Here is a 54,324-nt window from a genome sequence, read left to right as displayed (position 1 = left end):
CGCTTGATGGCGTCGGTCGGACAGAGGTTCGTACAGGTCGGTGTCAGCGTACACGCGTCGTTGACCGACATGACGCCGAAGTCCTTCAGCCCGCGAATCACCTCGCGCTCGGGCTCGACGTGGTCGAGGATGGTTCGGACGCTCTCCAAGGTCCAGCCGTGGCTGTCGAAATCCGGATTCGGGCGAGGTTCTTCGCGGTCGGTGTCGCTGCGACCGGTCGCCTCGTAGTCGCCGGCCGGAATCGGCGTCTCGTCTAACCCGAACTCGACAAAACCGGACAGCGATTCGACGAAGGCTTCGGGGTTGCCGGCCTCGGGCGCGAAGAAGCCAACGCGGTCGCCAAGGCCCAGATCAGTCGTCGCCTGATTGAGCCGGTCGACGAGGTCCTGTTTGGGGTCCGGGCCGGAGTGGAGACAGGAGCCGCCACAGCCGACGATGGCGACGCCGTCCGCGCCAGCGGCGAGCGCGTGCATGACGTGGGCCTCGCCGACCGTATCCGTGCAGTTGACGTGGACCGGGAGAATCGGCGGGTAGTCGAGGTCGCCCGACTGGACGGCTTTGCGTCCGTGCGCTCGGAGCCGTTCCGCGGCGTACTCCGAGCAGACAAACGCGACGACCTGGGTCTCGATACCCCTGCTGTCGCTCCGCGAGAGCAACCCCCCGTCCGAATCGTCTTCAAGCATCGCCTCGACCTCGCGGGCGAGCCGTCGGTTCGAGGGTTCGCGGAGCTGTGTCGCGCCGGTCGGGCAGGAACTCGTACAGGCACCGCAGTTCTCGCAAGCGGTCTCGTCGAACTCGACGGAGTCGATGGTCGGCCGGTCGACCGCGCCGTGGGGACAGGCGTCCACGCAGGCCGTACACCCCTCCTGGCTGGACGCGCCGGCGGCACAGACATCCATGTCGAGGTCGAGGAACTGCGGTTTCTCGATGCCACCGAGTTGCGATTCGACGGCGGCGATGGTCCCGGCGTCGACCGGCCCGGTGTAGAAACCGAGCCGGCCGCCGCGGGCGTCGTCGCGGCCGCCGGGATAGATGACCTGATCTACCTCGACGGTGCGGGTGACGCCGTCCAGGTCGATAGCATCGGTCGGACACGTGTCCGTCCACTCGCCGTCGGGCGCGTCCGGGTGGATATCAACGGGGAACTCGGTCACCATCCCGTCGGGGCCTTCTCGAACACAGTCCATGCAGTCGATGCAGTCGTCGGTGACGCGGGCCTCCAGCGTGAGTTCGTATTCGCCGTAGGAGCCGTCGATGTCGACGACGCGGCCCCGTTCCATCCGTACGTCGCCCAGGCCCTCTACGTCGGCGAAATCCCGGCCGTCAGCGATGAACGTCACGTCGGCGTCGTCGGTCAGCGACCGGGCCGCACCGGGGTCGCCCACGACGGCAACGCGGTTGCCCGCGTCCTTCGACACCGTCCGTGACGGGGCTTCCTCGCGCAGCCCGGCCTCCTTTGCGTTGATGAGGCGGGCCGTCTTGTCGGTGGCCGCCGCCTCGTCGTGGACCCAGGCGTTGGTTTCCCGGTGGTCGACGAACACCGACGCCTCGGGATGGAGGTCGTGTTCGTCGGCCAGCCCGCGGATGCGGTCCTGACACGACGGGTCCGGCGTCGTGGCGATGACCTGATCGAGGTCGTACTCCTCGATGACCTTTGACATCCCTGCCAGGCCGTCCTGGCAGAGCAGTTCGGAACTGGCCACGACCTCAACGTCGTCAACACCGTCCCGAACCGCTTCGAGGTCGATGTCGCACGATCCACCACAGGAACACACGAAGGCGCCCGTGTTCATTAATCATGCAAAACCCTGTCCCGGTAATAGACCTTGCGGAGCGTTCACACATCTATTCGTGAATACAACCCCAAATTTTTGGCTGGTCGAAAAATTCCCGGACCAATCATGGTAAAATATACCATCTTTTATCATGGATGACTCCGAATGTCAGTTAGGTATCGACAGACAATGACAGACCAAACTGCGTGGCCAACGTGGACAGCACCGGTAATGGGTGGGCACCATTCACCATGAGTACACAACAGGAACCAGTCTCACTGGACCTGGACCGGCGCTCGTTTATGAAAGCGAGCGCACTCGCGGGGGGCGTCGCCCTCGGCGTCAGCGGGGCCGGTCAGGCACTCCAGGAAGGCGGTGAGGAAACGGACGGCACAGACACGGACACCGAACTGACAAAGACGATTTGTAACTACTGTTCGGTGGGCTGTGGCTTCCGCGGCGAGAAGGAAGGCAACTCTTTCGTCGGCATGGAGCCGTGGCATGAACACCCAATAAATGCCGGGTCGCTGTGTTCAAAGGGAGCCGGCATCTACGAGACGGAACACTCCGAGAAGCGCCTGAAGCATCCGATGATACAGGAGGACGGGGAGTGGCGCAAGCTCGGCTGGAACGAGGCCTACGACCGCCTGTCGACCGACATCCAGGCGCTGTGGCCCGACTCCGACGTTTCGCCGGACGACGCCGTCGATGTCGACGAGGAACACAGCCGCGAGAGCGTGATGTTGCTGGGCAGTGCCCACCACTCCAACGAGGAGTCCTACGCCATCCGGAAGCTGGCGGCGTTCATGGGCACGAACAACATCGACCACCAGGCGCGGATTTGCCACTCGACTACGGTGACGGGGCTGGCAAACACCTGGGGCTACGGCGCGATGACAAACACGGTTCAGGACTACCGGAACTTCGACCTGAACATCATCATCGGCCAGAACCCCGCCGAGGCACACCCGATTGCGATGCAGCACATCCTCGAAGGGCAGAAACGCGGCGGGACCATCCTCAATCTGGACCCGCGCTTTACCAAAACGTCGGCTCACGCCGACGAGTTCATGCGGTTCCGTCCGGGAACCGACGTGGCCCTGATGATGGGCATCATCAAGGAACTCCGCGACAAGCACGGGCTCGCGATGGACCCCGACGCGGACGAGAGCGGGCAGAACATGCTCACCGACCGCGTCCAGGGCTGGGAAGATGTCGACGCGGAACTCGACCAGTACGACAAGGAGACCGTCGAGGAGATTACCTGGGTGTCCGCCGAGGACATCGAACGCATCGCCGACATGATCGACGAGGCCCGGCCCCACATCCAGATCGAGTGGGCGATGGGCGGGACCCAGCACAACAACGGGACCCAGAACATCCGCTCGTACGCGATGGCGAGCCTGGCCTCCGGGAGCGCGGCCCGGAGCGGCGGCGGCCTACAGGTCATGCGCGGGCACGCGAACGTCCAGGGGGCGACCGACCTCGCGGTCGCGAGCCACATCCTACCGGGCTACTACGGCCTCACGGCCGGCGGGTGGTCGTGGTGGGCCGAAATCTGGGACCAGACGCCCGAAACCAGCGGCGACACCTCGTTCGCGGACATGTACAATCGGTTCGAGCTGATGCCGCCGGACAAGTACGTCCGCCAGAGCCCGGTGTACGAGGGCAACGAGGACGCGGACTCATTGCCACCGAACTCGGACCACAGTCCGGACAACCCGGCGGAGAACTCGATGATGTTCCAGAACGGGCTCACCGTCGCCCGCTGGTTCGAATCGGCGCTGGGCCAGGAGGACCGCTACCAGGAGACACCGATTTACCAGCCCGACCAGACGAAAATCGCGTTCTTCTGGGGGCACTCGGCGAACTCCATCAGCGAGATGGAGCAGATGAAAGAGGGGATGGAGAACCTCGACCTGCTGGTCGTCATCGACGTGTTCCCCTCGGTCGCCAGCGTCCTCCCCAACTACGAGGAGGGGCCGCCGGTGCTGCTGTTGCCGGCGTCCAGCCAGTACGAGCACCACCGGTCGCTGACGAACACGAACCGGTCGGTGCAGTGGTCCGAACCGGTCCGCTCGCCGGCCCACAACTCCAAACCTGACCTGCAGATCATGCAGGAACTGGCCGGCCACCTCGGTTTCGGCGAGCACTTCGACTGGGGCGCGGGCTCGGAGCTCTACAACGGCAAGTCCTCGTATGAGGGCGTCGTCCGGGAATTCAACCTCGGGACCAACACCATTGGCTACCGACAGACCCCCGAACGGCTCCAGCAGCACCTGGAGTACGACTGGGCGTTCTCCAACGAAGACCTCAAGGGAGCCGAAGGGACGCCCGTCGCGGGCGAGTACTGGATGCTCCCCTGGCCCTGCTGGGGCGAGGACCATCCGGGTACGCCCATCATCTGGAACGACGACATGGACCCCAACAACGGGGGTCAGGACTTCCGGACCCGCTGGGGTGTCTCGGCACCCACGCCCGAGGACTGGGACGGCATGCCGACCGACGACGAGTACCCGATGCAGGAGACACTCGACGCCGTCGGCGACCGGTACGAGAGCCAGGAGGAGGCCCTGGACCTGACGCGTGCGCCGTACAACCCCGAGTGGGCCGACGACGACGACACGGCCGAGGACGGCATGATCCACGGTATCCCGGAGTATCCGGGCTGGAAAGTGACACCGCCACAGAGCCTCATCGACCCCGAACAGGAGGTCCAGCCGGACGAACTGACGATTCCACAGCAGTACGCGCTCGACAATCAGGAGTCGGTCTACACCGCCGCACAGGCGCTGAATAATCCCGACACCGGAAGCCCGGTGTTCGACGAGTACCTCGAAACGATGATCGGCGAGGGGGTCGACCCCGAGTTCTACGAGGAGTACGACTACAGCCAGCCCGACGCGCCGACCGGGCGCGGCCGGGCGCGGGCCGTCGTCTGGAGCTTCCTCGACAAGGTGCCGATTCACCGCGAACCCATCGAGGGGCCGGATACGGAGCTGCTGTCAGAGTGGCCCGCAAACGGCCAGCAGCGGAACTTCTACCGGCTCGACCAGAACAACCTCGTCGAGCAGGAACGGGCGACGGACATCATCCACAACCAGGACGAGGGGCCGGACCTGGATACGATAATGACCAGCGGCCGGCAGGTCGAACACCAGGGCGGCGGAGCGGAGACGCGGAACAACATCCACACCGCCGACCTGCAACCGCATATGTACGCGGAGGTTTCGCCGAACAAGGCCGACGAACTCGGTATCGACGGGGGTGACCTCATCGTCATCTCCTCGACGGACCGTGGCTCCGTACTCGTCAAGGCACGGGTCACGGACCGGCCGAACGACCGCGAGGTGTTCCTCCCCTACCACTGGGGCGGCGTGTTCAAAGGCGAGAGCCTGGAAGACAGCTATCCCGACGGCCACGTCCCCTACGCTATCGGGGACTCGGCCAACGCCATCACATCCCGCGGGTACGATGTGGAGACCCAGATGCAGGAGACGAAGGTGTCGATGGTCGCGGTCAACCCGGCGACGCCGGAGGTCCTGGACCGATACAACATCGACGTGGACCTCGATATCACGTTCCCGCAGGACGAACAGGACATCGGGACACAGAAGGACTTCGATGTCCGCGACAACTCGACGGTACAATAAGGTGAACTAGCATGTCAACAGGTAACGAAGTAATGCACGACGGCGTGATGAGTACCGGCGAGGACGCGCGTATCTTCCCGGATGTCGAAGCGTGCATCGACTGTGGCGGTTGTGTCGTCTCCTGTAAGCGAACGTGGGACGTTCCACGCGACGAACAGCGAATCAGCATCGCGACGATGCTCGAAGGCCAGGAAGCCGCGTCCGGGCTCAACGCCAGCAGCGGCAAGGCGATGGAACAGGGTGAGTCACCCGGCGAGACCGCGGTGCCGATGCAGTGTTATCACTGCTCGAACGCGCCGTGTGTCTCGGTGTGTCCGACCGACTCGCTCATCTCGAAGGAGAACGGGTTCGTCCGTGTTCGTGACGACCTCTGTATCGGCTGTCAGTACTGCCTCTCGGCGTGCCCCTTCGGTGCGCCACAGTTCCCCAACGAGGATGATGGAGTCGCCAACCTGGTCGGTAGCGGTGGCAACATGGACAAGTGTACCATGTGCGAGGAACGCCAGGATGTCGGCAAGGGACCGGCCTGCGCCGAGGAGTGTGCCACCGACGCCATTCTGGTCGGGACGCCCGCCCAGATCTCCGACGAACTGGACAACAGGGACAGCGGCACGTTCTTCAACGACGTGGCCATGGACATCATCTTTGGCGAGGACGCCAGTGAGTTCCAATGACAGACAGGGATGACTTACCGGACGTAAACGGGTACAGTCGCGCCTCAGTGCTCATCAGCGCAGTCGTCGGCCTCGCCGTCGCGGGGCTGTCGCTGTTCTGGGCACAGGGCTTTCGAGTCGGCTACGAGTCGCTGTACCGTGTCAACCCGAGCGTCGAGGGCGGCGGCATCGGCTCGGACTGGGTATTCGGGAACACCATCCCCGCACTCGATTTCCTCATCGCGCTCATCCACGCGGCCGACGTTATCATGGGCGCGTTCATTCTCGTGATGGTGTTCATCCACTGGGCGGCGTTCCAGCGCCTCGCCGGCCAGATGCGTGATCCGGGCGAGGATGTCAGCGAAGCCGTCGCGGCCGACGGCGGCTCGCCGACCGGCGGTGACGGACAGGGCGGTGATAGCGCATGAGCAATCTCGACCACGGGAAGTTCACGCGCGTGACGACCCTGTTCCACTCGCTGCTGGGGCTTGACGTGTTCCTGCTGTTTTTTACCGGCTACGCCATCATGTTCAACGACGAGCTGTGGTGGATGCTGACGCTGATGGGCGGGGCCTCGGGCGTGACGGCGATCCACCGTATCACTGGCATCGGGCTGGTCGCGCTCGTCGTCTTCTGGATTACCCTGCAGTTGATCTCCTCGACCGGCCGGAGCAACTTCTCGAAGATCCTCCCCGCGAAAGACGACATCGACGCCTTCATCCAGGACATCCAGTTCGTGCTGGGGCGGGCCGACGAGCGCCACCCGAGCGCGCGGCAGTTCGCGGGCTACAAGGCCGACGAGGTCCCGCTGCTGTCCTACATCGGCAAGGGCGTCGTGGCGATCTTCTCCATCGAGCTGACCCTGCTTGCGATCTCGGGGCTGCTCATCTGGAGCAAGACCGGACTCGCTGCGATGTTCCAGACCAAGGCGGCCGCGATGGCCTTCGTCACGTTCCACGGCCTGCTGGGCGTGATCATGCTGATGGGGGTCATGTTCCACGTCTTCGAACACGGGATGCACCCCGCCTTCTACCCTGTCGAGACGAAGGCGTTCATCCCCCGCAGCATGGTCCCGGAACACCACAGCGAGGACGACGAGGAACCGGACACCACGGGTATCGAACGACTCTCGCTGTCGCCGTCGTGGCGGTCTGTGTCGACCATCTTCGGTGCGATGACCGTCATCGGCATCGTCTCGGTGCTCATCGGGAGCATCTTCGACGAGGGGTATCCGGTGCCGCGTGAACTGGCAATCGGCGGCGGGCCATCGAGCATCCTGCTGACCATCGGCATCAACCTTGGGATGGTCGTCTTGGGGGTCGGTCTCGTGCTGTCGATGTACGGGAACGTCCTGCGCATCCGCTGGGAACAGCAGTTGGAAGAGGAACGGGAACCGCCGGCCGCGGCCGACGGGGGCGAACCTCAGACCGACGGCGGCCAGCCTGAATCAGACGACACTGAGAACTGAACCGACCGATAACCGTTTTTTCGCCGTGCGACTACGCGATCAGCGCCTGCCCTTCCGGCGAGAGTTCGACATCAACATCCTGCCGGGTCTGCTCTTGAATCTGGTTCAGGTTCCGTGTCAGGACCTTGAGAATGTCTTTCGGCTCCGGATACACGAGCATGTTGCCGTCGCCGTCCTCCATGACCAGTTGCGTGTCCGAAAGGGCAACCTGATCGCCCTGAATGCTGGCGACGATGACATCAAGTGCCTCCGCACCGCCGGGGTCGCCCTCCTCAACTCTGGTGATATAGAGCGCGTCGAGTCCGATGAGGTCCTTGTACTCCCGGACCTGTTCGGCGCAGGCGACCATGTCCTGTGTCACGGCGGTCTTCTCGGCGTTGCCGTGATCGCCCTCATAGCAGTGTTTACAGATTCGCAGTTCGAGACGCATGCCCCTGTCTATGAGACAGGGTCACATTACCGTTGTGGCGTGACTCCGCCCAACCACTAACGTTTACTGTGGGGCTGTGTAATGATATACCATGGCATCAGCACTGAACGCGGTGTACCTGGCGCTGGTCGTACTGGTGGGCATCGTCGGCACGCTGTTCGTCGCAAGTATCAGGTCCGCTGACGTGCGCTCTCGGTGGCTCGAACTGTCGTCGGTCGGGGTTGTCATTCTGTTCTTGCTGGCACTCGGTGTCCAGTTCCTCGCGTGAGCGACGGCCGTTTCGCTGTTGATTACTGTATCGACCGGTAGCTACCGCTATGTGCGCGAATCTGTGGCCGGTCTCGGCCGCGTATCTACATCATGACCAGTACCCCGACCAGAAGTAGACGCCTTTCTTCCTAGGTGCTGTCGATATGGTTCTATATATCTGCTAATACTGCCTTCTGTGGGTTTTCCATATCGAACTTTATCATTATGCTGCTTTTTCTGTTCGTTGACCACTGTTATCCAGTATTTCGGCCATCGATAGAATCGGCTGCCGGCAGTACACTGTCTCCCGTTTAGACAAACAACCGTACACTCGTTATTTTGGGAAATCTCATTGAGGCCGGTGGACAGTCAGGGGATCGACGGATCAAGATCAGCAAAACGGCGCTAAATATCGTTCATCAATTATGAATATCTGTGGCAGGTCAAAGGTAGCTGTGGCCTGGTGTCGTTTATCGACATCGCATGTGGCATTCAGGCGTCGAATCACGTCGGTGCGGTTACCCGAACCCCGTTACAGTGTGTATCCACCTGCGCTACAACGCCACACCACCGATACCGTTGTACACCCACTTCACGGTCATTACTGCTGCAAAATCAGCCCCGCGGCTGTGTATCACAAGGCCGCAATAGCATTCACCATTACTGAATACTATCGTTACGAGTAGGTGACGTTCAGCTCGATGACGTTTGCGACTTCCAGGACTTTCTGTGGGAGTTCCTCACGGAACCGGTCGCCACGGAACCGGTTCGTCGGCCCCGAAACGCTGATCGCGCCGATGACCTCGTTGTCGTGGTTGAGTACCGGCGCAGCGACACAGCGGAGGCCCTCCAGACGTTCCTCATCGTCGAAGGCGACGCCGCGTTCGCGAACGTCGGCCAGTTCCGCCTCCAGTTCCTCGCGGGTCCTGATCGACTTGCTGGCTTCGCCGCCGAGACCGTGCCGGTCGACGATCGCATCGACCTGTTCGGTCGACATGTGTGCGAGGATCGTTTTTCCCAGCGCTGTCGTGTGGAGGGGGACGCGCGTGCCGACGTGGGCCTTGACCTGCACCGCCTTGTCACCGCGTGCCCGGTACAGGTACGACCCGCGCCCGTGCTCCTCAACGAGGATGTTTGCGAGTTCGCCGGTCTCCGAGGCGAGTCTGTCGACCTCCGGTTTCGCGATCTTGAACAGCTTTTCCCGATGACGGGCATATGCCCCCAGCTCCAGAAACTGGAGCCCTACCTCGTACACGCCGTCCCTGTTGACGATGTACTCTTCCTGTTCCAGCGTACTCAGATAGTTGTGAACCGTACTTTTCGGAATGTCGAGATGCTGGGATAATTCGGTGACACCGGCGCCGTCGAGGTCTTTCAGCGCGTCCAGCACCTTGAACGTCGTTTCGACCGACTTGACTGGGTTCTGGGCGGTCTTTGCCATACTCCGACATGGCACGCCCTCCTATTAAACAGTTGTTCAATCATCTGGGACAGAACAGCGGTTGACTCGCCGAAAATATATGTATCCGTGTTGTATTCTATATACTCCCTCGCCTGATGCAGCAGTGATTGACCCGTATTCTTCGGGATCCGATACCTACTGTCGTAGGCGCATGATCCCGAACAGCGCCATATCAGCGTATACATCCGCGTTCAATTATAGTGAACAGACTGGTGCACATTCGGAACAAAATCAGGTTATTGGTGTCTTGGATGAGACGTACTCACCCGGAAATCCAGTCCTCCAGGCCGAACGCTACGACTGCAAAGCACCATTTGGACACTCATCTCCAAAACAACTATTCCACAATATGGAACGTATGGTCAGTGATTTATTCGCCTCGCACTGCCACGGACACCGGTTTCACTCCCACACTTGAGACACGTCGAACACCGGCTTGCAGGTCTCGCCGCCGATGAACGACTCGAACGCTTCGTCGGCGTCTTCGAGGGAGAATCGGTCGTCGATGAACGTCTCACAGTCCACGTCGCCGCTGTCGATGAGTCGGAGCGCGCGCTCGAAGTCCTCGTACATCGACGCGTAGGAACACTGCAGGTCGATCTCGGAGCGGACCAGTGGCGAGTACTCCATCGTCGTCTCGCCGGTCTGGCCGACCAGCACGATCTGTCCGCCCTTCCGGACCGCGTCGACGGCCGAGGGCAGCCCCGACGGATGGCCGGTCGTGTCGAAAACGACATCGTAGCCGATGCCGTCCGTCTGTTCGTCCCGCCGGGCCTCGAAGTCGTCCTCGGCGACGTTGATCGTGTCGAAACCGAGGTCTTCGGCCAGCGGCAGCCGATAGTTAGCGTCCGGGCCGACACCCGACACCGTCACCGTCCCGCCTTGTGCGGCGGCGATCTGTGCGGTCAACTGTCCGATGGGTCCGGGTCCTTCGACCAGCACGCGGTCGCCGGGGGAGACGCGGGAGTTCTCGATGACCGCTCGCGCGCCGATGCTCGTCGGCTCCACGACGGCGGCGTGTTGCTGTGGGACCGAATCCGGGACCGGATGCAGCGCCCGCTCCGGGACGGTGATGAACTGCTTGTACGCGCCGTCGTGGTCGACGCCGGTGATGACCGCGTCCTGGCAGACGTTCGCCGAGCCGATCTCGCACTGGTAGCAGTCGCCACAGCCCCGGATCGGCCGCTCGACGACGCGGTCGCCGACGGCGAACTTGGTGACGGTGTCGCCGGTCTCGACGACCCGACCCGCGTACTCGTGGCCGATGATTGTCGGAAGCTCCATCCGCTCGAAGGCGGACTCGAACTCGTAGATCCCCGCATCACTGCCACACAGCCCGGCGTAGTCTATCTCGACTAGCGCCTCGTCGGCGGCCGGTTCGGGCCGTTCTCGGTCGATGAACTCCATTGCGCCGCTGGTACGACTAACTTTAGCTAATCCCCGCATATACGCTGAATCGTCACCGGTCCGTATAATTCTATGGGATTTCGCCGCACGATCCCAAAAACGTAATGTGGGCGAGCGTCGAGGGTTCGGGTATGGTTGCCTACGAACACACGCCGGTAACGGTCAGTGACAAACGGGCCGTCGTCGTCGGCGGGACGAGCGGGATCGGACAGGCTATTGCACTGGGCTTCGCCACTGAGGGCGCGGACGTTATCGCCACGAGTCGGAGTGAGGACGCGGTCGCCGAGACCGCCGACGCCATCGAGGAACGCGGTGGGAACACCGCGCGCGTCACCTGTGACGTGACCGACCCCGACTCACTGGAACAGCTCCGTGAGACAGCCGTCGACGCGTTCGGCGGCATAGATATCGTGGTCGCCTCACAGGGTGCCATCTCCCGCAAGCGGGTCCTCGACATCGGCGACGACGACTGGGACTTCGTCACCGACGTGGCGCTGGACGGCGTCCGACGGGTCACGCAGGAACTGGCCCCCGCGATGGACGAGGACGGGTCGATCATCAACATCTCCTCGCTCGCCGCTCGCCTGTCGATGGCCGACCTGCCAGCCTACGCCGCGGCCAAGGGTGGCGTCGAGGCGTTCACCCGCGCGTCTGCGAAGGAATTAGCGCCGGGTATCCGCGTCAACGCTATTGCGCCCGGCTTCGTCATCACACCACAGAACAAGGAGACCTACGCCGAAGGCACGGAGAAGCGGGCCAAGATCGACGAGCGGGCGCTGGCCGGCCGCGTCGCCGAGCGTGAGGAAATGGTCGGAGCAGCGGTGTTCCTCGGTAGTGACGCCTCGTCGTACGTGACCGGCGAGGTGCTGACCGTCGACGGCGGCTTCGCTGACAGCGCGCTGTAGGTCCGCAGTATCGTTTTCACCGGGGGAATCGAGGACTGGCGAGAATGAAACCTGATCTCAGAGCCGCAGCGTCTCTTCCGTGAGATCGAGCTGTCTGTTGTGCAGCGACACGCCGCTGCCGCCGTCGAAGAAGTGGACGGCATCGGACGGAATCCGTACCGTCGTGGTACTGTCCTCAGTCACATCACGGAGCCCTTCGGTCACGGCGACGAGGTTGTCGGACATGTCGTCGGTCCCCGGACGCGAGAGGTGGACGACGTTCTGGTCGCCCATCGGCTCGACGACGGTCACGTGCATCTCGTACTCGTGTGCCGGATCGTCGCCGATATCCGCGTCGTTGAGTATCTCGATTTCTTCCGGCCGAATGCCGAGAACCAGCTCCGATGTCCCGGCGACGGCGTCGTCGATCTCACGGCTCACGGGATACTCGAAGAGGTCGCCGACAAAGGATCCGTCATTGTACTTCCCGTGGAAGAAGTTCATCGACGGCTCGCCGATGAAGCCCGCCACGAACATGTTGTTCGGGTCGTGGTACAGCTCCAGCGGCTCGCCGACCTGCTGGAGTTCGCCCTGGTCCATGACGGCGATACGGTCGCTCATGGTCATCGCCTCCGTCTGGTCGTGGGTGACGTAGATCGTCGTCACGCCCAGTTGGCGCTGGAGCTGCTGGAGCTCGGTCCGCATCTCCGCCCGGAGCTTCGCGTCCAGGTTCGACAGCGGCTCGTCCATCAGGAACAGTTCGGGGTCCCGGACGATAGCCCGCCCGAGCGCGATCCGCTGTTGCTGGCCCCCGGATAGCTCGCCGGGTTTGCGGTCCAGTAGATCGTCGATGCCCATCATCGACGCCACTTCCTCGACGCGCTCCTCGATGTCGTCGTCCGGCAGGTCGGTGGACTCTTCGAGCCCGAAGGACATGTTTCCGCGGGCCGTCAGGTGCGGGTACAGCGCGTAGGACTGGAACACCATCGCGATGTCGCGGTCCTGTGTGTCCATGTCGTTGATGACGGTTCCGCCGAGCCTGATTTCGCCCTCGGTGATGGTTTCGAGGCCGGCGATCATCCGCAGCGTCGTCGACTTGCCACAGCCCGAGGGGCCGACCAGCACCAGGAACTCCTCGTCCTCGATGTCGACCGAGATGTCGTCGACGGCGACGATCTCCTCGTCGTCGTCCTGGTACACCTTCGTCACGCGGTCGAGCGACAGCTCAGACATTGTGTACCTCCACTTCGGATTCGAGGCGGCGGTTGTGTAACGCCTCGCCGGTGGCCGCGTCGAAGACGTGGACGGTGTCGGGGTCGACCGAGACGACCACGTCGGTCCCCGCATCGACCACGGTGGTTCCGGCGGTGAGGGCGTGTATCGCTTCGGACTCCGAGGCGTCCTCGGGGTGTCGCAGGTGGACGACGTTCCGGTCGCCGTGGGGTTCGACGACGGAGACGGTCATCCGGAACTCGTGGTCCGCGAGGCCGCTCGATCCGCCCTCAGGAAGCCGTTTCAGGTCGATGTCTTCCGGTCTGACGCCCAGTACTACCTCGCTGGTGTCGCTGAGGTCGTCGCGGATACCGCTGTCGAAGGGGTACTCGAAGAACTCGCTGGTGAACGTCCCGTTCTGGTGTCGCCCCTCAACGAAGTTCATCGACGGCTCGCCGATGAAGCCGGCGACAAAGCGGTTCTCGGGGGCGTGGTACAGCTCCAGCGGTTCACCGACCTGCTGGAGTGTCCCCTTGTTCAACACGGCGATGCGGTCGCTCATCGTCATCGCCTCCGTCTGGTTGTGCGTGACGTACACCGTGGTCACGTCGAACCGGTGCTGTAGCTGCTGTAGTTCGGTCCGCATCTCCGCCCGAAGCTCTGCGTCCAGATTCGACAGCGGCTCGTCCATCAGGAACACTTCGGGGTCCCGGACGATAGCCCGCCCCAGCGCCACGCGCTGTTGCTGGCCGCCGGAGAGTTCGTCCGGGTTCCGGTCGAGCATCGAGGAAATACCGAGCAGGTCTGCGATCTCCTCGACGCGGGCGTCGCGTTCCTCGGACGTGTACCCGGATTCCTCCTCCAGGCCAAAGCGGATGTTCTCCCGGACGGTCATGTGGGGGTACAGCGCGTAGTCCTGGAACACCATCGCGATGTCCCGGTTCTGTGGCACCCGGTAGTTCATGTGCTCGCCGTCGATGTAGATGCTCCCCTCGGTTGGGGATTCCAGGCCGGCGATACACCGCAGCGTCGTCGACTTGCCACAGCCCGACGGCCCGACCAGTACGAGGAACTCGCTGTCGGGAATATCGAGGGAGAGGTCCTCGACTGCCGTCGTGTCGCCGAACCGTTTCGTCATGTGTGAGATTTCTATTCGTCCCATTGTTATGCCTCCGTCCTCAGTCCTTTCGCGAACTGTTCTGCGAACGCGACGTAGATGATAAGCGTCGGCAGCGCCGCGAGGAACGCCGCTGACATCCGGATCCCGAAGTCGACGCCGGAGGTCGATGCCCCCACTGCCGGGAGAATCAGCGTCACGACGGCTTCGGGCGTGTCAGATCCAGTGATGAGCGTAAACGCAAAGAGGAACTCGTTGTAGATCTGGGTGAACTGGTAGATGAACACCACGCCGAACATCGGCTTCGAGATCGGCAGGATGATCCGGCGGTAGATCTTCGTGATCGACGCGCCATCGATCTTCGCTGCTTCCACGTATGACGACGGGAGCCCCTGGTAGTACGACCGAAAGAGGATCGTACAGATCGGGATCCCGTACGCGATGTGGGTGATCATAAGCGGCACGAGGTTTGCGTGATAGCCCTGCAAAAACGGGAGCGCGATAAACAGCGGCTCCACCATCGACGCGAGCGGGAAGATGTTGTTCCAGAACCGCGCAAGCGGAACCAGCACCGCCTGATACGGCAGGAAGATACCGATGAGGAACAACACGAGGACGCCCAGCTGCCCGCGCCAGTCGACCATCGTGAGGCCGTAGGCGGCCATGCTCCCGAACAGGACGCTCCCGATCGTCGCCGGGATCGCCATGAACAGGGAGTTGAAAAAGGCCCCGGAGAGCGCGTTCAGTGCGAACGTCATGTTGTCGAGGGTGAATCCTTCGGCCAGCGGTGGCATGAGCGGGATCGTCTCGGCGACGGCGCGGTTTGTCTTGAACGCCGTCATGATCCCTGTCTCGAGCGGCGCGAGGAAGAATCCGATGAACAGGACGACCAGGACGTACTGGCTGATGCGGTAGAGGCTGTAATCCTCAACGAACGATGCCACGTCGAACGTCTGGTCGGATGATGAACTGGCCATTGTTAGAGACTCCCCTGTCTGTACTGGTAGTAGAGGTACGGGGCGATAACACCGAGCGCCAGGATGAGGAGGTACGTGGCGATGGCGGCCGAGTAGGCCCACTTTCCGAGCTTGAACGCCTGACGCACCATCAGCGTCGCCAGGATGTCAGTCCCGTTTGGCGGCCGGTAGCGGCCGGTCAGTGCATACAGGAAGGTAAACGCCTTCAGGGCGAACACCATCAACACGACGGCCGCGCTGACCGACGCCTCCTTCATCTGCGGGATGATGATGCGGATGTACGTCTTGAGCGTGCTCGCGCCGTCGACGTGTGCCGCTTCGAACTGGTCGTCGGGCAGCGACCGCAGGCCGGCCAGATAGACGACCATCGTGTAGCCACTGAACTGCCAGATGAGCGCGAATATCACTGATCCGAGCGCGATGGACGGATTCCCGATCCAGTCGACGGGGCCGATACCGATGGCTCTCGTGATGATGTTCATCACCCCGAAGTCGTAGTTGTACATCCAGAGCCACACCTGCGCCGTGATGACGAACGACAGCGCCATCGGCAGCAGGTAGATCGTCTGTACTGTGTTGTTGTACCTGATCCCCTGATCCAGCAAGATAGCGAGAAACAGTCCCAGCAGGAGACAGATCGTCGTGAAAACGATCAACAACACGAGGTTGTTCTGGGCGGCACTGATGAAGGCGCTGCTCCCCAGCACCTGCGTGTACATCTCGAAATCCAGATTGCCAAGGCTGTAATCCGGCGGCGTCAGGCCGCGGGCATCTGTCAACGAAATAGCAGTGTTGAAACCGATGCCGCCGTACACGGCGATCCCCATCAGCAGGAACGGGATTCCCCAGAACGGCGACGACCGGACGAGGTCGTTGTTCAAAAAGTACCGGACCTTCGTCTCCCACCCGACCTCTTCGGCCTGCGGCTTCGCCGATTCCGCTTTGTCAGTAGTTGCCATAAATTGAGTTGTTCATGTTGACAAAATAAGTCGTTCGGTTCGCTACCTCACTCCGAGACGGTGCTCATCAGTGCGTCGGCGGCGGCTTCAACGTCGTATGGACCCATCATGTTCTCACTTATCGCCGTCTTGCACTCGCCCAGTTGCTCCGGCGTCACGGCCAGGCCGTGGGCCAGGGTCGGCGGGTACGCCTCGGAGCTGGTGAGGTCCTCGTAGGTCAGCCCGATGAAATCACCCAGCTCGTTGGGGTCGATGTCGGTCCGGAGCGGCACCGAACCCTTGAGGTTGTTGAATGCGATCTGCGCATCCTTCGTGCCGACGAACTTCTGCCACGCAATGGTTTCTTCCTCACTGGGGTTGTTCGCGGGTGCGACGATCGCGTCGAGATGGTACGTGTAGGTGCCTTCGGTACCGGGGAAGGCAATCCAGTCCCAGTGCTCCTCGAAGTTGAACGAATCATCGACGCGGAACTGGCCGGCGAGCCAGTTGCCCTGGTGCATACAGGCGACATCGCCGGCAATCATCTTCCCACCCATGTCGGTGAAACTCGATGTCGAGGCGTCGCTCGTGATGTAGTTCTCTTGGATTTCCTGCACGTATTCCAGTGCGTTCACGACAGCAGCCCGGTCACCGTTGCCCTCGATCCAGTCTGTGTAGGCTTCGACGCCGGCCTCGCTCTGGAGCACCTGGACCCACAGTTGGAGCACGGTCCAGGGGGCGACCATCGCCTGCCCCATCGGTGTGATGTCCGTCTCGGACTGTATCGTGTCCAGCGCGTCCATCAGTGCGTCCATGCCGTCGAGGCTTTCCGGATCAACACCGGCGTCTTCGAACGCCGAGATGTTGTAGAACAGGTTGTTCATCCGGTGTGAGCCAAGCGGGACCGCAGGCATCTGGTCGTTAAACGTACACAGATCGACCGCGCGGCTCTGCATGACATCCTTGTACCCTTCGGCGTCCCAGACATCCGCTTCGAGGTCTTTGAGATTGCCGCGGTACCGTTCGAGGTTGTTGCCCGGCCAGTTGGCGAAGGAACTCATCGGGTTCCCGTTGACCATGCGCCGGAGGATCGTCGCGTTGAGGTTGACGTTCGCGCTGGCCCCGACTGCCTGGAAGTCCGTCTCCATGTCAGGGTATTCCTCCTGGAACACCTCGATGAGGGCGTTGATAGCTGCCTCACCATCCCCACCGGCCCAGCCATGGAGGACCTCGAGTGTGTTCGACCATTCGCTGCCACTGCTTCCGTCGCCGCTCGTGGACCCACCATCGCCGCCACCGTCGCCGCCATCACCGCTTGTACTGCCACCGTCGCCGCCACTCCCGTCGCCACCGTCGCCTGAACAGCCTGCAACGCCTGCGGCGATTCCAGCGCCGAGTGCTGCCATGTACTTCCGCCTGTCCGTATTCACGCCGGATCTGTCATTATCAGTCATACACTATCGAACACTGCGGGTGATACAAATAAATCTACCGGATTGTTATACGACAATCATAGTTAATCTTGTAAGATAGTGGACGACACACGCTCACCGGTCTAAACGGGCTCTGTACTAGTGGGCGACACCCGAGTTAACAAGTAGCATGGTTTGATTCGCCACCCACACCAACCGGGAAGCGACGGTCGAAACGAAAATCCGGCCAACTGGCACGGCGGCTCTGTTCGACCGCTCCGTGCACTATTTCGTTGTGCCGTGTGCCTATTACTCGTCGAACAGTTCCTGTCCGTCAGCGAGGTGTTCCTCGACGGCGTCGAAGTCCAGCGTCAGACCGAGACCCGGTTCTTCCGGGATGGGCATGTAGCCGTCCTGAATGAGGTCGTCCTCCTCGACGAGGTCTTCCCACCAACCCAGCTCGTAGGAGTGGTACTCGACGGCGAGTGCGTTCGGGATGGCCGCACCGACCTGTGCAGAGGCCATCGTCCCGATGGGCGAAGAGACGTTATGCATCGCCACCGGCACGTAGAACATGTCCGCCAGCGTGGCGATCTTCGCCGTCTCGCGCATGCCGCCGACCTTCGGGCAGTCGGGCGCGATGATGTCGACGGCCTGGTCGGTGATGAGTTGGCGCTGCCCGTGGGTTCGGTAGACGTTCTCGCCGACGGCGATTGGCGTCCCTGTCGACTGTGTCACTTCGCGCTGCACGTCGTGGTTCTCCGGCGGGACCGGGTCTTCAAGCCACCACACGTCGTACTGTTCGAGTTCTCGCGCGAGGCGCTTGGCGCTCCCGCTGGCGAAGGCCCAGTGGCAGTCGAACGCGGCGTCGGCCTTGTCGCCGACGCGTTCGGTGACGCGCTTGACGATTTCGGCCTTGTGCTCGATTTCCGGCTGGCGGAGATGCCGGTTCGCGCGGTCCTTCTCGTGGCCGGAGGGCACGTCGAGGTCGAACTTCAGGGCGTCGTACCCCAGTTCGTCGACGACGCGCTCGGCCTCGTCGGCACAGGCTTCGGGGTCGGCCTCCTCCTCGGTGTGACAGTCACAGTAGGTTCGGACCTCGTCGCGGTATTTCCCGCCCAGGAGCTGGTAGGCCGGCACGTCGAGGATCTTCCCGGCCACGTCGTGCAGGGCCAGCTCGATGCCGGAGATGGCCGCGATGTCCTTCCCGGCGACGGAGCCCTCGCCGGACATCTTCTGGACCATGTGTTCGTAGAGCCGGTCGATGTCCAGCGGGTTCTCGCCGACGATGAACGGCTTCAGCCGCTCGATGATCTCCGGGATCGCACCGCCCCAGTAGGCCTCACCGTTGCCGGCGACACCAGCGTCGGTATATACTCGGACGAGTGTCCACGGGTAGTTCCCGTCGACAATCACGGTCTGGACATCGGTAATCTCCACGTCGCGTCTCTCACCACGGGACTCGGTGAGTCCCATCGTCTCGCCGGAGAGATCGCGCATGGTGTATTCCGCATTCGGATCTCGTAAATTTGCGTAGTTCATGCGACAGGCTGAAATCCAAGTCCACGATAAAAACAGTTCCGGGTCGCGGCGTGGTATCACGTACCGCAAATTCCGAGTCCAGCGGCTCCCAGCGATACTGCGACCACACCCCCTTTCGCTATCGACTCAGACGACAGTGACGGAGTTGTTCAGCGTCCCGATGGATTCGATGTCAATGGAGATCTCGTCGCCTTCCTGCAGCGTGAAGTCGTCGTCGGGGACGAGACAGGTCCCGGTAAGCAACACGGACAGTTCCGGCACCGCGTTGTGCGCGTTGTAGTACGAGACGAGGTCCTCGCAGGTGCGTTTCATTTCGCTGGTGTTTGTCTCCCCGCGGTAGACACACTCCCCATCACGGTGAATTGACATCGACAGGGTCAGCGAGTGCGGGTCTTCGATATCGGTGACGACGGTCGGGCCGACCGAACAACAGCGGTCGTACACCTTGGCCTGGGGGAGATACAGCGGGTTTTCCCCCTCGATGGACCGACTGCTCATGTCGTTGCCGATGGTGTAGCCGACGATTTCGCCCTCGTAGAGGACGATTCCGAGTTCGGGCTCGGGTACGTCCCAGTCCGAGTCGGCGCGGATACCGACATCTTCGTCGGGGCCGACGGTACGGTTCGGTGTCGACTTGAAGAAGATCTCCGGGCGTTCAGCGTCGTGAACGTACAGATACATCTCCGGCGTGTCGCTTTCCTCTTTGCGGGCCTCTTCGCTGATCTGGTACGTGACGCCGGCGGCCCAGACTTCGTCCGCAGTGACCGGATCAATAACGTCCGCGTCGAGTCGCTCCTCTGTAATCGACTCGGCGGCGTCGAGGTGGCGTGTACTGATCGTATCGGGCGAGGTATCCGCAATCGAAGCCGCCTTGAGGAGGTCACGGAACGTCCGGAGCTGGGGTTTGGCGCTGGTCAAATCGTACGTCCCGTCGTCGGTCTCGACTGCTAACCGCTGTGAGTTCCCGTCGCGTAGCTGGTAATACCTCATACGGTGTAGCAAACTGCAATACTATATGAATCTTGTGCTGCCAGCGTCATATCTCCCAACGATAGGCTCGGATAGCGGAGAAAACCGCTCAGCTCCCGGAATCTGTTCGGGCCCCTCAGTATACGAGGACACAGACGAAAGCACGCGACGGACGCCACTCACTATCGGGCCGTTGCATCGTCTCTCCAGCCGAACCGCTGTTCAGAATTACCGAACAGCTTGAATGACAGACGTACAGACGTTATTCTGGGATCCTCCCGATAGTGTGGGAAGATCTGTCGTTATTGTCGCCAGAAACCGCTTCTATAGCATGGTAGACCCGCAGTAATGGCATACTATCTTGAAACTTCTGGCAGAAATTGTTCCACATGGATGAACGCACTTTTCGTACTCCTGACTGACTTCCTCACTCTCGGGAATAGCTGTATCGCTAGAAAGAACTATATAAATATATGTGTTTAGTACACATTTGCTGAATCTAAGCGAATTCTCCGCATGGAATATCATACTACTATTTAAAAGTGTCGGCACAACCTTCCTGTGATCGATTGTCCATCTGCCCGGGATCCGTATTGCCTGTTCCACGTTGAAAAACTCACACGCAGCGGCCCCGACAGCCAACACACCTGCTTGGATCACGATAACTGTTCGGTCTTTTCGACATATTCGAGATGAGACCCGTCTGTAGACCTTCGAATCAATATTTCACACTATATTGGTACTGGCCGGGCCCATATACACTCATATTTAAATAAATATCCCAAATATATACTTAGAATTGTATTTTTAGATGTATGCGACAGGAGATGTGTGTGGATAGCGAAATTTCCTATCCCAAGCTCTCCTTTCGATCTATTCCGGTGGCTGGAAGACCCGGACAGTGTCCCGATTTCCGTCCATGGAGTCGGTTTCGATGAGATCGAACGCTGTAAACACTGCGTTCCAGTCTCTGTAGTACAGCGGGACGTTGTCGTCGACGTAATTTACCTCACCCTCGGTGCCACCTTCGTTCTCGACAGTGATCAGCAGGTCATCGACAATCCGTGCCAGTTCCTCGAACGCCCAGTCGACATCCGGGTGCAGATGCTGCAACGTTTCGACCGAGAAGACGACATCGTACGTGCCGTCCGCGACATCCGTGACAAACTCCTCGATAGCCATCGCGTGAAACGAGCCACTGGCCGCGAGATCGGGGTACGTCTCCGCGAGGACATCCAACGCATCGGCATTGATGTCGACGCCGGTCAGATCCGAGTAGCCGGCATCGGACAGCGCAGCGAGGTGTCGCCCGGAGCTACACCCGACCTCTAGAATAGCTGCGTCTTTCTCGACGTGCTCTTCGAGTATCGACCGCACCAGCTCACTTGTCTCGTCCGCGCCGTAGTATGCATAATACGTCGGGGAATACTCCCCGGACCGCTCGGCCCATTCCGCACGGATGTCGTTAGAGTCCACGGTAAACTCCGGAGATGGGGACGGAAAGGTCTGCCGGCTCGGCCGTGGTGTCAGTGTCCCGACCGAAAAACGCAACACCTTCGCTGGCGAGGGATCGGCATGGTCTGGACAGTAATGCCGGACTTCGAGGGGTACGATGAGGCATGTTCCCAGTTCATCTGGGACCTGCCGGCCTCGTACAATCCGGCCGTCGATTTTCTGCGGAAACACGAGAACTCCGACAGGGTGGCGCTCGAACAGGCCTACCCCGATGGACGGCGCGAACAGTACACGTTCCGCGAACTGGACGAGCTATCGGACAGACTCGCTGTGGGACTAGCTGATCTCGGTGTCGAAGCCGGCGACCGCGTCGCCGTCGTCGTGCCACAAAAACCCCAGAACCCGATCACGCATCTCGCGAACTGGAAGCTCGGGGCCGTTTCGGTTCCGCTGACGGTCCTGTTCGGGACGGACGCGCTCCGGTATCGGCTGGACGATGCCGGCGTAGCTGTCGCGGTTATCGACCCGACCGTGCGCGACGACATAGACGCAGTTCGGGACGACTGTCCGGCGCTGGAACACGTCATCGAAATCGAGACCAACGCACCGGCCGGCGATGTCCACGCCTTTGAGGACGTACTCACCGCGCCGGAACACACCGACATCGAGCCCTACGAGTCCACGCCGGACACGGACACCGCAATCCTGTACACGAGCGGGTCGACAGGGCCGCCCAAGGGCGTCCGGCACTCCCACGCGCTCTGGCTCGGGCGGGCCGCAGCCGCGTACAACTTCTTCGATCAGGGGCTGGGACCGGAGGCGACGGTCTGGACGCCCGCGGACTGGGCCTGGGGTGCGGCGCTCGGGGGGACCCTCTTTGCGACGTGGCACCACGGCGGGACTATCGTCGGCTATCCCGCCTCTGGGTTCGAGGCTGACGAGGCGTTTGACCTGCTTGCCGAGTTCGATGTCACCCGCTCGTTCATGCCAGCAACGGCCCTGCGGCTGCTGATGGAGGTTGAGGACCCGACGGCGGCGTACGACCTCGCCATCGAGACGTTCGCCGTCGGCGGCGAATCGCTGACACCCGAAATCGTCGATTGGATCGCAGAAACGTTCGATTCGGTCACGATTAACGAATTCTACGGCCAGACCGAATTGAATCTCGTTGTCGCCAACAACTCCAACTGGTTCGACACCCGGCCCGGCAGCATGGGCAAGCCGTTGCCGGGGTATGACCTGGCGATTCTGGACCCCGACGCCGCCGACCGCGGCGTTGCTGAACGCCTTCCCACCGGCGAACTCGGCGAGATAGCGCTGCGACCCCACGACCGGTCGGTGTTCTTCGACGAGTACTGGCATATGCCGGAAAAGACAGCGGCCAAAGAAGTCGAGGGCTGGTTTGTGACCGGCGATTTGGCCCGGCAGGACGACGACGGCTACGTCTGGTTCAAATCCCGCAAGGACGACGTAATCATCACCAGCGGTTACCGCGTCGGCCCGATGGAGGTCGAGAGCGCGATACTCGAACATCCCGATGTGGTCCAGGCCGGCGTCATCGGCGTCCCTGACGACACGCGGGGGGAGATTATCAAAGCCTACGTCGAGGCCGCTGAGGACGCACCGGCCCACGAGACGCTCCGGGAAGCAATCCAGTCCGTCGTCCGGGAGCATCTCGCCGAGTACGAGTATCCCCGCGAGATCGAGTTCGCCGATGCGTTGCCACAGACGACCAGCGGGAAAATCCGACGGAAGGCCCTACAGGAGTGGGACGCCCAAGGGAGCGTCGACGAGGAGTCACCGTAGGCGTATCGAGTCGTGCGACCGCCGAGAACCGCAGGCCACGACGAGAGATACCGGCCGGAGGGTCCATTTTTAAATATGTGTTCCGCTATTGCGCTCAAAGCTACTAATTGGTGTATGTTGGTAAAACCCTCTATCTGAGTCTATATCTCTCTCAAATGCTATCGTAGTGGGATATTTAGATCTATAATCACCTACTCGCCGCATATGTGCCTTCGAACCCCCGATACGGCCCTGAACGACAGCAGTCCATAGTAGTCTCACACCAGATAACGGCCACTTAGAAGCGGACGGACCGAAAGCTATCCAGAGCTATCACTCTCTGGTCTCGAAAACGCAGATATGAATGGAACGGACAGCCAGGATTGCCCGGCGTTCGGGCGCGGGTAATCCCGTTTGCCTCCTCCACCCCGCGACCCCACGAGCGACGGGTGTTCGATGGTCCGCTGCTCACTTCCGTGCCTGGCGGAGTGCCATCGTTTAACCACGTGAGCACACCCCTGCAGGTGCGACCACGCGGACCGCCGTCCCCGTGGGACGAGGCTTCCACGTTAGCTTACGGGGTCCACGTCCGTCAGACCGGACGCCCCCGGTGTTCGGTCCCCGCTCAAGACCACAGTGCGGGCGAGGAGGGGGGCCTAGCCCCCCGACCTAGTCCATCTGAAACTCCGCCGCCACCCCATAAGGGCCTTTCGGATGCGCCCACAGACCGCTGGACGACGCCCCGGTCGGGAGACGGCCCTACAGGAGGTCCAGTGCCCGCGCAAACCACGTGCCACTGAGCGGGATGAGACAGCCGGCGACGACGACGACCCAGCGGTGGTGTTCCATCAGCGTCGATTCAGTCAATCCCAAGACGAGACTCTCGGGGACGGTGAACGCCCAGAGAGTACTGAGTGCGACGATGAACACGCCCATACCGATGCTCGCACCCGCCGCAATGCTGGGGTCCGAGCGACCCTCGCGGCCGGCCGCCAACACGATGATGCAGACGAGCGCGAACACCCCCGGTAACAGCGGGGAGAGCGCCCCCGAGTCGTAGTACGCTCCCACGGCGCTGGTCGTCTCGACGAGGCCGTACGGGACCGCAAGCGCGAGGAGATACAGAACGCAACCGACGATACCGACGGTCGGAGCGAGCCGCAAGTCGTCCATATCGTCGCTCGGTCCGGCGGCGTCTTAACAGCGACGTTCGAGCGAAACGAGCAAATGTCAGCTCTCCGTACCAGTGACTATGGGACTTGGTTCCACCGCCAAAAAAATACAAAAGGTCGCCGACATCGCCGAGGACCTCTACAAGAAGGTGAACGAACTGAAGACACAGCTGGAGAACTTGCGCAGCACCGTCGACGAGACGAACGACCGCGTCGACGGGATGGAACAGGACCTGGCCGAACAGCGCGCACTTATCGAGGCACTCGCCGAGGAACGCGGCGTGGACACGGACGCCGTCGTGGCTGATGTCACCGCTGACGGCGATACGGACGCCGCAGAAACGGTCTCGGAGTAAGCCAGGGACCGCGGTGTCCCCTCGCGGCGGAACCGGTTGGTTTAAACCATAACGTCGTCATACCACTGTACGTAGGGCGCTTAGCTCAGCTTGGACAGAGTGCTTGGCTTCGGACCAAACCGTCGGGGGTTCAAATCCCTCAGCGCCCGTGCAACGAACCGACGAGCGCCGCGAGTCGGTGAGGTGAACCGGCACTGTGGATTTGGAGTAGAGAACCCCGAGCGTAGGAGGCGTTCGCGTAGTTCAAATCCCTCAGCGCCCGCTTGCTGTCTCAAACGAATTCGTGAGCCGCTGCTGCGGTACTCTGTGGCGTTGCCCCCTCATACTAGCCACGGTCAGCAGTCTCCCCCGTGAGAATACAACCGACGAGTTCTCAGTCGTCGGCCGGTTCCACGACGCTGTCCAGCCCGGTCATCTCCAGACCGCCGCCAATCGTGCGGTTCGGATACGGGATGTTGATGTCTTCCGCGTCGAACCGCTCTTTGACTGTCTTGACATATTCGGCGCGGGTCTTGATGAAATCAGCGCGGTTCGGGTCCTCGATCCAGATCCGGGACTGGAGACCAACCGAAGAATCGCCGAGTTCGACCAGCCGAACGGACGGTTCGGGGTCGTCCATGATCTCGGGATGGTCCCGCGCTTCCTCTAGAATGATTTCGGTCGCTTTGTCGATGTCGTCGTCGTAGCCGATGCCGAACATGAACTTCAGACGGAGCTGGTCTTTAGCGACGGGGTTCTTGATGACGCCGTCGGTCAGATTCGAGTTCGGGACGGTCAGTAGCTCGTTGTCGAACGTTCGGACGCGGGAGACCCGCAGGCTGATGTCTTCGACGACGCCGGAGTGGTCGTCCCACTCGATCCAGTCGCCGATCCGGAACGGCTTGTCGGTGTAGATGAACACGCCGGCGACGAAGTTCTTGATTACGTCCTGCATGGCGAACCCAATGGCGAGCGTCGCCGCAGCGGCGATGGTCGCCAGCGACTGCAGGAAGTTCCCGTAATCGGCCATCCCGAAGGCAACGGAGATGGCGACGAAGATGACGCCGATACTGACGAGTTTCTTCAGCGGTCGCCGGGCGTGGGAATCGAGGTCGCGGGACTTGAGCGAGCGGTCGACGATGGGTATCACAATTGCCTTCCCCAGGGCGTAGACGAGGACGAAGACGACAAGGAAGACCACTGCTGAGGCGATGGACCCGGCGGCCGGGACACCGAAACCTTCCAGCAGGTCGGCGAGCGGTTGGACCTGCATCATTTCTCGAACACCGCAGTGTGACCCCGCACCTGCACCACCTCAGCGTTAACCATCTCGGCCAGGTCGTCGGCGAGTTCCTCGGCCGTTGTGCCGCCCCGGGACGACCGGAGGAATTTGACCTTCACGAGGTCTGTGTTTTCTAACTGGTCGTCGAGTTCGTCCGCCACGGACTCGATACCGTGTTTGCCGACGCGGAGCGTCGCGTCGAGGTCGTGTATTCGCGACTGTCGAGAAGAATCGGTCATGTACGCGGTTTAACGCCGACAGCCCCTTAAAACCAACAGTCGTAAAGAAATCTCAGTCGTACGGATAGCGGGACTGTGCGCCACAGTCGCACGTGATGACGACGTGACCCGACTGGGTTCGGGACCGGGCGTTGTGGCCGTGCAGCAGGTACGTATCACAGGCGTCACACGTCGACCGCTCGAACGACCGCGGCAGGCGCAGGCGGTGGCGTTCGGCGACGCGGCGAGCGCGACGGACGTACGATCGGGCGCGCGCCTCGTTACCGGCCTGGACCGCCTCGCGAGCGAGCGACTCCAGACGCTCGATGCGCTCGCGGGCGATGGCCGCCTCGTCCGTCATTGCCGGTACTGTGTCGGCGGCGGGAAAATGCCTTCCGGACGAGCTAGCAAATATCGCTTACTCAGGGACTGCTGGTACTAACAGCCAGAAAGTCCCACCCTGGAGTTGTTTCACCAGCCGAAAAGCGGCGGAGGCGATCCGGTTCCCCGCGTAGCAAATTAGTTTCGGTTGTGCGAAGTCGGTAGGATTTTCGGCCAGGCCGGAGTGCCCCGAGACGTGCGCGTCCTGAACTATCTCGAACTGGCCGACCACCTCGACCGGTCGGGCATCGGCACCGCCGTGGACCACCAGCGGGCGGCGCTGTCCGAGACCGACATCACGGTGGAGACGACGCCCTGGCAGGAGGGCCATCCGGCGTGGGCGCTGGGGGGAAACATCGCCTTCGACGACCCGGTGTTTCGGGAGTTCGACATCGCTCACTGCAACATGATCGGGCCGGGGTCCGTCGCCGTGGCCCGGTATGCCGAACATGCGGACATACCACTCGTCCTCCACGCTCACGTCACCCGCGAGGACTTCCGGGACAGCTTCCGCGGGTCGAACCTGGTCGCGCCGGCGCTGGGCCAGTACCTCCGGTGGTTCTACTCACAGGCCGACATGGTTCTCTGCCCCTCCGAGTACACAAAAGACATCCTGGAATCCTACCCCGTCGACGCACCGATACGGCCGATGACGAACGGCGTCGACATCGACGCGCTCGACGGTTTCGAGGACCTCCGGGAGGACTACCGGAACCGGTACGACCTCGACGGGATGGTCGTCTTCGCCGTCGGCAACGTCTTCGAGCGCAAGGGGCTGACGACGTTCTGCGAACTCGCCCAGCAGACCGACTACGACTTCGCGTGGTTCGGCCCCTACGACGCCGGGCCACAGGCCTCAAAGACCGTCTCGCGGTGGGTGAACGACCCGCCCGAGAACGTGACCTTTACCGGGTGGATCGAGGACATCCGCGGCGCGTTCGGGGCCGGCGACGTGTACCTGTTCCCGACGAAGGCCGAGAACCAGGGCATTGCCGTGCTGGAAGCGATGGCCTGCGGAAAGGCAGTCGTTCTCTCGGACATCCCGGTGTTCCGGGAGTACTACGAGGACGGCCACGATTGCCTCATCTGCGAGGACGAGGCCGAGTTCCGCGAGGCGCTGGAGCGCCTCGCCGACAACCCGGACCTGCGGGAGCGACTGGGCGAGAACGCGAAAGAGACGGCCAGAGAGCACAGCCTAGACCGGGTCGGCCGGCGACTCGTCGAGACGTACGAAGAACTGGCCTGAGCAGCGTTCGAGGCGGCGCGGTTGTTATGCCGAGAGCGGTTCGCTGTCGACCGATACCGTCGGCGAGCGCCGCCAGACGACCGCGACCAGCACTGCGCCGACCAGTACCAGCGCGCCGGCGACGACGAAGGCGAGCAGGAAGTCGTAACCGCCGAGCCAGCCGCCGAGTATTGACCCGACGCCGCTTGCCAATCCGGAGACGGCGGTGTAGATGCCGAGCGCCTCGCCGCGAATGGCCGACGGTGCGAGCTGGGTGACGACGCTGGCCGCGGTGACGGCGATGACGGCCCAGGCGACGCCGATGAGACCGAACACGATACCGTTGAGAATCGTCCCCAGCAGCGTCGCCGACAGCAGGAGTCCCACGACGGCAACGGCCGGATGGAGCGCCGCGCGGGCGAGCAGGCCCCCGACCTGAAGCCCGCTCGGGTCGTACCGCTCGGCGAGCGAGCCGGCGCGGTCGTACCACAGCGCCGAGCCGACGCTGGAGACGAGATACAGCGCGAACACGAGTCCCGACCCGTAGCCGAGCGTCCGCGAGAGATACAGCGGCAGCGGCCCCCAGAACACGCCGAAGCCGACGAAGAAGGCGACGACACCGCCAAAGTATATCGTCAGTGCCGGGGAGAACCGGGCTGCGACCTCTCGGGGGTGCATCGACCGCGTGAGCCAGTATAGCCGCCCCGGACCGACCGGGAACGTCGCGCTCCTGACCGGGAGCCGACGCGACCGGGCGATGGCCCGCGCCATCCGACTGGCTCGCGGGCGGTCGAGTTCGGCGGGGTCGGACGGCAGCCACTTCGCCGCAAGGAACGCTGCCAGCCCGACGGCGGCCGCACACAGCCACAGCAGCGACTGCTGGGCGGCAATCTCTCCGAGCGGGGATGAAAGCAACGTCGTCCACACCAGCCCGAGGACGAGGCCCCCGGCCCACCCCCAGCCCTGGTAGCGGTTCAGGACGGCGAACCGCGCCGGCCAGTCCCGTTCGACGGTTCCAACGGTGACAAGCAGCGTCAGTACCGGCGCGATAGCGCCCGCCGCGAACCACAGCAGGCCGTTACCGACGATGACCAGCCACGGCTGCTCGGTGAGCGAGACGAGCACCAGCGCGAGGGTCGCCAGCCCCAGCGCGAGGAGGACGAGCGACCGACGTTTCCCTGTTTTGTCGGCGATACGTCCGAAAATGAGCGCCCCCGGCGCGCCCGCGGCGGCGGCCACCCCAGCGAGGACGCCAAGCATGAACGTTTCGCCGCCGATGGCGACGAAATACAGCGGCACGAGCAGCGAGCCCGCACCAAGCGACACCGATGCGATTGCCCAGGCGTACAGCCAGCCATCCCGGTCCATTATCTCCACTCTTCCGCGGTCCCTGAAAAGAACTCTGGCACCCACACAGGGGTGACAGCCGTCTGACGGGTGGCGTGCCAATGGCAACGGTTTAAGCCCTGGTCCTGCTACGCCGCGGCGATGGCACTGCCGCACGTCGCGACGTTCACCGACACGTACTTGCCGACCGTCAATGGGGTGACCTACACGGTCGAGACGTGGCGGGACCGCTGGCGCGACCGCGGCGGTCGCATGGACGTGGTCTATCCCAAGAGCGACCACGAGCCGTCCGAGAACGAGTATCCCGTCCGGAGTCTACCGTTTCCCTTCTACGAGGGCTTTCGCCTGGGGATGCCACAGATTCCCGAGGGCGTCCGGGACGCCGAACTGGTCCACGCCCACACCCCCTTCAGCCTCGGGATGGCGGGGCAACGGCTCGCCGGCAAACTCGACGTTCCGTTCGTCGCGTCGTATCACACGCCCACGAGCGAGTACGCCGAGTACGTCTCTTTCAACGGCGCTGTCGAGTCAGCGGTCCGCTCCAGCGCCGAGAGCTACGAACGCTGGTTCCTGGGCCGTGCCGACACCGTCATTGCGCCGGGTGAGCGCGCAGCCACGCACCTCCGGGAGTCTATCGACCTCGATACGACGGTAACGGTCGTCCAGAACGGCGTCGACACGACCGTCTTTGAACCGGTCGACACGGCTGTGTTCCGCAAGCGGTACGACCTCCCCGACGGCCCAATCGTCGGCTACACCGGTCGCCACGGCTACGAGAAGTGCCTTGAAGACATCATCACCGCCTGTGAAGGCCTGGACGTGACTGTCGTGTTCGGCGGCGACGGGCCGGCCCGCGAATCCCTCGAAGCGACAGCCGAACACAGCGACGTTGACGTGCGCTTTCTCGGATTTCTCGACCGGACGGAACTCCCCGAACTGTACTCGACGCTGGACGTGTTCGCGTTCCCCAGCCCCGTCGAAACACAGGGGCTCGTCGCCCTAGAGGCCAACTGCTGTGGCACGCCGGTCGCAGGCGTCGACGCCGGCGCGCTCAGCGACACCATCGAGGACGGCGAGACCGGCTACTCCTACGACGAAGGCGATATCGACGGCTTCCGTCGGGCTATCGAGCGCGTCCTCGACGACCAAGAGCAACTGCGGGAGCGCTGTCTGGCCCGGCGGGACGTGGTGAGTGTCGACCACGCCATCGACAAACTGGCCGACGTGTACGCCAGCGTGCTGTAGCTGTCGCCAGCAGTACGACAGTGTGTGGTAGCTGTCGCCACCGCGGTGCGCCACCCGGCAACTCAGTTCCGCGAGTGCGACCACCCGACACCGAACGCCAGTCCGTTCAGCGTCCCCAGCGCCATGCCGAGGTAGAAATCACCCAGTGCGACGGCCAGTATCATTCCGGCACCGATACCGAGCCCCAGTCCCTTCAGCACCGTCGGCCAGTGGAGCCAGCTCAATCGCCCGTCGGCGTCGTCGCTCATATCCTCTCTCGGGCTGCCGGCGAGTAAACTGTACCCCTTCGTTACGACTACCCGCGTTGATCGAGGGCGGACTGTCGCTCCTGCAGGGCGGCGATGCGGTCGTCAACGTCCGGATGTGACCCAGGTAGCACCCGTTCAGTGACTGTTCGCCATCGGTGGGCGAGCCGTTCGGCCCGTCCGTCCGGCGAACTCTGCTCGTCGGGCTCAATTGCATGCGGGACCACACAGAGCTCTCGGACGCCGGTCTCGGCGGTCCGGATATCCGTGTCCGGGCGCTGGTCGTCTGTCAGCGACTCCAGCGCGCTGGCGAGTGCCGCCGGGGAGCCACAGATAGCGACACCGCCCGCGTCGGCGGCGTACTCCCGAATCCGTGAGAGGAGTCGGTAGCAAGCCGTGCTGGCGAGATACAGTGTTGCTGTGACTGGTATCGCGATGACAGCAAAGAGTAGCATCACGAGGTGAATGTTCCCGCCAGCGACCCACGTCCCGTCCCGGTCGTCGCCGCCGAGGAACCAGTGACAAAACGCCGAATACTGCAGTGTCTTCCCGAGCGTGCGAGTAAACAGCGCGCTGACAGTCGGGAGGAACGCGGCCGCAGTCATGACAAACGCGTCGCCGTTCTTGAGATGGGCCAGTTCGTGGGCGATGACGGCGTCGAGTTCCGTATCGTCGAGTTGGTCGACAAGCGCCGTAGTCACGAACAGCGTCTGCTCGCCGGGCCGACTGGCAACGTAGCTATTGGGCGTCTCAGAGTCGATGACTGTCACGTCCGGTGTCGCCATGTTCGCCGTCTGTGCCAGCCGAGCCACCCGTTCTCGGAGGCGGTCGGAGGTTTCGCTGCGCCGTATCTTCGCCCGCATCTCATCGATGGACGCGGGGTCGGTCACCGGGGATTCGGCTGCGGTCGTCCCGGCGTCCCGGAGTGTCATCCGGTAGCCGTAGATGGATTGGACGGCGAGGACGAGTGGCGTTCCAACGAGGACGACGGGCCACAGCGGCACGATATCGAATCCCATCGTCCAGAACAGCGTCCCGGTGTCGTACCCGACCAGCGGCAGGAGACCGAACGCGACATGACCCAGCACGTACGCGACGGCGACAGCCACGGCGTCGAAGGCGACGAGCACCACTACGAGCGCGATGAGGCGTGCGCGGAGGGACCACGTAGTGGATAGGAGGGGAGCCATAATTGTTCGTTCGTTGTGACGAACAAAAAGCGTACGGGGAGTCCGGGTCCGGTTTCAGGCCAGCGCGCTGCCGGCCCGAATAATCTCTCGTTCGCCAAAGGCCGGCCCGACCAACTGCAGTCCCACGGGCAGCCCGGTGTCGGTTTCACCGGCGGGAACGGAGATAGCCGGGAGGTTCGCCAGGTTCACGGGGGTCGTATTTGCGTCGGCCAGATACATCGTGAGCGGGTCGTCGAGGCTCTCACCGCGCTCCATCGGCGGGACGGGCATCGTCGGTGACGCGAGCACGTCGGCGTCCTCCAGCGCCTCGTCGAAGTCCTGTTTGACCCACGCGCGGGCGTCCTGGGCCTTCTTGTAGTACTTGTCGTGGTAGCCCGCCGAGAGGGCATACGTTCCGAGGAGGATCCGGCGTTTGACCTCCTCGCCGAAGCCCTCTTCGCGTGCGTTGGCGAACGAGTCGTTCCAGTTGCCGTCGTAGCCGCCGGACTGACCGTAACGGACGCCGTCGAACCGCGCGAGGTTCGACGAGGCCTCGGACATCGCGATGACGTAGTACGCCTCGACGGCGTGTTCGACCGAAGGGAGGTCGACCTCGTGATAGCTCGCGCCCTGGGCTTCGAGGTCGTCCAACGCCGTCCAGAACGTCTCGACGACTTCCTCGTCGGCTCCGTCTAGCAGTTCCGTCGGAACACCGATGGAGAGACCGTCGACATCGCCGTCGGCGGCCGCCGCGTAGGAGCCGTCGGCGTCGGGCGCTTCCTGTGTCGTCGCGTCGTGTTCGTCCGGCCCGGCGATGACATCCAGCAGTTCGGCGGCGTCCTCGACGGTCGGCGCGATAGGGCCGATCTGTTCGAGGCTGTTGGCGTAGGCGACGAGGCCGTACCGGGAGACCAGCCCGTAGGTGGGCTTGATGCCGACGACGCCACAGAAGGCGGCCGGACAGCGGATGGAGCCGCCGGTGTCGCTTCCCAGCGCGAGGTCAGCATCGCCAGCAGCGACGACGGCGGCCGACCCGCCGGAGGAGCCGCCCGGCACGCGGCCCTCAGCGACGGGGTTCTCCACGGGACCGAACGCTGACGTTTCGGTGGTCGTTCCCATCCCGAACTCGTCCATGTTCGTCTTCCCGGGGATGGTCGCGCCGGCGTCTTTCAGGCGCTCGACGACCGTCGCGTCGTACGGCGGGACGTACTCGTCAAGCATCGCCGAGCCACAGGTCGTCCGGACGCCCTCGGTGGAGATGTTGTCCTTGACTGCGACGGTTTTGGCCGCCAGCGGGCCGTCGTCGGCACCTTCGATGGTTTCGTCGGTGATGTAGCCGTTGTACGCCGTCATCTCACGACACCTTCGGCCCTTTGAACTGCCCGTCTTCGGTGTCGCTGGCGTTCTGGAGCGCCTCCTCCTGTGAGAGGCTTTCGCGTGTCTCGTCGGGGCGCATCACGTTCGACAGTTCGGCCTCCCGTTCTGTCTCGGGCACATCGTCGAGCGCTTCGAACGCATCGAGGATGTCGCCCAACTGCTCGGTGAACCGCTCGATTTCGTCGTCTGCGAGGTCGACGCGGGCGAGGTCCGCGACGTGCCGGACCTCCTCGGGGTCGACGGCGGGGTCGCTCATGTCGGGCTGGAGTGCTGGGCGTGCGGTAAGCGTTTCGAAACGATGGGGCGAACTATAGCGATACTAACTGGTATCGAACAGTATCCATACAAATCGCCAACTCTTGTTTGCTGTTCCGAAAATTGGCCTTTCAAAATGTGCAAAAGTTTTAAGTCGCCGTGGACACAACAGTATATCACAACACGTTTTTCGGGTACGATACCCGGTTGTCCCCCCAACAAATGACCGATACCAGCATCCGCCGATACTCGAACGAGCGCGAAACGGAGACAGAGCAGACGGACGAGGAGGAGTCGGAGACGCTCGTCTGTCCGGAGTGTAGCGGGTCGCTACTCTCCGACAGCGAGCGCGGTGAGACGGTGTGTGAGGACTGTGGGTTAGTCGTCGAGGAGGACGAGATCGACCCCGGTCCCGAGTGGCGCGCGTTCGATTCGAAGGAGAAAGACGAGAAGTCCCGCGTCGGCGCGCCGACGACGAACATGATGCACGACAAGGGCCTCTCGACAAACATCGGCTGGCAGGACAAGGACGCCTACGGCAACTCCCTGTCCTCGCGCCAGCGCGAGAAGATGCAGCGACTGCGTACCTGGAACGAGCGGTTCCGGACACGGGACTCCAAGGAGCGCAACCTCAAGCAGGCGCTTGGCGAAATCGACCGCATGGCCTCCGCGCTCGGACTCCCCGAGAACGTCCGCGAGACGGCCAGCGTCATCTACCGCCGTGCGCTCGACGAGGACCTGCTGCCTGGCCGCTCCATTGAGGGCGTCTCGACGGCGTCGCTGTACGCCGCCGCGCGCCAGGCCGGGACGCCGCGCTCGCTGGACGAGATCGCCGGCGTCTCCCGCGTCGAGAAAGACGAAATCGCCCGGACCTACCGCTACGTCGTCCGCGAACTCAGCCTCGAAATCCAGCCGGCCGACCCCGAGAGCTACGTCCCGCGGTTCGCGTCGGATCTTGACCTCTCCGAGGAGGTCGAGCGACGCGCCCGCCAGCTCCTCCAGAACGCCAAGGAGGAGGGCGTCCACTCCGGGAAGTCGCCGGTCGGCCTCGCCGCCGCCGCGGTGTACGCCGCCTCGCTGCTCACCAACGAGAAGGTGACTCAGAGCGAGGTCAGCGAGGTCGCCAACATCTCGGAAGTCACCATCCGCAACCGCTACCACGAACTGCTGGAAGCGGAAGACAACATCCACCCCTGAGCGGTATCGTAACCTAAACGACCGGCTGTGCCGTTCCGTCGGTATGGAAACCACGCGTCATTTTGTCGCGACCGTCTACGTCGTCAGCGACGGCGCCGTCGCGCTCCACGAACACAGTAAGCTCGACATGTGGCTGCCCGCCGGCGGGCACATCGACCGTGACGAACTCCCCCACGAGGCCGCCCTGCGCGAGACGCGCGAGGAACTGGGCCTCGACGTAGATCTCATCGCCCCACAGCAGGACATCGAGAGCGAAACAGTCCGCTCCATCCCGCAGCCACAGCACTTCCTGCTCGAAGACATCAACGTCGACGCCGAGGGCGAGGTCGGCCACCAGCACATCGACTTCATCTTCTACGGCCACGCGGACAGCCGCGACATCACGCCGGGGCCGGGCGAACAGCCGGCTGACGACTGGGAGTGGTTCGACGCCGATGCACTCCGGGCACAGGTCAACCGGTTCCCGGCCGACGTGGTCGAAATCGGCGAGCGCGCAATCGAGACCGCTAGCCGCCGGTAACGCCGGGCTACCCGTCGCACTGGCTGTGGTCAGGGCCCGTCGTATCGCTTCCCTTTCGACTTCATAGGTTCATGTTAACTATTAACATATAGGTCGAACTATCGCACATGTACCAGGTGGTACTCCCGGTCGACGCCAGCGAGGAACGGGCGAGCGCACAGGCCAGTGCGACTACGGGGCTCCCTCACGCCGAGGACTCGGTGACGGCGACGGTCCTGCGGGTGTTCGATGACGAGGATACGGCTGAGAAAACGTCGGTCGAGCAGACGCCTGCGGGCAAGGCACTCGTGGAGGCCCTGCAGGAATCGGGGGTCACCATCGAGACGGAGACGCGCCACGGGGACCCGGAGGTCCAGATTATCAACGTCGCCGAGGAGCGGGATGCGGACATGATTATCCTCGGCGGCCGGAAGCGCTCGCCGCTGGGTTCCCTCGTCTTCGGGAGCGTCAGCCAGAGCGTGATTCTCGACTCCGAGCGGCCGGTCGCCGTGACCGGCAGCGCCCAGTGACCTCACGCTACGAGCGATTCGACGTACTGCGTGACGTGGTCGTCCATCCGTCGCTTGTAGCCGGCCTGGCGGGCCAGGCGGTCGAGTTCCCGGGCGGCGAGCGAGCCGTACTGGGCGGCCTTCTTGTCCCGGTCCGCAATCTCGTTTGGGAGCGACTCGCTGGCTGCCGCGCGGAGCGCCACCTTCCGCGTCTCGCCGTCGACGAGCAGGTCGCCGTCCAACCGGAGCGCGGCGGCGATGACCCGGTCGTGTAACAGCGGCGTTACCGGTTCGACACCGGCGGCCCGCAGCGCGAGCACGTCCCGTTCCAGTTGGTCGGGGAGCGAGGCGATGACCTCGCGCTGTGCCCCGCGGACGGTGTCGGCCTCGACGCGCGGGTCTTCGGGGGCCTTGGCGACTTTGGCGTAGCCGCCGAACAGCTCGTCGGCTCCCTGGCCCAGCGCCAGTCGGTCGAAGCCGTCGCTGGCAACCCGGTCGGCGGCGAGATACAGCGGGAGCGCGATCTGGACCGCCATCGCGTTCGTTCGCCCAGTGGCGCGTGCGATTTCGGGGACGGCCCGCTCGATGGCGTCGTGTGTGAGTTCGACGATGCGGACCTCGGTTCCCAGCAGGTCGGCGGCCGACCGCGCCGCCTCAACGTCGTGGCTGTCCGGGAAGCCAGCGACGTACAGCGGCGCGTCGAGTCGGGCCGCAAGCAGGGCCGAGTCGACCCCGCCGGAGAACGCGATTGCCAGCCCATCTGTTTCTACGGCGTCGATGCTTGTCTCGACAGCCTCACGGACCTGCTCGATTGCCGTCTCGCGGTCGCCGGACGGCTCGGGCGACGGGAGCGACCACCGCTGTCGGGTCCCACTCTCGGTCCGAACATGGCCGGCTGGGAACGAGATTGGGTCGTCGAGGTCTGTCGGGTCGTGGCTCCACTGCTCGGAGTCGAGGCGCGTCTCCTCAGACACAGCACGCTCCACGAACAGCGGATACCGACCGAGCACGTCACGGACGAGCGCTCCGTCCACTTCGCCCGCGAAACCGCCGGTTCCGGGGAGCGGGTCGCCACTGTCGAGGGCGTCGGCAACGGTGTCCGGGTCGGCTCCCTGCATCACTGGAGGAGGTCGGCGATACCGTTCTTGACGCGCCGTTTCGCCCCGCCCGCGGCCTGCCTGAAGCTGATGCGCCACGGTGTCCGCTTGCCCTCGACGGTCGTCTTGCCCTCGCGGATGGCGTCGAGAATCGCGTCGGCCGAACGCTCGTCCGTGTCGACGTTCGTGACCGCCTGCCCGACCATCTCGGCAATGTGGGCGTCACTGCCGGCAGTCATCGGCAGCCCCTCCCGCCGGGCAAACCGCTCGGCCTGCCGGTTCGACCGCCCCGTCAACAGCCGCGAGTTGTACACTTCGATGGCGTCGGCGGTAGCGAGCTCGGCCTTCGAGATGTGTTCTAACACGCCGTGACGGGACTCCTGAAACGGGTGCGGGACGACCGCGAGTCCGCCCTGGTCGCGGATTCGGTCGAGCGTCTCGTCGAACGGGAGGTGGGTCGGAATCGCCTCCTGTATCCCAAGCGCGAGGACGTGTCCGGCGGCGCACGTGACCTCCATCCCGGGAATGCCGACGAGGCCGTACTCCGGGGCGAGTTCGGCCGCCCGGAGGCTGGCGTCGATTTCGTCGTGGTCCGTCACCGCCAGCGCGTCCAGTCCGACGGCGCTGGCTTGCTCTAAGAGGAGCTCGACCGGGTCCCGGCCGTCGTACGACAGCGACGAATGCGTATGTAGCTCAACCGACTGCACAGGAGCCGATAGCGGGGGGCAGGGCAAAAACGCCCCGGTCCGATATAATCAGCAGTTCAGAGAAACGGAGAACGTTTCGGCCGCCCGTTCCAGAGACGGCCGATTGCCCGAAGGAACGCCCATCTGTCCCACGAGACTGAGCGCGTGCTTTCCCGACGACACGACCGTCAATCGACGGTCGCACGTGGTAGTTACCGGTCGGCCAGAATGAGTCGTCTCCCTCACCTTGGCGGGGGTTAAAGTACGATTAACCGCCGGCCTCTCATACGGATTAGTGTAGCAATTTACCGGTGTCTACCGACCACGGGGTCGGCGAAATCCGAAAATAATCTACACTAATCCGTATCAGTCGGCCGAGCGCCCGCTGGTCATCGGGTTCTCCCCGGTGTCGAAGGGTGGCGGCCCACGGATTTCCTCGTCTTCCAGATAACACTGTGGGTCCGGCGCGAACAGGTCATCTTCGACGGTAAGTGCCCGGAGTCGGGAGCCACCACGACAGACCTCGGCGTAGCGGCAGTCGGCGCATTTCCCTTTGAGGTGTTCTTCGCGGTTCCGGAGCGCCGAAAGCAGCGGGTTCGACTCGTCTTCCCAGATGTCTCCGAACGAACGGTCGCGAACGTTGCCCAGCGAGTACCCCTGCCAGAACTGCGTGAGGTGGACGTTGCCCTGGTAGTCCACGTCGGCGACGCGTTCGCCGGTCGGGTCGCCGCCGTTGACCCGCAGGTACTCGTACACCCGCTGGGCCTGTGCGTCGCTCATGTGCTCGCGGGCGTACTCGACGAGGTAGGCCGCATCGGCGTAGTTCCCGACCAGCAGCGTCTCGATCTCCTCGCCGCGGTCGTGGTACTCGCGGGTCATGTCACAGACCCGCTTGACTGCCTGCCGACGGTCCTCAGGAGTGAGGTCGGCGTCGACGATTTCGGTCCCGCGGCCGCCGTAGTCCAGGTGGTAGAAACAGAAGCGGTCGACGCCCACGTCGGTCAGCAGGTCGACGACGCCCTCCAGGTCCGCGGCGTTGCGCTCGGTGATAGTGTACCGGAGGCCGGTCTTCAGTCCCGCGTCCAGGCAGTTCTCGATACCCTGGACCGCACCCTCGAACGCGCCGTCGACCCCGCGGAAGTCGTCGTTGCGCTCGGGCAGGCCGTCGACGGAGACGCCGGCGTATTTCAGCCCGGCGTCCTTGAGCGAGGCGGCACGCTCCTCAGTGATGAGCGTCCCGTTGGTCGAGAGAACCGGGCGGACACCGACCTCGTTCGCGTAGGCGACCAGTTCTTCGAGATCCTGGCGGACGAGCGGCTCGCCGCCGGAGAACAGCACTACCGGCGCGCCGTAGTCAGCCAGGTCCTCAAGCAGCGCTTTCCCTTCCGCAGTCGAGAGTTCGCCGTCGGCGATTTCGGTGTCGGCGGCGGCGTAGCAGTGGTCACAGTAGAGATTGCACTGCTTGGTGACGTTCCAGACGACGACCGGCCGGCGCTGCTTCTCGTCCCTGATCTGGCGTTTGGTCGACTCGTTGGCCGCATCGTACCGGAGGCCGTCCCCTTCGGCGTCGAGGTCACAGAGCAGTTTCGAGACCGAGATCATCGGTTTTCACCCCGGAGCGTCTCCGACTCCATCTCGTCGACGCTCATCGTGGCGTCCTCGCCCGCCTTCCCCGTTCCGAGCGTTGCGGCATCCCTCTGATAGCGCTGTGTCTCGTCGGCGGGACACAGCCACAGCGTGACGGCAGTCCGCGCGAACAGCGACGCCGCCTGCTCTCTGGCAATCTCCACCGACGGCGCGCTGACGCTTCCGACGTGGGTGAGCGGGTCCGCCGTGTCCTCGCGGACGAACACCTCCCACTCGCGACTCGTTGCGCCGCGCGGGGCGTCTACCTCGTGGTCGAACTCTTCCATACCCTCTTGTTAGATTCCCCAAGAAAAACGGGTCCAGTGTGTTCTCAGTTGTTGGGAACCACGAGAAAATTCGATATAGCAGTATGAGATTTACTATGCCAGTTACGCGAGAACTACCGTTATCGAGTCAGTCCTTGAAATCGTTCCAGAAACAGCGTCTATTCCGAAGTTACGTCACGACAGGGTGCGTCACCCTTCGTAACCGGCGTACTCCATCAGCTGCTTGAAGATATCCGTGTCCATCGCCTCCTTGTAGACGACACCGGTGACCATCCCACCGGGGTAGGAGTTCCCGTTCATCGCGTGGCTGACCTTGTGGCAGTGCGCGAGGTAGATGCCGGGGTCGGCGTCGGCCTCAAACTCGATGGTGTGTCGCCCGGCGGGCGGGATGCTGGTGATGTCCTGGTCGTGGCGGGCGGCTTCGGGAATCTTGCCGCCGTCCTTGTGAGTGACCTGGAAGCGGTGGTTGTGGATGTGCATCGGGTGGTCCATGTACCCGTTGTTACACATGTGGATGCGCACGGTATCGCCCTGCTCGACGATGATGGGCGAGCCGTCCTCCGGGTGGAGCGTCCGCGGCGCGGCCTTCCCGTTGATCGTGAACGTATCGGGGCGACGGTTGCGAGCGTCGTAGCTGGCGTCCATACCGGCCATCTGGCGGTTGAGCCGGGAGTCCCACTCCTTCAGCGTCATGAAGTACTCCTTGTCGGCCGGCTCGTACCCCTCGGGGTCGACGCGGAAGATGCCATACATCCCCATGTCGATGTGGCGGTGGGTCTGGTAGTGGCAGTGGTAGAGGTGGGTGCCCGGAACGTTCGCGGGGATGGTGTAGGTGTGCTTCTCGCCGGGGTCGATTCGGATGCCCGTCGTGGTCGGGACGCCGTCGTCCTCCCACTGCTTCTGGACGGCGTGGAAGTGGACCGTGTGTGGGCGCATGCCGTCCGTGTTGTCGAAGGTGACCTCCATGTCCTCGCCCTCGGTCGTCCGGAGAATGGGTCCCGGGACGCTGGGTTCACCGTCGTCGGCTTTGAACGCCCACACCTGCGGGAGTTCGACGGGGCCACCCATCGATTCGCCGGGATGGGCCTCGTGTTTAGCGGGGACAGAGGAGAGCGTCACTTCCCCACCCTGCTCGTCGACGTTGACGATCTCCGGCGGCGACGTGGTCGGAAGATCGCTGTTAGATTGTGCCGGGGTTGCGTTGCTGTCGACTGACTCTTCAGTCGGAACCTCACCCGGAGCGGTACAGCCCGCGAGCGCGAGCGTGCCACCGAGGCCGGACGCTTTCACGAAGTCGCGACGGGAGATGCCCGATCCGGGTGCGCCGATCTGGTCTTCCATAAGCAATTGGGGATAAGACACCACAGTATAAACCCCCGGAGGGGCGTTCTCAGGCCGACAGAACCGTTCCCAGTTACTGGGAACGAAACAGCGATTACAGATAAGTGCCCCATATATTACGGACTGTGTGATAGAAAACGGGCGATGTCAGGCGGTAAGCGCTCCGAAGTCGGTTATATTAAACGTCTCGGGCGGGCAGTGTCGGGTAAGGATGGTCCGGGACCCCTTCGCTGACGAGGAGACGCCGGAGTTGCAGGCAGTCCTCGATGCGCTCGACGACGAGGATTGTCGCGATATCGTCAGCGTGCTGGAGGAACCACTGACGGCGAGTGAAATATCGGAGCGCAGCGGTGTGCCGCTGTCGACGACGTATCGGAAGCTCGAACTGCTGACGGAGTCCTCGCTGCTGTATGAAGGTGTGGAGGTCCGCTCGGACGGACAGCACGCCAGCCGGTACGCTATCGACTTCGAGGAGGTCGTCATCAGCCTTGACGAGGAACTGTCGCTCACCGTCGACATTTCACACCGGGCTCGGACGCCGGACCAACGGCTGGAGAACCTCTGGTCCGAGGTACGAAAGGAGACATAACCATGGTACACATTCCAAGTTCAGAAGTCGGAATCGTTGTCTCGAAGACGCTTATCCTCATTCTCGGCGGGCTGATAACCTACTACTCGTATCAAGCGTACACGCGAACAAAAAGCCCACAGCACAAGTGGCTCACGTACGGGTTCGGGGTAGTGACCCTCGGTGCGTTTGCCGGCGGCGTCCTCGACATCGCCGTCAGCAGGTACCTCGGGCAGCAGCTCCTCTCTGTCAGCGTCTTTACGTCGAGTTCGCTGACGGCTATCGGCTTGGGCATTATTCTGTACTCGTTGTACGTTCAGTAGCCACCGTTCGGCGCACCGAAACGACCGTCTGTCCGGTGTTCTCGGGATCGAGCGGGGGATTCCCCACTGTTTAGCGGCCTTCCCACTGGGTGAGAACACTGTGGGCTGTGATATTTATTCTGACTCCACTCGCTGGACACGGAACAGCCGACGACGGCCTGAATTCACGAGTCCTCGGCCGCTGTAGGTTCACGTCCGGTCAACAGTGTTGGCAGCGACTGCGGGCTGTGTTCGACGAGGACGGCGACGAGGTTGCCCGCGAACAGGAGAGCGCCGAGAAGCACAAGTGCCCCAGCGAAAAGCGGTGTGCCGTCCGGCGTTTCGAGCCACTGCTTGCTCACCAGGAGGCCGTACGCGAGAGTCAGCGCGGCGGCGTCGAGGGCAGCGATACGGTGGTCGTACAGGTCATCGACCATCGGCACGTCCTCGAATCCCAGCCGGTCACTGTACCGGTGGACCCAGACGATGAACGGGACGACGTGATACAGCGTCCCGAGGACGACGAAGCCGACGCCGCCGACGAGCAGTACCGTCGACGGGTGACCGAGCAATCCGCTGTAAGAAAGCGGGTCTTGCCACCACCGAGTCACCGTCAGCCCCGCCCAGAAGATCAGTGACACCGCCGCGACGCTGTAGCGAGTCAACATCGGCGACCATTCCACGCGCGCACTGACGAGCTGTCGCGCCAGCAGCGCCGCCACCACGCCGATACCGGCCGCGACCAGGACCGCACCGAACCTAGCCAGGGCCGCGGACCCGACCAGCCGACCGCCGGCCAATGCCAACACGCCGAGCGGATAGAGGACCGTCTCTGCCCGCTGGACCGCCGCTTCGACTTTGCCGGTGTCGGCCTGCGTGAACATCGGGGCAAGCTGTGCCAGCGCGCCCGCGACAGTCGTCAAGACAGCGCCGAACACGGCGAGTGTCCCGTGAGTCAACAGGAGCCCCTGCCGGCCGACGCCCAGAAGCGGCAGGACACCGACAGCGTGATCCAGCGCCAGCCCGATCCCGGCGACCGTCACGAGAGCGAAAAACACCAGCGCCCAGCCGAAGTGGATAGCCGTTACGTCGGGGTCAGCGGCCAGAAGCGTCCGCCCGATGTTGTAACAGAGGATCCAGACGCCGATCAGCGCAAACGTTCCGGCGACCGGCAACAGGGCCGGGGTGGCCGTCAGGAAGCCGGCGGCCAGTCCCGCGAACCCGACCGCTGCAAGTGGCAACTGTGTGGCCGCCAGGCGTTGAGAGTGGAGTTCGACTCCACACCAGACTGGGACGAACTGTGTCACCGCGCCCATGATCGTAAGACAAACCCAGCCCGCGAGCAAGAGGTGGACCTGTGCGAGATAACCGGCTCGTCCGCCAACGACACCGACGGCGACACCGGCGACGAGAAATGCCAGTGCGACCACGAAATGACGCAGCGGAATCGTCATCGGCGGTGCGGCGTTTGCGTCCACGTCGGCAGGGATGCCGCTCATTACTGTCTACTACGGCCCTGTCCCTGCTGGCAATGTGGCCGAACATGTTCGGGAAAAGGGTCGGCCCGCTCACAGCCGAATCCGAGCATATGGCGGCAAACAACCAGCCCACAGAACGAGTCGCGGCCCTGATTTCGGAAACGGACTCACCCGACGACGCACCGACAGAGCAGCTTGACGTGCGGTCACTCGGGCCACCAAAGCCGCTCAAGCAGACACTGGAACGGCTCGTCGATCTGGACGACAGCACCGTTCTGATCCAGGTCAACGACCGCGCCCCCCAACACCTCTATCCGAAACTCGACGACAGAGGGTACGACTTCGAAACTGTTGAGTCCGACGACACGACAGTGACTGTCATCTGGCGCAGATGAGTCGGAACACGGAGTCACCCGTTGACGTTGACGAAGCGCTCACTCACATCGACAGCCGGGGCGCAAAGATCCGAAAGGAGCAACTCGAACGAACACTGTCACAGCTACAGGCCGACAGCGAACTGACAGCCGATCAGCGGCTGGCAGTCGAGCGGTTGAGCGAACGCCTGGTCGACCGATTGCTCGCCGTCCCACGGGCGAGTCTACAGGACGCAGCGCAGAACGCGGACGAGGAGACGATCGAGACGGCGATGTCCCTGTTCGAGTAGCCTCTACTCCGAGGACTCCGCGAGGACGAGCAGCGCCTCGCTGTCCGCCGTTGCGGCTGGTGAGATGTCCTGGTCGCCATCGAACCGGACGACTTCTCCCGGCGACAGCGACAGCGTCTCGTCGCCGAGCGTCAGGTCCACAGCTCCCGAGCGGAGGTAGAACACGATGTCCCGACCGGGATGCGTGTGGGCCGGAATCGACTCGCCCGCATCGAGGGATAACTGGATGGTCTTTGGCTCCCCCCCGAACAGCCTCGTCCGGCCGGCTCCGTCGGCGTCGAGATCGGCTCGCTCCGTTCCGGGGAACTCGGTGTCACTCATTGTTTCGGGAGGTCCGCGACGTACTTCCGTGGCCCGTCCTGCTCGCACTGGTAGTTCGCCGCGTCGAAGGCGTCGACTTCGGCCTGCAGTTCGTAGAACAGCGGTTTGGGTTCGTGGTCGTTGATAATCCGGAGTGTCTCACCGGACGCCAACGCCTCGAAGGCGTTGTGTATCTTAGGGTGGCGCTCCGGCGGCGGCGTCTCACGCAGATCGAGTGTGGTTGCTGGCATCACGTAGACATTCGCCGGGTGCTGGGGAGGGGGTTCCCCCGAACACGTTCGGGAACAGGCCCTGATGCGTGGCCGCTATCTGTTTCAGTATGAGCCTTCTCTCCGGCCTCCGCGGCGGCTCAGATGTCGGGTTCGATAGCTACGGGACGTTCGTTCCCGAACACAACCCTGATCCGGGACCGTTCCTGTCAGACGCATCGGTACTGACCGGCTCCGACCACGCTGCCTTCCACCGGCTCACGATGGACCTGTTCGACGAGCGCGGCGTGTACGACATGACCTTCGGCTACAACCTCGCGCGATTGAACCTCGACCACCGGCACCCAGACGCCGGGTTCCGCTACGCCCGGGAATCAGAAGACGCCAGTGTGTTGCGCGCCGAATTCACGCCGACGACGGAGTTCTGCCCGCAGAGCGACACCCTGACCGTCGGCTCGTTCCGCGCCTGGAACGGGCTGACGGACCGCCACGAGTACGACGTTGTTCGAGTCCGCGTTAGCCCGATCCACCACCAAAGCACGCGGATAAACGACAAGCTCCAGCGGCTCGAAACGCAGTTCCGACAAACCGGTGAACTCCAGGCGGACGACGAGGACGGGGCGTCCGATGATAGTGTCCCGTTCTGACAGGACTGTGATTGTATCGGCGCGAATCTATCGCTAAAATCTGTCTCGGTGTCGCCGACAGGTCCGGTAGGGGGCTATTACCGCCTGAAATTTAAATGATCTTCCGTGCTGTTGGTGCTCTCGGTATCACGCTATAACGGCCGTTTTGACGGCTGAAAAAGTGGAAACACTTTTACAATCAGCTTGTCAAATAATGGTAGACCAAGCGTACCGGATGGGGGATCCGGGCTTGGTGGGCTGGTGGAGTCTCAACCTCCACAGTGAGAGATACATGTCAGACAATAATATAGAGTTGACGCGACGCAGAGTACTGGGTGGAATCGCAACGGTTGGTGCGGCAAGTGCGGCTGTGGGTGCGGGGACGTTTGCCGCGTTCAGCGACACGGAAGAAAGTACAGGGAATACCATTAGCGCCGGAACGCTGGACTTGGAGTCAGATATCACCACTTCGCTATCGCTGACCGGTCTCAAACCCGGTGATGATAAAGATGGTAACACAGTAACAGCGACCTACTCCAGCGGTAGCACAATGCCTGCGGCAATTTCGCTGGGGTTGTCCCTCAGTGAAAATGAGGATGAGGCCACGGAACCGGCAAGCAATGACAATGATCTCAGTCCAAATGATTTCGCTAAAAAAATAAAAGTGGATGCGGCCAGCATCAGCGCTGGCGACGCTACTACCTACATAGTCGGCGATAGCAACAACAGTTCGGGTCTGGATTCGCCTCTAAGCGAAGCGACAGAGGGGCACCCGAGCGATGATAACGACGATCCACTATCGTACATCGACCTCTACACCCTTGTCGACGAAGCAGATTACAACGAACTGCTCAGTAGCGTCTCTGCTGGTACTGAAATCACTTTATCTATAGATCTCTCGATGCCTACAGAAGTAGGCAACAAAGCACAGGCCGATAGTGCTGATCTGGGTGTCACATTCATAGCCGATCAAGAGAACTAAGACCTGAAACAGCACTAAGAATCGGAAATTCGGTTTGCTGGGGCGACCACCGCAGCTACAAACGTAATAGATGGTCCCGTGAATCAAGAAAGCGAATCAAAACTATCGCTCACTCGCAGGCAGATACTCGGCGGCCTCGTTACCGTCGGTGCCGGCAGTGCTGCAACGGGAGCGGGAACCATGGCGTATTTCAGTGACAGCGAGAGCAGTACTGGCAACCAGATTTCGGCCGGGACGCTGAACCTCGGATTTGCTGAGAGCTCGTCGTTCAGTTTCAGTACGGCACTCGCCCCGGGCGAGTCCACGACAGACACCGTGCGGCTGGTCAGCTCCGGCACAATCTCCGGCTCACTGGACGTGGATTTCGACTACGTGGAAAGTGACAGCGCACAGAACGATACGGACGAGAGCGCATCTGCGGTGGCCGAGAACCTCACTGTCGTAACGCTGACGTACGGCGAAACGGATCACACCGACCAGATCACGACAGACAACCCGTCCCCGACGCTTGCAGACCTAGCCGACAACGCCCATGGTTCCGATGAGACAACACAGAACGACCTCGTGAATCTCGCCGACCCGGGCAAGAGTGGCACCAAATTTACTATCGGGCTGGAACTCGTCGAGAGCATCGGCAACAGCTTCCAGAGCGACGGGGTCGAGATCACTGCCACGTTCCATCTAAACCAGAATGACTCCCAGTAACACCGAAGACGGCGTCGACTGGCGGCGGGTCGCCAACTGGATCGGCCTCGGAGTCCTCCTTGTCGTCGTCGGGGTGTTCGTCGCCGCCGCGGTGCCACAGGCTGTCGGCGCAGACGAGAGCTACGTCGTTCTCTCCTCAAGCATGTCGCCTGCTATCGAGGCCGGGTCGGTCGTGTTCGTCAACAGCGTCCCGCCGGCCGAGATCTCAGAGGGCGACGTTATCACCTACGACCGCTCGCCCGGCGGAACGACATCGCGGGTCACCCACCGAGTCGTCAATGTCATCAAGGAGGACGGTCAGCGGCAGTTCAGAACGAAAGGCGACGCAAACGAGGACCCGGATCCGGAACTTGTTTCGGCAACGGCGGTCGTCGGCGTCGTCACGTTTAGCGTCCCCTATATCGGGCACGTCATCGTGTTCTCACAGACCCGTGTCGGATTGCTGGCACTCGTTGTTGGTCCAGCACTGCTTCTTGTAATCCTCGAAATCCGGGACCTGCTCTCGGGAACGGGAGACAGAAAACAATGAACGGCGGAGGAGGCCGGCTGCGAGGAACGGTGGGGTGACCTGAGATGGGACAGGGCATCTCTCGGGACGAGGACGGAAACTACAACAAGCGACTCATCGGACTGCTCGTTCTCATCCTGTTCGTCATTATCGGGGCTGGCGTGGGGACGATTGGCCTTACCAGCGACGACGACCCGGCACCCGGACGGCCCGATATCGAGATGACACCGGTGCCGGCAGAGGCGACGCCGACACCGACGCCTGCGGGGACTGAACCGTCCCAACCCGAGACACCGACTGAAAGCGGCGGCAGTGGGTCACCGCCGCCAAGCGATCTCGTGAATGCAACGCCGACACCCACTCCGACCCCGAGTTCGACACCGACCCCGTCTGACAGCCGGCCCGATGACGGCGCTACCAGCGAGACGACGGACGGGCCATCGAACAATGGCGGTGGCAGCTCGTCCGGTAGCGGCGGGGGGTCTTCTGGTGGCGGTGGAGACTCCGCTGGCGGCGGTGAGGACGACCGCGGCTCGTCCGGCAATCTGGAGCTGGAGACACAGGGTTCCGCAGTGCTATTGCAGGTCGGGGGACTCGCCCCCGGTGACACGGAATCCGGCTCCGTCGTCGTCCGGAACAGCGGCTCGGTGGCGGGGACGCTCGGCGTTGTCGACGTGAACGTGACCGACGACGAGAACGGGCTTCGGGAGCCGGAGCGGGCGCTGGGTGACACAACGGCTACCGGCGAGCTGTCCGATCACCTGGAGGTTCGATTGTGGATTACCTATGCGAACGGGACCACGGAGTATCTGGCAGGCTCGGACACGTCGACTGTCACGCTGGCCACGCTCGATGGGGCCGCCGAACAGGGGACGCGAGCAGTCGCCGGCGGGGACCAGGCGACAGTAGAAATCGAAGTAACACTGCCCGAGTCGACCGGTAACGAGGTCCAGAGCGACCGCATCGACCTCACCGTCCCAATCGTCCTGCAAGAACGACGCTCCTGAGACGGTTCAGGAGAACAGCAGACTGAGATTGAAGCCGGTGACACCGAGCCCCATCACTGTCAGGAGTACCGGCGGCCCGTAGTACAGCAGCGGATCCTCGTCGAGTACGCCGCCCCAGATGCTCACGCCGAGACAGCAGTAGATGACAAGCAGTTTGAGCCCGAGGAAGCCGCCGCCGCCGAAGGACTGAATCGCCCACCGAATCGCCGGGTTCGCCTCGGTGAACGTCGGGACGAAGTAGACAATCGCGATCGTAGTCACGACATCGCCCACGCCGTACGTCGCCAGTGCCACCGCCCACACGCTGGAGAAGGACCGACCCGAGAAGGAACTCCCCTCTAGCGTCAGCCAGTCGATGTCGGCAGCAGCCATTATCACAGGATATGCACGGCGCCCACATATATCCCGACACCCTATTATCTAATCTGAGACTGGACAAAGATTTTGGCACTATACACGAATTAGGATATTCCTAATGGTCCCTAAAATCGAATTGAGTGCGCTAATAACGCGTAATTTATCAAATCAGGAGGGGCTCTATTTCCACCCTCTAACAAATTCATATTTGAGATTGTACTGTCGAACTCCAACGGAGACGGAGACGCTCCACCGCTGGCCTCGGCGTAGATCAAACGCGCTCGTCGCTAGCGCCTTCCAGCGCGGGTGCATGGAAAGGGACTTATCCTGCGGGCGGCCACGGAGAGGTAATGAGCCTGTCCGACGCGGACCACGAACTCGTGGTCGAGGAGATCGGTCGGGAGCCGACACGGGCGGAGGCCGCTCTCTTCGAGAACCTCTGGAGCGAACACTGCGCGTATCGCTCCTCTCGCCCCCTGCTGTCGGCGTTTGACTCCGAGGGCGACCAGGTCGTCATCGGTCCCGGCGACGACGCCGCCGTCGTTTCCCTGCCGACCCACGGTGACGGCGAGGAAATGTACATCACGATGGGCGTCGAGTCCCACAACCACCCGTCCTACGTCGACCCGTTCGACGGGGCGGCGACGGGCGTGGGCGGTATCGTCCGCGATACGCTGTCGATGGGGGCGTACCCCATCGCGCTGGCTGACTCCCTGTACTTCGGTGACTTCGAGCGGGAACACTCCCGCTATCTCTTCGAGGGCGTCGTCGAAGGCATCTCCCACTACGGGAACTGCATCGGCGTCCCGACTGTCGCCGGTAGCGTCGCCTTCCACGACGACTACGAGGGCAATCCGCTCGTGAACGTCTCCTGTATCGGCCTGCTGGAGCCCGAGCGGACCATCACCGCCAAAGCCCAGAAGTCGGGCAACAAGCTCGTCCTCGTCGGCAACGCGACCGGCCGGGACGGACTGGGCGGTGCGTCCTTCGCCAGCGAGGACCTCGCTGAGGACGCAGAAACGGAGGATCGACCCGCGGTTCAGGTCGGCGACCCGTACTCCGAGAAACTCCTCATCGAATGCAACGAGGCGCTGCTTGACGAGGACCTCGTCAAATCCGCGCGTGACCTCGGAGCGGCGGGGCTGGGCGGGGCCTCCTCCGAACTTGTCGCCAAGGGCGGCCTTGGCGCGCGCATCGAACTCGACCGCGTCCACGAGCGCGAGCCCAACATGAACGCCATGGAGTACCTGCTCGCCGAGAGCCAGGAGCGGATGGTGTACGAGGTCGCGCCCGAAAACGTCGGCCGCGTGGCCGAACTCGCCGAGCGCTTCGATCTGGGCTGTTCGGTCATCGGTGAACTCACCGAGCCGGGCACGAACTATGTCTGCACCTTTGAGGGCGAGACCGTCGTCGATGTCGCGGCCGAGTTCCTCGGCGACGGCGCGCCGATGAACGACCTGCCCAGCGAAGCGCCGCCGGAACAGGAACGGGACCTGCCGACAGTGTCACTTGATGCAGCCTTCGAGCAAATCATCGGGAGCCCGAACTGCGCCTCGAAGCGGTGGGTGTACCGCCAGTACGACCACGAGGTGCAGGTCCGCACGAGCGTCCTGCCCGGCGACGACGCCGCGCTGCTTGCCATCCGCGAAGCCGGGACCGGGCTGGCCTTTTCGGCCGGCGCGGACCCCAACTGGACCGACGCCGCGCCGTACGAGGGTGCACGCGCCGTTGCACTGGAAAACGCCACAAACGTCGCTGCGAAGGGCGCGACGCCCCACGCCGCCGTGGACTGCCTCAACGGCGGCAACCCCGAGAAACCCGACGTGTACGGCGGCTTCAAGGGCATCGTCGATGGCTTGGCGGACATGTGCAGCGACCTCGACGTGCCGGTCGTCGGCGGGAACGTCTCGCTGTACAACGACTCCCAGGACGGCCCGATTCCGCCCACGCCGACGCTCGCGCTGGTCGGCGTCAAGGAAGGCTACGACGCCCCGCCGCTGTCGCTCTCGGGCGAGGGCACGCTCGTCGTCGTCGGCGACACCGCGCTGGAGGGTGAGGCCGACCCGCGACTCGGCGGTTCCGAGTACACCGCGCAGTTCGGCGGCACCGACCGCTTCCCCGAACTCCCGGCGGACTCGACAGGGCTCATCGAGACCGTTGCCGAAGTCGCCGACGCCGACCACGTGCTGGCGAGCCACGACGTGAGCCACGGCGGCCTCGCGGTGACGCTGGCCGAGATGGTTCATGAAGACGCCGGCGCGTCGGTCGACATCGAAACTGTCGAGCGTGGAACCCGGAAACGCCTCCTGTTCAACGAGCGGCCCGGCCGCGTCGTGTTCGAGACGACCGACCCGGCGGCTGTCCGGGAGGCCTTCGACGGGGTCGCCCCGGTGACGGAACTGGGCGAGGCCAACGGCTCGAACCGGCTCGACATCACCGTCAACAACGAAACACTGCAGTACGACGCCGCGGACATCGCGGATCTGCGCTCTGTCATCGAGGACGAACTGGCCTGAGCGAGGCGACGAACTTTTTTTATACTAGTCCGATTCTGCGACGAGAAAAGCGACCCAAGAGTCAGGCCAGCGCCAACGCGATGCCGAACGTAAGCACCAGTCCGACTAGCAGCACGCCCAGCCCCGTGCCGACCTGCGACATCGTGAAGTCGCTCTGGGGGGCCGTCGACCGAAGCGGCGGTTCTCCTGCGGGGAGTTCGACGTGTTCAGGGTCGTAGTCCGGTCGGTCCTCCTCGTGGTGGTCGTCTGCCATGGGCGTTGGTTCTGGAGCGGCCTACGTGTAGCTGTCGGATTGCCGCCGGCCCCACACTTGCACCAGTCGAAACGGTCAAACGGCGTTGTTGCGAACCCACAGGTATCTGATGACGCTCACGAAACGGATTATCCCCTGTATCGACGTGGATGTAGACGAGAACGGGGACGCGGCGGTCTACACGGGAGTCAACTTCGAGGACCTTGAGTACACCGGCGACCCGGTGGAGATGGCCAAGGCCTACAACGAGTCCGGGGCCGACGAGTTCGTCTTCCTCGACATCACGGCCTCTGCCGAGGGTCGGGAGACGATGCTCGATACGGTCTCGGCGGTCGCCGACGAAGTGTTCATCCCGCTGACAGTCGGCGGTGGCATCCGCACCCGCGCCGACATCAAGGAGACGCTGCGGGCCGGCGCTGACAAGGTCTCGATCAACTCCGGCGCTATCGCCGAACCGGACCTCATCGACGAGGGCGCGGCAGCCTTTGGCAGCCAGTGTATCGTCATCTCCGTCGACGCCCGCCGGCGCTTCGACGACGAGGGCGAGTACTACGCCGAGGTCGACGGCGAGTCCTGCTGGTTCGAGTGTACGGTCAAAGGCGGCCGCGAGGGGACCGGGCTGGATGTTGTCGAGTGGGCCACCGAGGCGGAGGAACGGGGCGCTGGCGAATTGTTCGTCAACTCCATCGACGCCGACGGGACCAAGGACGGCTACGATATCCCGCTGATGAAAGCCGTCTGTGACACCGTCTCGACGCCAGTCATCGCCTCCTCGGGATGTGGCAGCCCGGAAGATATGGAGGAAGTGTTCGTCGACGCCGGCGCGGATGCCGGCCTCGCCGCCTCGATTTTCCACTTCGGCGAGTACTCCATCGCCGAGACCAAGGAGTATCTGGACAGCAAGGGAATCCCCGTTCGGTTGTAAAACGTGCCGAACCGACCGGAGTGCGGGCCGGTTTTTTCGCCCACGGTTTTCAACGGAGCGGTGCCCGCAGCGAACACAGTGAGCGAGGGCAGCCGAGGCAGAACACGGTGGAAACAGGGTATCTGGACAGCAAGGGGATTGGAAGGCCACCCCCGATTTAACGTAGCAATATTAAATATACATACCTGTCACGCTCCCTGTATGGTGCAGTTCTCCCGCAGTCTCGGCTGTCTCGGTTTTCTCCGCGTCTCACCGAATACTACCAGTTCTCGCTGCCAGCGATTGGGTATCCCTCGGCAGGCAGAAAGCCGACCGGTCGAACGTAACGCAGGTGTGAGTCTGTCCCGATGAGTGGCTCTGTGACTGCTCGACCGAGAGGACGGGGGCGTATCCCTGCCCCACGGGAAGCGCCGAATCCGCCCGACTCCGGTTCGGCACCGGGCCTGTTTTATTCGCCCAACACGGAGAGCCACCAATGAAATGGCGGTGTGAGTGGTGTGGCAAACCCCACGAGGAAGACGACCCGCCGTGTGACAACTGCGGCCACGGCACCTTCGAGGAAGCCGTCACGCAGGTCAACCAAGAGGTCGTCGAAGGCGGCCCCAGATGGGTGTGTCTGAACTGCGGCCGCCAGCACCAGAAGAACTCCCCGCCGTGCAAGCGCTGCGGTGGCAGCAACTTCGAGCGGCGGACGGGGCCGCCGGAGGAGGACCCGCTCGATGAAATTCAAACCGGCTGGCTGGAGGTCGTCGAAACGAAGTACGTGATCGGCTACGCCGCTGTTGCGGTGTTGCTCGGGCTCATCGTCCTCGGCGCGGTGGGTGGTATCACGCTCCCGGGCTTTGCCGCCGATACCCCCGCCGGGCCGCCGTCGATTGCGTCTCCCGCCGGGAGCGGTGAGACGGTCAACTCGCTCTCGCTCGCCGAGGCCGAGGACACCTACGTCGATGTATATAACGTTCGGCGGTCGGGCGTCGGCGGTGGGACGGTCTCGCGGAACGCGACCTTAGATGACGCCGCAGCCTACTACAACAAAGGCCGCGTCGACGCACGGTACGACAACGCGGAGCCGCCGACGCGAGACGGTGTCTCTCGGTTCCCACTCCCCTGTGGCCGTCCGGCGGTTGTCAGCTACGAGGTTGCCTACGACCGGACGCCACAGTCAGTCAACCAGTTCCAGAACGAGACGGCGCTGGCGACCGCGCTCGTCGACAACTACATCGAGCGGGGCAATCGGATTCAGCGGTCGGACGCCGGGTTGATCGGCCTCGATATCCACGTCGGCCCGGACGAACGCGTGTTCGTCACGTACGTCCTCTGTTAAAATTACGCGGCGGCTTCGAACGCGTCAGTGAAACTGTCTGCCTTCTCGATGACGGCGTCGGTCCCGTCTTCGAGGGCCTCCAGCGCGTCGACGCCCTCCTCGGTTTTGATGGTCAGGACCGGGTCCGTCTGGCCGCCTGACTGCTCCGGGTTCACGTCGTAGGTCGCCGCGGTTACGCCGTCGGTTTCCAGCAGCGCCCCCTTGATGACGTTCATGAAGGTGTGGTCCTCACCGGCGATTTCGATAGAGAGTTCCGTGTCGGATTTGTCGATAACGCGAAGGTCCATACCCACAGTTTGGTCCCCTCCGACCCATCAACGCTTCGCTTCCCACCTGTTGTTGGTGTCGGCGCGGGCAGCAGACGGGCGAGGAAGGGAAGCGTCGTCTACACGAGCGCGTATATCATCAGGAGACCGAAGTAGATGAGCACGAGCGCGCCAAGCGCTTGGAGGCGGAACGTCGCAAGCGACTCCTCCTCGTCCTCGTGGGCCGCCCGGAAGGCCTCGACTTCCGCGTCGTCGAGGTCGTTGGGATGGGCCAACCCGCGGTGGAGCGCGAGCCAGTCCTCGCGGGCGAACGGCCGGCCACAGTATGAACAGTCGTACGTCTCCGCGTCAGCCGGTACGTCGTAGGTCTCCTCGGTGGCGCTGGGTGATGCTGGCTGCTCGTCCGTGGTTGCTACTGTCTCAGTCATAGGT

59 protein-coding genes, 1 tRNA gene and 1 other RNA gene (2 of these 61 only partly in view) are annotated in these 54,324 nt (G+C 62.9%); 26 read left to right on the top strand and 35 right to left on the bottom strand.

Translation table 11 applies throughout. From position 1 onward, the window contains the following. Positions 1-1,793 carry the 5' portion of a 4Fe-4S dicluster domain-containing protein gene (locus Harman_RS13265; protein WP_137684268.1) on the bottom strand. The gene continues 343 nt to the left of window position 1, outside the view, so the window shows 1,793 of its 2,136 coding nt (coding positions 1-1,793); its start codon is at positions 1,791-1,793; the stop codon falls past the left edge of the window. A gap of 233 nt (positions 1,794-2,026) precedes the next feature. Between Harman_RS13265 and Harman_RS13260 the strand changes: the two genes are divergently transcribed. The 4 genes from Harman_RS13260 to Harman_RS13245 are packed head-to-tail and all read left to right on the top strand — an operon-like array spanning position 2,027 to position 7,549. Further along, complete coding sequence (locus Harman_RS13260) at positions 2,027-5,428, top strand: formate dehydrogenase subunit alpha (RefSeq protein WP_137684267.1); 3,402 nt, start codon at positions 2,027-2,029, stop codon at positions 5,426-5,428. Between the two features lie 11 nt (positions 5,429-5,439). Beyond that, complete coding sequence (locus Harman_RS13255) at positions 5,440-6,102, top strand: 4Fe-4S dicluster domain-containing protein (protein ID WP_137684266.1); 663 nt, start codon at positions 5,440-5,442, stop codon at positions 6,100-6,102. Beyond that, a complete protein-coding gene (locus tag Harman_RS13250) occupies positions 6,099-6,509 on the top strand; it encodes a hypothetical protein (protein ID WP_137684265.1) in 411 nt (136 codons plus the stop codon). Before Harman_RS13255 ends, Harman_RS13250 begins: the two co-directional genes overlap by 4 nt. Beyond that, positions 6,506-7,549: a cytochrome b/b6 domain-containing protein gene (locus Harman_RS13245; RefSeq protein ID WP_137684264.1), complete on the top strand. Its 1,044-nt coding sequence runs from the start codon at positions 6,506-6,508 to the stop codon at positions 7,547-7,549. Before Harman_RS13250 ends, Harman_RS13245 begins: the two co-directional genes overlap by 4 nt. Positions 7,550-7,580: 31 nt before the next feature. Here the strand turns inward: Harman_RS13245 and Harman_RS13240 are convergent, their stop codons facing one another. Then, a complete protein-coding gene (locus tag Harman_RS13240) occupies positions 7,581-7,979 on the bottom strand; it encodes a hypothetical protein (RefSeq protein WP_137684263.1) in 399 nt (132 codons plus the stop codon). A gap of 91 nt (positions 7,980-8,070) precedes the next feature. On the opposite strand from Harman_RS13240, the gene Harman_RS21550 reads away from it, so the two are divergent. After that, a complete protein-coding gene (locus Harman_RS21550; protein WP_200830893.1) occupies positions 8,071-8,247 on the top strand; it encodes a hypothetical protein in 177 nt (58 codons plus the stop codon). 657 nt (positions 8,248-8,904) lie between these two features. Here Harman_RS21550 and Harman_RS13235 read toward each other — a convergent pair. Next, positions 8,905-9,669, bottom strand: a complete 765-nt coding sequence (locus Harman_RS13235) for an IclR family transcriptional regulator (RefSeq protein ID WP_137684262.1) — start codon at positions 9,667-9,669, stop codon at positions 8,905-8,907. Positions 9,670-10,092: 423 nt separating this feature from the next. Beyond that, positions 10,093-11,136, bottom strand: coding sequence for a zinc-dependent alcohol dehydrogenase (locus Harman_RS13230; protein WP_137684261.1), 1,044 nt, complete (start codon positions 11,134-11,136; stop codon positions 10,093-10,095). 92 nt (positions 11,137-11,228) lie between these two features. Here Harman_RS13230 and Harman_RS13225 point away from each other — a divergent pair, with 92 nt between their 5' ends. After that, positions 11,229-12,002 (top strand): SDR family NAD(P)-dependent oxidoreductase, encoded by a 774-nt coding sequence (locus Harman_RS13225; protein WP_137684260.1) that lies wholly within the window; start codon positions 11,229-11,231, stop codon positions 12,000-12,002. Between the two features lie 57 nt (positions 12,003-12,059). Here Harman_RS13225 and Harman_RS13220 read toward each other — a convergent pair whose 3' ends face one another. The 8 genes from Harman_RS13220 to Harman_RS13185 form a co-directional block, all read right to left on the bottom strand. Then, a complete protein-coding gene (locus tag Harman_RS13220; protein WP_137684259.1) occupies positions 12,060-13,214 on the bottom strand; it encodes an ABC transporter ATP-binding protein in 1,155 nt (384 codons plus the stop codon). Next, positions 13,207-14,355 carry an ABC transporter ATP-binding protein gene (locus tag Harman_RS13215; RefSeq protein WP_137684258.1) on the bottom strand — a complete coding sequence of 383 codons (1,149 nt, stop codon included), beginning with the start codon at positions 14,353-14,355 and terminating at the stop codon, positions 13,207-13,209. The genes Harman_RS13220 and Harman_RS13215 overlap by 8 nt, the downstream gene beginning before the upstream one ends. Before the next feature lie 2 nt (positions 14,356-14,357). Beyond that, positions 14,358-15,287, bottom strand: coding sequence for a carbohydrate ABC transporter permease (locus Harman_RS13210; RefSeq protein ID WP_137684257.1), 930 nt, complete (start codon positions 15,285-15,287; stop codon positions 14,358-14,360). A gap of 2 nt (positions 15,288-15,289) precedes the next feature. Next, a complete protein-coding gene (locus Harman_RS13205) occupies positions 15,290-16,246 on the bottom strand; it encodes a carbohydrate ABC transporter permease (RefSeq protein WP_137684256.1) in 957 nt (318 codons plus the stop codon). Positions 16,247-16,293: 47 nt separating this feature from the next. Then, entirely contained in the window at positions 16,294-17,631 is a 1,338-nt protein-coding gene (locus tag Harman_RS13200) for an ABC transporter substrate-binding protein (RefSeq protein ID WP_137684346.1), read from the bottom strand. Positions 17,632-17,946: 315 nt separating this feature from the next. Next, the gene (locus tag Harman_RS13195) at positions 17,947-19,179 is read right to left on the bottom strand and encodes a mandelate racemase/muconate lactonizing enzyme family protein (RefSeq protein WP_137684255.1); all 1,233 of its coding nucleotides are present in this window, start codon (positions 19,177-19,179) and stop codon (positions 17,947-17,949) included. A 126-nt stretch (positions 19,180-19,305) separates the two neighbouring features. Continuing rightward, positions 19,306-20,169, bottom strand: coding sequence for a fumarylacetoacetate hydrolase family protein (locus tag Harman_RS13190; protein WP_137684254.1), 864 nt, complete (start codon positions 20,167-20,169; stop codon positions 19,306-19,308). A gap of 852 nt (positions 20,170-21,021) precedes the next feature. Continuing rightward, positions 21,022-21,624 (bottom strand): class I SAM-dependent methyltransferase, encoded by a 603-nt coding sequence (locus tag Harman_RS13185; protein WP_137684253.1) that lies wholly within the window; start codon positions 21,622-21,624, stop codon positions 21,022-21,024. A 99-nt stretch (positions 21,625-21,723) separates the two neighbouring features. Between Harman_RS13185 and Harman_RS13180 the strand changes: the two genes are divergently transcribed. Beyond that, positions 21,724-23,409: an acyl-CoA synthetase gene (locus Harman_RS13180; RefSeq protein WP_137684252.1), complete on the top strand. Its 1,686-nt coding sequence runs from the start codon at positions 21,724-21,726 to the stop codon at positions 23,407-23,409. A 346-nt stretch (positions 23,410-23,755) separates the two neighbouring features. Here Harman_RS13180 and ffs read toward each other — a convergent pair. After that, positions 23,756-24,068, bottom strand: an RNA gene (gene ffs, locus Harman_RS13175) — signal recognition particle sRNA. 79 nt (positions 24,069-24,147) lie between these two features. After that, positions 24,148-24,561, bottom strand: a complete 414-nt coding sequence (locus Harman_RS13170; RefSeq protein ID WP_137684251.1) for a DUF7548 family protein — start codon at positions 24,559-24,561, stop codon at positions 24,148-24,150. Between the two features lie 79 nt (positions 24,562-24,640). On the opposite strand from Harman_RS13170, the gene Harman_RS13165 reads away from it, so the two are divergent. Together Harman_RS13165 and Harman_RS13160 are read left to right on the top strand one after the other, a co-directional pair. After that, entirely contained in the window at positions 24,641-24,916 is a 276-nt protein-coding gene (locus Harman_RS13165) for a DUF5798 family protein (RefSeq protein ID WP_137684250.1), read from the top strand. Between the two features lie 74 nt (positions 24,917-24,990). After that, a tRNA-Arg gene (locus tag Harman_RS13160) sits at positions 24,991-25,065 on the top strand. A 224-nt stretch (positions 25,066-25,289) separates the two neighbouring features. Here the strand turns inward: Harman_RS13160 and Harman_RS13155 are convergent. Genes Harman_RS13155 through Harman_RS13145 form a run of 3 tightly spaced genes read right to left on the bottom strand, consistent with a single transcriptional unit; the run spans position 25,290 to position 26,756 of the window. After that, positions 25,290-26,168, bottom strand: a complete 879-nt coding sequence (locus Harman_RS13155) for a mechanosensitive ion channel family protein (RefSeq protein WP_137684345.1) — start codon at positions 26,166-26,168, stop codon at positions 25,290-25,292. Beyond that, complete coding sequence (locus tag Harman_RS13150) at positions 26,168-26,416, bottom strand: YhbY family RNA-binding protein (protein ID WP_137684249.1); 249 nt, start codon at positions 26,414-26,416, stop codon at positions 26,168-26,170. Before Harman_RS13150 ends, Harman_RS13155 begins: the two co-directional genes overlap by 1 nt. Before the next feature lie 52 nt (positions 26,417-26,468). Continuing rightward, on the bottom strand, positions 26,469-26,756 hold the full coding sequence (locus Harman_RS13145; RefSeq protein WP_137684248.1) for a ribonuclease P protein component 4: 288 nt from the start codon (positions 26,754-26,756) through the stop codon (positions 26,469-26,471). A 216-nt stretch (positions 26,757-26,972) separates the two neighbouring features. Here Harman_RS13145 and Harman_RS13140 point away from each other — a divergent pair, with 216 nt between their 5' ends. Beyond that, the gene (locus Harman_RS13140; protein ID WP_137684247.1) at positions 26,973-28,022 is read left to right on the top strand and encodes a glycosyltransferase family 4 protein; all 1,050 of its coding nucleotides are present in this window, start codon (positions 26,973-26,975) and stop codon (positions 28,020-28,022) included. A 24-nt stretch (positions 28,023-28,046) separates the two neighbouring features. On the opposite strand, the gene Harman_RS13135 is transcribed toward Harman_RS13140, so the two are convergent. Then, entirely contained in the window at positions 28,047-29,414 is a 1,368-nt protein-coding gene (locus Harman_RS13135) for an MFS transporter (protein ID WP_268812802.1), read from the bottom strand. Positions 29,415-29,489: 75 nt separating this feature from the next. On the opposite strand from Harman_RS13135, the gene Harman_RS13130 reads away from it, so the two are divergent. Then, on the top strand, positions 29,490-30,593 hold the full coding sequence (locus tag Harman_RS13130) for a glycosyltransferase (RefSeq protein ID WP_137684245.1): 1,104 nt from the start codon (positions 29,490-29,492) through the stop codon (positions 30,591-30,593). A 62-nt stretch (positions 30,594-30,655) separates the two neighbouring features. Here Harman_RS13130 and Harman_RS13125 read toward each other — a convergent pair whose 3' ends face one another. Genes Harman_RS13125 through gatC form a run of 4 tightly spaced genes read right to left on the bottom strand, consistent with a single transcriptional unit; the run spans position 30,656 to position 33,640 of the window. Further along, positions 30,656-30,841: a hypothetical protein gene (locus Harman_RS13125; RefSeq protein WP_137684244.1), complete on the bottom strand. Its 186-nt coding sequence runs from the start codon at positions 30,839-30,841 to the stop codon at positions 30,656-30,658. Between the two features lie 47 nt (positions 30,842-30,888). Then, entirely contained in the window at positions 30,889-32,028 is a 1,140-nt protein-coding gene (locus Harman_RS13120) for a M48 family metallopeptidase (RefSeq protein ID WP_137684243.1), read from the bottom strand. A gap of 54 nt (positions 32,029-32,082) precedes the next feature. Then, entirely contained in the window at positions 32,083-33,360 is a 1,278-nt protein-coding gene (gatA, locus tag Harman_RS13115; protein WP_137684242.1) for an Asp-tRNA(Asn)/Glu-tRNA(Gln) amidotransferase subunit GatA, read from the bottom strand. A 1-nt stretch (position 33,361) separates the two neighbouring features. Next, positions 33,362-33,640 carry an Asp-tRNA(Asn)/Glu-tRNA(Gln) amidotransferase subunit GatC gene (gene gatC, locus Harman_RS13110; protein ID WP_137684241.1) on the bottom strand — a complete coding sequence of 93 codons (279 nt, stop codon included), beginning with the start codon at positions 33,638-33,640 and terminating at the stop codon, positions 33,362-33,364. Between the two features lie 221 nt (positions 33,641-33,861). Here gatC and Harman_RS13105 point away from each other — a divergent pair, with 221 nt between their 5' ends. The 3 genes from Harman_RS13105 (at position 33,862) to Harman_RS13095 (ending at position 35,865) form a co-directional block, all read left to right on the top strand. After that, entirely contained in the window at positions 33,862-34,836 is a 975-nt protein-coding gene (locus Harman_RS13105) for a transcription initiation factor IIB (protein WP_137684240.1), read from the top strand. A gap of 43 nt (positions 34,837-34,879) precedes the next feature. Beyond that, on the top strand, positions 34,880-35,356 hold the full coding sequence (locus tag Harman_RS13100) for an NUDIX hydrolase (RefSeq protein ID WP_137684239.1): 477 nt from the start codon (positions 34,880-34,882) through the stop codon (positions 35,354-35,356). Between the two features lie 107 nt (positions 35,357-35,463). After that, the gene (locus tag Harman_RS13095) at positions 35,464-35,865 is read left to right on the top strand and encodes a universal stress protein (RefSeq protein ID WP_137684238.1); all 402 of its coding nucleotides are present in this window, start codon (positions 35,464-35,466) and stop codon (positions 35,863-35,865) included. A gap of 2 nt (positions 35,866-35,867) precedes the next feature. On the opposite strand, the gene Harman_RS13090 is transcribed toward Harman_RS13095, so the two are convergent. The 5 genes from Harman_RS13090 to Harman_RS13070 all read right to left on the bottom strand — a co-directional run bounded on the left by Harman_RS13090 (position 35,868) and on the right by Harman_RS13070 (position 40,881). Then, positions 35,868-36,962, bottom strand: coding sequence for an asparagine synthase C-terminal domain-containing protein (locus tag Harman_RS13090; protein WP_137684237.1), 1,095 nt, complete (start codon positions 36,960-36,962; stop codon positions 35,868-35,870). After that, entirely contained in the window at positions 36,962-37,648 is a 687-nt protein-coding gene (locus Harman_RS13085) for a PHP domain-containing protein (RefSeq protein ID WP_137684236.1), read from the bottom strand. The genes Harman_RS13090 and Harman_RS13085 overlap by 1 nt, the downstream gene beginning before the upstream one ends. 345 nt (positions 37,649-37,993) lie before the next feature. Beyond that, positions 37,994-39,229: a TIGR04347 family pseudo-SAM/SPASM protein gene (locus Harman_RS13080; protein WP_137684235.1), complete on the bottom strand. Its 1,236-nt coding sequence runs from the start codon at positions 39,227-39,229 to the stop codon at positions 37,994-37,996. Beyond that, positions 39,226-39,540 (bottom strand): Htur_1727 family rSAM-partnered candidate RiPP, encoded by a 315-nt coding sequence (locus tag Harman_RS13075; RefSeq protein ID WP_137684234.1) that lies wholly within the window; start codon positions 39,538-39,540, stop codon positions 39,226-39,228. The genes Harman_RS13080 and Harman_RS13075 overlap by 4 nt, the downstream gene beginning before the upstream one ends. Before the next feature lie 189 nt (positions 39,541-39,729). After that, a complete protein-coding gene (locus Harman_RS13070) occupies positions 39,730-40,881 on the bottom strand; it encodes a multicopper oxidase domain-containing protein (protein WP_137684233.1) in 1,152 nt (383 codons plus the stop codon). Between the two features lie 211 nt (positions 40,882-41,092). On the opposite strand from Harman_RS13070, the gene Harman_RS13065 reads away from it, so the two are divergent. Together Harman_RS13065 and Harman_RS13060 are read left to right on the top strand one after the other, a co-directional pair. Continuing rightward, entirely contained in the window at positions 41,093-41,470 is a 378-nt protein-coding gene (locus Harman_RS13065; protein ID WP_137684232.1) for a helix-turn-helix domain-containing protein, read from the top strand. A gap of 2 nt (positions 41,471-41,472) precedes the next feature. After that, positions 41,473-41,772 (top strand): DUF7521 family protein, encoded by a 300-nt coding sequence (locus Harman_RS13060; RefSeq protein ID WP_137684231.1) that lies wholly within the window; start codon positions 41,473-41,475, stop codon positions 41,770-41,772. A gap of 164 nt (positions 41,773-41,936) precedes the next feature. Here the strand turns inward: Harman_RS13060 and Harman_RS13055 are convergent, their stop codons facing one another. Beyond that, positions 41,937-43,250, bottom strand: coding sequence for a hypothetical protein (locus Harman_RS13055; RefSeq protein ID WP_137684230.1), 1,314 nt, complete (start codon positions 43,248-43,250; stop codon positions 41,937-41,939). Positions 43,251-43,339: 89 nt separating this feature from the next. Between Harman_RS13055 and Harman_RS13050 the strand changes: the two genes are divergently transcribed. Then, on the top strand, positions 43,340-43,624 hold the full coding sequence (locus Harman_RS13050) for a DUF2249 domain-containing protein (RefSeq protein WP_235007215.1): 285 nt from the start codon (positions 43,340-43,342) through the stop codon (positions 43,622-43,624). Then, entirely contained in the window at positions 43,621-43,893 is a 273-nt protein-coding gene (locus tag Harman_RS13045; protein WP_137684228.1) for a glutamyl-tRNA reductase, read from the top strand. Before Harman_RS13050 ends, Harman_RS13045 begins: the two co-directional genes overlap by 4 nt. Positions 43,894-43,896: 3 nt before the next feature. On the opposite strand, the gene Harman_RS13040 is transcribed toward Harman_RS13045, so the two are convergent. Beyond that, complete coding sequence (locus tag Harman_RS13040; protein ID WP_137684227.1) at positions 43,897-44,214, bottom strand: cupin domain-containing protein; 318 nt, start codon at positions 44,212-44,214, stop codon at positions 43,897-43,899. Beyond that, positions 44,211-44,444, bottom strand: a complete 234-nt coding sequence (locus tag Harman_RS13035; RefSeq protein ID WP_137684226.1) for a DUF2249 domain-containing protein — start codon at positions 44,442-44,444, stop codon at positions 44,211-44,213. Before Harman_RS13035 ends, Harman_RS13040 begins: the two co-directional genes overlap by 4 nt. 89 nt (positions 44,445-44,533) lie before the next feature. On the opposite strand from Harman_RS13035, the gene Harman_RS13030 reads away from it, so the two are divergent. From Harman_RS13030 to Harman_RS21790, 5 genes are all read left to right on the top strand, one after another. Continuing rightward, a complete protein-coding gene (locus Harman_RS13030) occupies positions 44,534-45,070 on the top strand; it encodes a hypothetical protein (protein ID WP_137684225.1) in 537 nt (178 codons plus the stop codon). Between the two features lie 193 nt (positions 45,071-45,263). Continuing rightward, entirely contained in the window at positions 45,264-46,031 is a 768-nt protein-coding gene (locus Harman_RS13025) for a TasA family protein (RefSeq protein ID WP_137684224.1), read from the top strand. Between the two features lie 78 nt (positions 46,032-46,109). Then, positions 46,110-46,736 (top strand): TasA family protein, encoded by a 627-nt coding sequence (locus Harman_RS13020; RefSeq protein WP_160140693.1) that lies wholly within the window; start codon positions 46,110-46,112, stop codon positions 46,734-46,736. Then, positions 46,723-47,265: a signal peptidase I gene (locus tag Harman_RS13015; RefSeq protein WP_137684222.1), complete on the top strand. Its 543-nt coding sequence runs from the start codon at positions 46,723-46,725 to the stop codon at positions 47,263-47,265. Before Harman_RS13020 ends, Harman_RS13015 begins: the two co-directional genes overlap by 14 nt. Positions 47,266-47,309: 44 nt before the next feature. Beyond that, positions 47,310-48,251, top strand: a complete 942-nt coding sequence (locus Harman_RS21790; RefSeq protein ID WP_235007210.1) for a hypothetical protein — start codon at positions 47,310-47,312, stop codon at positions 48,249-48,251. Positions 48,252-48,257: 6 nt separating this feature from the next. Here the strand turns inward: Harman_RS21790 and Harman_RS13005 are convergent, their stop codons facing one another. Next, on the bottom strand, positions 48,258-48,623 hold the full coding sequence (locus Harman_RS13005) for a hypothetical protein (protein WP_137684221.1): 366 nt from the start codon (positions 48,621-48,623) through the stop codon (positions 48,258-48,260). Positions 48,624-48,958: 335 nt separating this feature from the next. Between Harman_RS13005 and purL the strand changes: the two genes are divergently transcribed. Next, on the top strand, positions 48,959-51,124 hold the full coding sequence (gene purL / locus Harman_RS13000; protein ID WP_137684220.1) for a phosphoribosylformylglycinamidine synthase subunit PurL: 2,166 nt from the start codon (positions 48,959-48,961) through the stop codon (positions 51,122-51,124). A 61-nt stretch (positions 51,125-51,185) separates the two neighbouring features. On the opposite strand, the gene Harman_RS12995 is transcribed toward purL, so the two are convergent. After that, entirely contained in the window at positions 51,186-51,377 is a 192-nt protein-coding gene (locus tag Harman_RS12995) for a DUF7550 family protein (RefSeq protein WP_137684219.1), read from the bottom strand. Between the two features lie 109 nt (positions 51,378-51,486). On the opposite strand from Harman_RS12995, the gene hisF reads away from it, so the two are divergent. Further along, positions 51,487-52,302: an imidazole glycerol phosphate synthase subunit HisF gene (gene hisF / locus Harman_RS12990; RefSeq protein ID WP_137684218.1), complete on the top strand. Its 816-nt coding sequence runs from the start codon at positions 51,487-51,489 to the stop codon at positions 52,300-52,302. Between the two features lie 475 nt (positions 52,303-52,777). Further along, positions 52,778-53,626 carry a hypothetical protein gene (locus tag Harman_RS12985; RefSeq protein WP_137684217.1) on the top strand — a complete coding sequence of 283 codons (849 nt, stop codon included), beginning with the start codon at positions 52,778-52,780 and terminating at the stop codon, positions 53,624-53,626. 2 nt (positions 53,627-53,628) lie between these two features. Here Harman_RS12985 and Harman_RS12980 read toward each other — a convergent pair whose 3' ends face one another. The 3 genes from Harman_RS12980 to Harman_RS12970 all read right to left on the bottom strand — a co-directional run. Continuing rightward, positions 53,629-53,913 (bottom strand): DNA-directed RNA polymerase subunit L, encoded by a 285-nt coding sequence (locus Harman_RS12980; RefSeq protein WP_137684216.1) that lies wholly within the window; start codon positions 53,911-53,913, stop codon positions 53,629-53,631. Positions 53,914-54,011: 98 nt separating this feature from the next. After that, positions 54,012-54,320: a DUF7410 domain-containing protein gene (locus tag Harman_RS12975; protein WP_137684215.1), complete on the bottom strand. Its 309-nt coding sequence runs from the start codon at positions 54,318-54,320 to the stop codon at positions 54,012-54,014. Next, positions 54,317-54,324 carry the final stretch of a hypothetical protein gene (locus Harman_RS12970; protein WP_137684214.1) on the bottom strand. Its footprint extends 1,372 nt past the window's final position, so only the last 8 of its 1,380 coding nucleotides appear in the window; the start codon falls outside the window, past its right edge; its stop codon occupies positions 54,317-54,319. Before Harman_RS12970 ends, Harman_RS12975 begins: the two co-directional genes overlap by 4 nt.

Source organism: Haloarcula mannanilytica (genome assembly GCF_005406125.1).
Classification (GTDB): domain Archaea; phylum Halobacteriota; class Halobacteria; order Halobacteriales; family Haloarculaceae; genus Haloarcula; species Haloarcula mannanilytica.
Note: the sequence above shows the minus strand (reverse complement) of the source record. Positions and strands in the feature narration are given on the sequence as shown.

Bases quoted from the DNA above. Each gene is read 5' to 3' on its own strand.
- Harman_RS13260 (WP_137684267.1), top strand. From the start codon at position 2,027: ATGAGTACACAACAGGAACCAGTCTCACTGGACCTGGACCGGCGCTCG.
- Harman_RS13255 (WP_137684266.1), top strand. From the start codon at position 5,440: ATGTCAACAGGTAACGAAGTAATGCACGACGGCGTGATGAGTACCGGC.
- Harman_RS13250 (WP_137684265.1), top strand. From the start codon at position 6,099: ATGACAGACAGGGATGACTTACCGGACGTAAACGGGTACAGTCGCGCC.
- Harman_RS13245 (WP_137684264.1), top strand. From the start codon at position 6,506: ATGAGCAATCTCGACCACGGGAAGTTCACGCGCGTGACGACCCTGTTC.
- Harman_RS13240 (WP_137684263.1), bottom strand. From the start codon at position 7,979: ATGCGTCTCGAACTGCGAATCTGTAAACACTGCTATGAGGGCGATCAC.
- Harman_RS21550 (WP_200830893.1), top strand. From the start codon at position 8,071: ATGGCATCAGCACTGAACGCGGTGTACCTGGCGCTGGTCGTACTGGTG.
- Harman_RS13235 (WP_137684262.1), bottom strand. From the start codon at position 9,669: ATGGCAAAGACCGCCCAGAACCCAGTCAAGTCGGTCGAAACGACGTTC.
- Harman_RS13230 (WP_137684261.1), bottom strand. From the start codon at position 11,136: ATGCGGGGATTAGCTAAAGTTAGTCGTACCAGCGGCGCAATGGAGTTC.
- Harman_RS13225 (WP_137684260.1), top strand. From the start codon at position 11,229: ATGGTTGCCTACGAACACACGCCGGTAACGGTCAGTGACAAACGGGCC.
- Harman_RS13220 (WP_137684259.1), bottom strand. From the start codon at position 13,214: ATGTCTGAGCTGTCGCTCGACCGCGTGACGAAGGTGTACCAGGACGAC.
- Harman_RS13215 (WP_137684258.1), bottom strand. From the start codon at position 14,355: ATGGGACGAATAGAAATCTCACACATGACGAAACGGTTCGGCGACACG.
- Harman_RS13210 (WP_137684257.1), bottom strand. From the start codon at position 15,287: ATGGCCAGTTCATCATCCGACCAGACGTTCGACGTGGCATCGTTCGTT.
- Harman_RS13205 (WP_137684256.1), bottom strand. From the start codon at position 16,246: ATGGCAACTACTGACAAAGCGGAATCGGCGAAGCCGCAGGCCGAAGAG.
- Harman_RS13200 (WP_137684346.1), bottom strand. From the start codon at position 17,631: ATGGCAGCACTCGGCGCTGGAATCGCCGCAGGCGTTGCAGGCTGTTCA.
- Harman_RS13195 (WP_137684255.1), bottom strand. From the start codon at position 19,179: ATGAACTACGCAAATTTACGAGATCCGAATGCGGAATACACCATGCGC.
- Harman_RS13190 (WP_137684254.1), bottom strand. From the start codon at position 20,169: ATGAGGTATTACCAGCTACGCGACGGGAACTCACAGCGGTTAGCAGTC.
- Harman_RS13180 (WP_137684252.1), top strand. From the start codon at position 21,724: ATGGTCTGGACAGTAATGCCGGACTTCGAGGGGTACGATGAGGCATGT.
- Harman_RS13170 (WP_137684251.1), bottom strand. From the start codon at position 24,561: ATGGACGACTTGCGGCTCGCTCCGACCGTCGGTATCGTCGGTTGCGTT.
- Harman_RS13165 (WP_137684250.1), top strand. From the start codon at position 24,641: ATGGGACTTGGTTCCACCGCCAAAAAAATACAAAAGGTCGCCGACATC.
- Harman_RS13155 (WP_137684345.1), bottom strand. From the start codon at position 26,168: ATGCAGGTCCAACCGCTCGCCGACCTGCTGGAAGGTTTCGGTGTCCCG.
- Harman_RS13150 (WP_137684249.1), bottom strand. From the start codon at position 26,416: ATGACCGATTCTTCTCGACAGTCGCGAATACACGACCTCGACGCGACG.
- Harman_RS13145 (WP_137684248.1), bottom strand. From the start codon at position 26,756: ATGACGGACGAGGCGGCCATCGCCCGCGAGCGCATCGAGCGTCTGGAG.
- Harman_RS13130 (WP_137684245.1), top strand. From the start codon at position 29,490: ATGGCACTGCCGCACGTCGCGACGTTCACCGACACGTACTTGCCGACC.
- Harman_RS13125 (WP_137684244.1), bottom strand. From the start codon at position 30,841: ATGAGCGACGACGCCGACGGGCGATTGAGCTGGCTCCACTGGCCGACG.
- Harman_RS13120 (WP_137684243.1), bottom strand. From the start codon at position 32,028: ATGGCTCCCCTCCTATCCACTACGTGGTCCCTCCGCGCACGCCTCATC.
- gatA (WP_137684242.1), bottom strand. From the start codon at position 33,360: ATGACGGCGTACAACGGCTACATCACCGACGAAACCATCGAAGGTGCC.
- gatC (WP_137684241.1), bottom strand. From the start codon at position 33,640: ATGAGCGACCCCGCCGTCGACCCCGAGGAGGTCCGGCACGTCGCGGAC.
- Harman_RS13105 (WP_137684240.1), top strand. From the start codon at position 33,862: ATGACCGATACCAGCATCCGCCGATACTCGAACGAGCGCGAAACGGAG.
- Harman_RS13100 (WP_137684239.1), top strand. From the start codon at position 34,880: ATGGAAACCACGCGTCATTTTGTCGCGACCGTCTACGTCGTCAGCGAC.
- Harman_RS13095 (WP_137684238.1), top strand. From the start codon at position 35,464: ATGTACCAGGTGGTACTCCCGGTCGACGCCAGCGAGGAACGGGCGAGC.
- Harman_RS13090 (WP_137684237.1), bottom strand. From the start codon at position 36,962: ATGCAGGGAGCCGACCCGGACACCGTTGCCGACGCCCTCGACAGTGGC.
- Harman_RS13080 (WP_137684235.1), bottom strand. From the start codon at position 39,229: ATGATCTCGGTCTCGAAACTGCTCTGTGACCTCGACGCCGAAGGGGAC.
- Harman_RS13075 (WP_137684234.1), bottom strand. From the start codon at position 39,540: ATGGAAGAGTTCGACCACGAGGTAGACGCCCCGCGCGGCGCAACGAGT.
- Harman_RS13070 (WP_137684233.1), bottom strand. From the start codon at position 40,881: ATGGAAGACCAGATCGGCGCACCCGGATCGGGCATCTCCCGTCGCGAC.
- Harman_RS13065 (WP_137684232.1), top strand. From the start codon at position 41,093: ATGGTCCGGGACCCCTTCGCTGACGAGGAGACGCCGGAGTTGCAGGCA.
- Harman_RS13060 (WP_137684231.1), top strand. From the start codon at position 41,473: ATGGTACACATTCCAAGTTCAGAAGTCGGAATCGTTGTCTCGAAGACG.
- Harman_RS13055 (WP_137684230.1), bottom strand. From the start codon at position 43,250: ATGAGCGGCATCCCTGCCGACGTGGACGCAAACGCCGCACCGCCGATG.
- Harman_RS13050 (WP_235007215.1), top strand. From the start codon at position 43,340: ATGGCGGCAAACAACCAGCCCACAGAACGAGTCGCGGCCCTGATTTCG.
- Harman_RS13045 (WP_137684228.1), top strand. From the start codon at position 43,621: ATGAGTCGGAACACGGAGTCACCCGTTGACGTTGACGAAGCGCTCACT.
- Harman_RS13040 (WP_137684227.1), bottom strand. From the start codon at position 44,214: ATGAGTGACACCGAGTTCCCCGGAACGGAGCGAGCCGATCTCGACGCC.
- Harman_RS13035 (WP_137684226.1), bottom strand. From the start codon at position 44,444: ATGCCAGCAACCACACTCGATCTGCGTGAGACGCCGCCGCCGGAGCGC.
- Harman_RS13030 (WP_137684225.1), top strand. From the start codon at position 44,534: ATGAGCCTTCTCTCCGGCCTCCGCGGCGGCTCAGATGTCGGGTTCGAT.
- Harman_RS13025 (WP_137684224.1), top strand. From the start codon at position 45,264: ATGGTAGACCAAGCGTACCGGATGGGGGATCCGGGCTTGGTGGGCTGG.
- Harman_RS13015 (WP_137684222.1), top strand. From the start codon at position 46,723: ATGACTCCCAGTAACACCGAAGACGGCGTCGACTGGCGGCGGGTCGCC.
- Harman_RS21790 (WP_235007210.1), top strand. From the start codon at position 47,310: ATGGGACAGGGCATCTCTCGGGACGAGGACGGAAACTACAACAAGCGA.
- Harman_RS13005 (WP_137684221.1), bottom strand. From the start codon at position 48,623: ATGGCTGCTGCCGACATCGACTGGCTGACGCTAGAGGGGAGTTCCTTC.
- purL (WP_137684220.1), top strand. From the start codon at position 48,959: ATGAGCCTGTCCGACGCGGACCACGAACTCGTGGTCGAGGAGATCGGT.
- Harman_RS12995 (WP_137684219.1), bottom strand. From the start codon at position 51,377: ATGGCAGACGACCACCACGAGGAGGACCGACCGGACTACGACCCTGAA.
- hisF (WP_137684218.1), top strand. From the start codon at position 51,487: ATGACGCTCACGAAACGGATTATCCCCTGTATCGACGTGGATGTAGAC.
- Harman_RS12985 (WP_137684217.1), top strand. From the start codon at position 52,778: ATGAAATGGCGGTGTGAGTGGTGTGGCAAACCCCACGAGGAAGACGAC.
- Harman_RS12980 (WP_137684216.1), bottom strand. From the start codon at position 53,913: ATGGACCTTCGCGTTATCGACAAATCCGACACGGAACTCTCTATCGAA.
- Harman_RS12975 (WP_137684215.1), bottom strand. From the start codon at position 54,320: ATGACTGAGACAGTAGCAACCACGGACGAGCAGCCAGCATCACCCAGC.